The sequence below is a fragment of the Luteimonas sp. FCS-9 genome (assembly GCF_001014645.1).
GTDB lineage: Bacteria > Pseudomonadota > Gammaproteobacteria > Xanthomonadales > Xanthomonadaceae > Luteimonas.
In genome coordinates this window covers 341,172-388,362 of sequence record NZ_LASZ01000002.1, presented here as the reverse complement: position 1 = coordinate 388,362, position 47,191 = coordinate 341,172, and the positions used below count along the sequence as shown (strand labels likewise).

Annotated in this window: 38 protein-coding genes and 1 pseudogene (1 of these 39 running past the window's edge); 18 read left to right on the top strand and 21 right to left on the bottom strand. The window is 66.3% G+C overall.

The features are described 5' to 3' along the window. Both WQ56_RS18995 and WQ56_RS18460 read left to right on the top strand, forming a co-directional pair. The coding region (locus WQ56_RS18995) for a hypothetical protein (protein WP_197076418.1) at nucleotides 1-451 on the top strand (451 nt) is incomplete at its 5' end. Next, nucleotides 444-1,550, top strand: a complete 1,107-nt coding sequence (locus WQ56_RS18460) for a hypothetical protein (RefSeq protein WP_156170259.1) — start codon at nucleotides 444-446, stop codon at nucleotides 1,548-1,550. The genes WQ56_RS18995 and WQ56_RS18460, both read left to right, overlap by 8 nt. A 399-nt stretch (nucleotides 1,551-1,949) precedes the next feature. On the opposite strand, the gene WQ56_RS03300 is transcribed toward WQ56_RS18460, so the two are convergent. The 3 genes from WQ56_RS03300 to WQ56_RS17910 form a co-directional block, all read right to left on the bottom strand. Then, entirely contained in the window at nucleotides 1,950-4,538 is a 2,589-nt protein-coding gene (locus WQ56_RS03300; protein WP_047135675.1) for a DEAD/DEAH box helicase family protein, read from the bottom strand. An 893-nt stretch (nucleotides 4,539-5,431) separates the two neighbouring features. Next, the gene (locus WQ56_RS03295) at nucleotides 5,432-5,692 is read right to left on the bottom strand and encodes a helix-turn-helix transcriptional regulator (protein WP_231583335.1); all 261 of its coding nucleotides are present in this window, start codon (nucleotides 5,690-5,692) and stop codon (nucleotides 5,432-5,434) included. A gap of 90 nt (nucleotides 5,693-5,782) precedes the next feature. Beyond that, a complete protein-coding gene (locus tag WQ56_RS17910) occupies nucleotides 5,783-6,031 on the bottom strand; it encodes a helix-turn-helix transcriptional regulator (RefSeq protein ID WP_047135611.1) in 249 nt (82 codons plus the stop codon). 338 nt (nucleotides 6,032-6,369) lie between these two features. Here WQ56_RS17910 and WQ56_RS03285 point away from each other — a divergent pair, with 338 nt between their 5' ends. Both WQ56_RS03285 and WQ56_RS03280 read left to right on the top strand, forming a co-directional pair. Beyond that, nucleotides 6,370-8,718, top strand: a complete 2,349-nt coding sequence (locus WQ56_RS03285) for a TonB-dependent receptor (protein WP_082132157.1) — start codon at nucleotides 6,370-6,372, stop codon at nucleotides 8,716-8,718. A gap of 7 nt (nucleotides 8,719-8,725) precedes the next feature. After that, the gene (locus WQ56_RS03280; protein WP_082132156.1) at nucleotides 8,726-10,876 is read left to right on the top strand and encodes an Atxe2 family lasso peptide isopeptidase; all 2,151 of its coding nucleotides are present in this window, start codon (nucleotides 8,726-8,728) and stop codon (nucleotides 10,874-10,876) included. On the opposite strand, the gene WQ56_RS03275 is transcribed toward WQ56_RS03280, so the two are convergent. The 5 genes from WQ56_RS03275 to WQ56_RS03260 form a co-directional block, all read right to left on the bottom strand. Then, a complete protein-coding gene (locus WQ56_RS03275) occupies nucleotides 10,873-12,612 on the bottom strand; it encodes an asparagine synthase-related protein (protein WP_047135609.1) in 1,740 nt (579 codons plus the stop codon). The two genes, WQ56_RS03280 and WQ56_RS03275, sit on opposite strands and share 4 nt — an antisense overlap. Then, nucleotides 12,612-13,292 (bottom strand): lasso peptide biosynthesis B2 protein, encoded by a 681-nt coding sequence (locus WQ56_RS03270; RefSeq protein WP_047135608.1) that lies wholly within the window; start codon nucleotides 13,290-13,292, stop codon nucleotides 12,612-12,614. Before WQ56_RS03270 ends, WQ56_RS03275 begins: the two co-directional genes overlap by 1 nt. A gap of 49 nt (nucleotides 13,293-13,341) precedes the next feature. After that, the gene (locus WQ56_RS18455) at nucleotides 13,342-13,485 is read right to left on the bottom strand and encodes a benenodin family lasso peptide (RefSeq protein ID WP_156170253.1); all 144 of its coding nucleotides are present in this window, start codon (nucleotides 13,483-13,485) and stop codon (nucleotides 13,342-13,344) included. A 163-nt stretch (nucleotides 13,486-13,648) separates the two neighbouring features. Further along, nucleotides 13,649-14,269 (bottom strand): GntR family transcriptional regulator, encoded by a 621-nt coding sequence (locus WQ56_RS03265; RefSeq protein ID WP_047135607.1) that lies wholly within the window; start codon nucleotides 14,267-14,269, stop codon nucleotides 13,649-13,651. Between the two features lie 302 nt (nucleotides 14,270-14,571). Next, a complete protein-coding gene (locus WQ56_RS03260; protein WP_047135606.1) occupies nucleotides 14,572-15,189 on the bottom strand; it encodes a GntR family transcriptional regulator in 618 nt (205 codons plus the stop codon). A gap of 479 nt (nucleotides 15,190-15,668) precedes the next feature. On the opposite strand from WQ56_RS03260, the gene WQ56_RS18990 reads away from it, so the two are divergent. After that, nucleotides 15,669-15,833 (top strand): hypothetical protein, encoded by a 165-nt coding sequence (locus tag WQ56_RS18990; protein ID WP_197076417.1) that lies wholly within the window; start codon nucleotides 15,669-15,671, stop codon nucleotides 15,831-15,833. Nucleotides 15,834-16,022: 189 nt separating this feature from the next. Here WQ56_RS18990 and WQ56_RS03255 read toward each other — a convergent pair whose 3' ends face one another. Continuing rightward, nucleotides 16,023-16,319 carry a helix-turn-helix transcriptional regulator gene (locus WQ56_RS03255; protein WP_047135605.1) on the bottom strand — a complete coding sequence of 99 codons (297 nt, stop codon included), beginning with the start codon at nucleotides 16,317-16,319 and terminating at the stop codon, nucleotides 16,023-16,025. 177 nt (nucleotides 16,320-16,496) lie between these two features. Between WQ56_RS03255 and WQ56_RS17560 the strand changes: the two genes are divergently transcribed. After that, nucleotides 16,497-21,383 (top strand): RHS repeat-associated core domain-containing protein, encoded by a 4,887-nt coding sequence (locus tag WQ56_RS17560; RefSeq protein ID WP_082132155.1) that lies wholly within the window; start codon nucleotides 16,497-16,499, stop codon nucleotides 21,381-21,383. Nucleotides 21,384-21,944: 561 nt separating this feature from the next. Here WQ56_RS17560 and WQ56_RS03240 read toward each other — a convergent pair. From WQ56_RS03240 to WQ56_RS03220, 5 genes are all read right to left on the bottom strand, one after another. Further along, nucleotides 21,945-23,024 (bottom strand): sensor histidine kinase, encoded by a 1,080-nt coding sequence (locus WQ56_RS03240; RefSeq protein WP_231583334.1) that lies wholly within the window; start codon nucleotides 23,022-23,024, stop codon nucleotides 21,945-21,947. Nucleotides 23,025-23,108: 84 nt separating this feature from the next. Then, nucleotides 23,109-23,570, bottom strand: coding sequence for an H-NS histone family protein (locus WQ56_RS03235; protein WP_047135604.1), 462 nt, complete (start codon nucleotides 23,568-23,570; stop codon nucleotides 23,109-23,111). 171 nt (nucleotides 23,571-23,741) lie between these two features. Next, on the bottom strand, nucleotides 23,742-24,038 hold the full coding sequence (locus tag WQ56_RS03230; protein WP_197076416.1) for a hypothetical protein: 297 nt from the start codon (nucleotides 24,036-24,038) through the stop codon (nucleotides 23,742-23,744). 222 nt (nucleotides 24,039-24,260) lie between these two features. Next, nucleotides 24,261-24,902: a DUF6766 family protein gene (locus WQ56_RS03225; RefSeq protein ID WP_197076415.1), complete on the bottom strand. Its 642-nt coding sequence runs from the start codon at nucleotides 24,900-24,902 to the stop codon at nucleotides 24,261-24,263. Nucleotides 24,903-24,946: 44 nt separating this feature from the next. Next, entirely contained in the window at nucleotides 24,947-25,444 is a 498-nt protein-coding gene (locus WQ56_RS03220; RefSeq protein ID WP_047135601.1) for a DUF892 family protein, read from the bottom strand. Between the two features lie 266 nt (nucleotides 25,445-25,710). Here WQ56_RS03220 and WQ56_RS03215 point away from each other — a divergent pair, with 266 nt between their 5' ends. Both WQ56_RS03215 and WQ56_RS03210 read left to right on the top strand, forming a co-directional pair. Beyond that, nucleotides 25,711-26,934 carry an MFS transporter gene (locus WQ56_RS03215; RefSeq protein ID WP_047135600.1) on the top strand — a complete coding sequence of 408 codons (1,224 nt, stop codon included), beginning with the start codon at nucleotides 25,711-25,713 and terminating at the stop codon, nucleotides 26,932-26,934. 110 nt (nucleotides 26,935-27,044) lie between these two features. Next, entirely contained in the window at nucleotides 27,045-27,392 is a 348-nt protein-coding gene (locus WQ56_RS03210) for a hypothetical protein (protein ID WP_047135599.1), read from the top strand. An 82-nt stretch (nucleotides 27,393-27,474) separates the two neighbouring features. On the opposite strand, the gene WQ56_RS03205 is transcribed toward WQ56_RS03210, so the two are convergent. Further along, complete coding sequence (locus WQ56_RS03205; RefSeq protein WP_231583333.1) at nucleotides 27,475-28,443, bottom strand: mitochondrial fission ELM1 family protein; 969 nt, start codon at nucleotides 28,441-28,443, stop codon at nucleotides 27,475-27,477. A 90-nt stretch (nucleotides 28,444-28,533) separates the two neighbouring features. On the opposite strand from WQ56_RS03205, the gene WQ56_RS03200 reads away from it, so the two are divergent. The 6 genes from WQ56_RS03200 to WQ56_RS03175 all read left to right on the top strand — a co-directional run bounded on the left by WQ56_RS03200 (nucleotide 28,534) and on the right by WQ56_RS03175 (nucleotide 33,601). After that, nucleotides 28,534-29,121 (top strand): malonic semialdehyde reductase, encoded by a 588-nt coding sequence (locus tag WQ56_RS03200; protein ID WP_047135597.1) that lies wholly within the window; start codon nucleotides 28,534-28,536, stop codon nucleotides 29,119-29,121. A gap of 60 nt (nucleotides 29,122-29,181) precedes the next feature. Further along, complete coding sequence (locus WQ56_RS03195) at nucleotides 29,182-29,904, top strand: YceI family protein (protein WP_082132154.1); 723 nt, start codon at nucleotides 29,182-29,184, stop codon at nucleotides 29,902-29,904. Nucleotides 29,905-30,123: 219 nt separating this feature from the next. Beyond that, on the top strand, nucleotides 30,124-30,834 hold the full coding sequence (locus WQ56_RS03190; RefSeq protein WP_047135596.1) for a pirin family protein: 711 nt from the start codon (nucleotides 30,124-30,126) through the stop codon (nucleotides 30,832-30,834). 86 nt (nucleotides 30,835-30,920) lie between these two features. Then, the gene (locus tag WQ56_RS03185) at nucleotides 30,921-31,121 is read left to right on the top strand and encodes a zinc-finger domain-containing protein (protein ID WP_047135595.1); all 201 of its coding nucleotides are present in this window, start codon (nucleotides 30,921-30,923) and stop codon (nucleotides 31,119-31,121) included. A 31-nt stretch (nucleotides 31,122-31,152) separates the two neighbouring features. Then, nucleotides 31,153-32,274: a glycosyltransferase gene (locus WQ56_RS03180; RefSeq protein WP_047135594.1), complete on the top strand. Its 1,122-nt coding sequence runs from the start codon at nucleotides 31,153-31,155 to the stop codon at nucleotides 32,272-32,274. After that, nucleotides 32,249-33,601: an O-antigen ligase family protein gene (locus WQ56_RS03175; protein WP_082132153.1), complete on the top strand. Its 1,353-nt coding sequence runs from the start codon at nucleotides 32,249-32,251 to the stop codon at nucleotides 33,599-33,601. Before WQ56_RS03180 ends, WQ56_RS03175 begins: the two co-directional genes overlap by 26 nt. 167 nt (nucleotides 33,602-33,768) lie before the next feature. On the opposite strand, the gene lpxL is transcribed toward WQ56_RS03175, so the two are convergent. Beyond that, a complete protein-coding gene (gene lpxL / locus WQ56_RS03170) occupies nucleotides 33,769-34,683 on the bottom strand; it encodes an LpxL/LpxP family Kdo(2)-lipid IV(A) lauroyl/palmitoleoyl acyltransferase (protein WP_047135668.1) in 915 nt (304 codons plus the stop codon). Nucleotides 34,684-34,833: 150 nt separating this feature from the next. On the opposite strand from lpxL, the gene waaA reads away from it, so the two are divergent. Beyond that, on the top strand, nucleotides 34,834-36,174 hold the full coding sequence (gene waaA, locus WQ56_RS03165) for a lipid IV(A) 3-deoxy-D-manno-octulosonic acid transferase (protein WP_047135593.1): 1,341 nt from the start codon (nucleotides 34,834-34,836) through the stop codon (nucleotides 36,172-36,174). A 15-nt stretch (nucleotides 36,175-36,189) separates the two neighbouring features. Here waaA and WQ56_RS03160 read toward each other — a convergent pair whose 3' ends face one another. From WQ56_RS03160 to WQ56_RS03150, 3 genes are all read right to left on the bottom strand, one after another. Further along, nucleotides 36,190-37,542, bottom strand: a complete 1,353-nt coding sequence (locus WQ56_RS03160; RefSeq protein ID WP_047135592.1) for a TolC family outer membrane protein — start codon at nucleotides 37,540-37,542, stop codon at nucleotides 36,190-36,192. Between the two features lie 19 nt (nucleotides 37,543-37,561). Continuing rightward, entirely contained in the window at nucleotides 37,562-38,224 is a 663-nt protein-coding gene (locus WQ56_RS03155; RefSeq protein ID WP_047135591.1) for a protein-L-isoaspartate O-methyltransferase, read from the bottom strand. A 135-nt stretch (nucleotides 38,225-38,359) separates the two neighbouring features. Continuing rightward, nucleotides 38,360-39,043: a TetR/AcrR family transcriptional regulator gene (locus WQ56_RS03150; protein WP_052772804.1), complete on the bottom strand. Its 684-nt coding sequence runs from the start codon at nucleotides 39,041-39,043 to the stop codon at nucleotides 38,360-38,362. Nucleotides 39,044-39,125: 82 nt separating this feature from the next. Here WQ56_RS03150 and WQ56_RS03145 point away from each other — a divergent pair, with 82 nt between their 5' ends. Both WQ56_RS03145 and WQ56_RS03140 read left to right on the top strand, forming a co-directional pair. Continuing rightward, nucleotides 39,126-40,265, top strand: coding sequence for an efflux RND transporter periplasmic adaptor subunit (locus WQ56_RS03145; protein ID WP_047135589.1), 1,140 nt, complete (start codon nucleotides 39,126-39,128; stop codon nucleotides 40,263-40,265). A gap of 121 nt (nucleotides 40,266-40,386) precedes the next feature. Then, nucleotides 40,387-43,557 (top strand): efflux RND transporter permease subunit, encoded by a 3,171-nt coding sequence (locus tag WQ56_RS03140; RefSeq protein ID WP_047135667.1) that lies wholly within the window; start codon nucleotides 40,387-40,389, stop codon nucleotides 43,555-43,557. Nucleotides 43,558-43,670: 113 nt separating this feature from the next. Here WQ56_RS03140 and WQ56_RS03135 read toward each other — a convergent pair whose 3' ends face one another. Both WQ56_RS03135 and WQ56_RS18445 read right to left on the bottom strand, forming a co-directional pair. Continuing rightward, nucleotides 43,671-45,158: a serine hydrolase gene (locus WQ56_RS03135; protein WP_156170250.1), complete on the bottom strand. Its 1,488-nt coding sequence runs from the start codon at nucleotides 45,156-45,158 to the stop codon at nucleotides 43,671-43,673. A gap of 767 nt (nucleotides 45,159-45,925) precedes the next feature. Further along, nucleotides 45,926-47,006 (bottom strand): annotated as a pseudogene (locus WQ56_RS18445) (IS3 family transposase). Nucleotides 47,007-47,023: 17 nt separating this feature from the next. On the opposite strand from WQ56_RS18445, the gene WQ56_RS18985 reads away from it, so the two are divergent. Beyond that, a protein-coding gene (locus tag WQ56_RS18985) for a hypothetical protein (RefSeq protein ID WP_197076414.1) crosses the window boundary here: on the top strand, nucleotides 47,024-47,191 show its 5' portion. 81 nt of this gene lie beyond the right edge of the window; the window shows 168 of its 249 coding nt (coding positions 1-168); its start codon is at nucleotides 47,024-47,026; its stop codon lies off the right edge, out of view.

Here is a 47,191-nt window from a genome sequence, read left to right as displayed (position 1 = left end):
GTCTTTGAGCTACGTGAATATCGTTGAATTCCTCGGCCTTTCAGGAAGAATGGATGCAGCTCAGAGTGGATTGAAGGTTCGCAATCTTAAGCACATGTTTTTGTGGAACTTTGTCAAGGATGAGTCCCGGAAGAGCATTGTTAAAGATTCCCGTAACTTGAAAAAGCTGGCCGCAGTTGTAGCATCACCTGCCGCCGTTAAAGATCTTCTCAAATCCGGGAATCTCGATCAGGCGTTTTCCTTGAGCAAAGGGCCGGCGACGGCGCTTTCTGAGGCGCTCTTGGCTGTTAAATCAAGGCTCGAAACAGTTTGGGGGATAATCCCCAATGTCTCCGAAGTGACTCCGCAGCATGTTGATGTAGCACTGGCGGTTGCTAAGCAGGCAAGGAGTGTGAGAACTCAGCTGCAGGCTATGCTCCAAGACATGGATGATGGAGGGTTAGATGACTAGAAGTCGTCCCGTAGCCTCAAAGCGCCTTGCGAAAAGTGCAGCCGGAAAGAGAAAAGATCGAGCTCCGAAGCGTCCGATTTTTCAGTCACTGAGCCATCCGCCAAAATCAAGTGACGCTTATTTGTGGTGCGATTATATCGAGATAAGATGTTTAGTCCATCCTGACAGAAAATTCTCAAGATCAAATTTAATTGAGTGCGTTGATGAACTTGCTGCGTTAGATATTCGACCAGATGCTAGCCTGGGAGATGATTCTGAAGCTCTCGACGAAGAAGCTGAGCTAGACGCAGAGGAACAAGATGACGACGGCGACGATGAAGTCTTGCCGGACGGGGATCGAAAGGAGGCCTGGGCGGCCGGGCTTTTTGGCCGCCTCGAGGTTCGGGCTAAGGTCTTCGGAGACGCTTACCCATTTGCGTTAGCTCCTGGAGCACAAGAAATTAGATTCAAGAATCCCGGGAGCGGAGCGCAGAGTCTTTATGTACAGCTATTACTGTCCGCGTGCTTGCGTTTGATCGAAAAATCGAGGCGACACGAGCTCACAGAAGATTTTGAAAGAATAGCCGAGAGTATTTTTAAAGGGCTGATGCCAGCGGGCTGGGAGGTTCACCAGTTTGGTGCTAAGGCATCTACGAGATATAGCGGGCATCTATTTAAACGTCTTACTAAGCTTGCAGAGGACTGGCGTGGAACTTTGCGATTGCAGCGTAGACACTTTAAAACAAGAAATTCTGGTGACGGCGGTCTAGATCTTGTCGCGTGGCATCCATTGGGTAGTGATGGTCGCGTAGGAATACCGATTGCAGCTGCTCAGTGCGGATGCACAGCAGAAGAATGGTCATTAAAGCAGCTAGAGGCTTCTCCCTCAAAGCTCAATATCGAAGTGCAGCACAAGTGGGCAACCTACTACTTCATGCCTCAGGATCTTATTGAGGCGGTCGCGGAAGGGTACGATTGGCAGCGGCGCCCAGATATCGCTGCATCAATAGTTATCGACCGACTGAGAATTATCCGACTCGCGGTTCAATTTGGGGCCGATCTTAATTATCGGGTTCTGAGTCCCGCGGCCTCAGAAGCCTGTGCTTTTAAGCTTGTATAGGGATTTAATATGGTGCGCGGGCTAATAGGTTAAAGGCTAAATGATTGTATTGATTTGAGCAGCCGTTTGGTCGTCTGACTCTACCTATATTGTGATCTATGTTTTTATGTGTGTGGCCGCTGAATCCAAGGCGTCAGCAGGTGTCTTATGCCCGACGCCGAGTGCAAGCTGGTGGCGTGACTTAATCCGGTCACCGATCGCCACATAGCATACTGCTGGCCTTCAAGCTGATATTTGTATGCTCTTAGTTGCTACAGCGTGTGAATGACCGCCGATAGCCGACCGTTGACGGCGCGTCGAACAGCGCAGCGCACTGCACTACGGGGGGCATGCTGCTGTAATTGCGCAGGCCTGCTGGAAGATAGCCGCCTTAAGGGTAGGCGGCTGTGGCGCCCTCCATCAATTGAAGGTGTAGCGATCAGATGCGCGGACCAATAGGCGGTCTCTTTTGATGGAGGGTGCGTCGAAACTTTCTCGTCGGAGCTTGGTGATGGCTTCCGCGCGCCAGGCGATGTCACCAGGCGCCGAGAATGTCTTCCTGATCTCTCGAATTGTTACAAGTGCTTGCTGGGCCCAAGTGCGGTATTCGCTAAGAGGCCATAGATAAACCTCATTGAGGTGGGGTTTCGCGCCTGGAGAGGATTTTGACGTCGGCGTCACAAGGATGGGGATCACTACTGAAGACTTCAGCTCTGGTACGTTTTGTCGAATCCATCGAGGATGATCAGCTGCTTGTCTCGCTTTCTCTACGCTGAGCGAAGAGGTTTCCTTGGCGCCTGCGTGATCTTCAAACACGAAGCATAGGTTTCCGATGTGCCACCAAGGATCTGGTGAGCCATCGGTCTCTCGCTTAGACGAATTGAATCCTAATAGCTCACCGAGAAGCACTTGAGCCGTCTCGAATTCATCCTCTGAAAGCAAGCCGTCCAGAATCTTCTTCTCGCGAGCTGCGTAGCGTCTATCGTGGCTCGAACCTAATCTTTCAAGAACGTTTTCGATATTCTCGATCTGCTCTGTCCTTAAGACGCTGTCAGGATCATCGCCTGTTGACGAGTCACTGCCTCGGCTTGTAGCTAGGTTCACAAGCCATCTCAAGCCCACCGCTGCATTCTTTGCGGCTGTAAAATAGATGTCAGATTTCTCTTCGGCGACGTACTGGCCGTTGTCCTTTGCTAGCAACGCCGACGAGCCTGCGAGATAATTCCAGAGCGCTCTATAGCCTTTGAGGTCCTCGCTTCTGATGACCCCAATTACTCTTGAGGCGGCCTCCATCGCGTCAACGAAATCGCCCTGCCAGAGACTTTTCTGATAATCAATCTCGTATGGGACAGATGATTCAAGGTCCGAGATTGCAGGGAATACGTCTTGGCTGAGGCTGTCCCTAAGCTCGATAATGTCCTGGTTGGCTGACTCCCAATCTTCACCGTTCCCAAGAAAGGTTCGCATGAAGTTGCAGAAGTCGGGCGGAGTAGCCGGCATGGATTGTTCGATACCAAATTGTAGTTCTGCTTGTATCTCAGGATGTAGGAAGCGTCGCCGCTTCTTGTCAACTAAGTAGTCCTGTAAATCTAGCCCGTTCACCACAACCGCGGAGTAATCCTCAAGAGAGCGAGTGCAACGCCCTATTGCCTGTAGCACCCTGGTCTGGATTCGTTCATTAAAAAGCACATTAGCTGCCATACGCGACATGAGAAATTTCTCTTGAAGATTAGTCGCGGATGGCAATCCCTCTACGAAGGTCAGTCGACATTCGTCGCCCGGGAAGTCGATGCCGTCATACCTGTTCGCGATGATGGCTACGGCGTTAGATTTCGAAGTAAAGGTTTCCTTGGTGTTCTCTATGTCGGTAGCATCGAGTGTTTGGAAGCTGATCTTGTTCTCCACCTCCTGTCGAATGGACTCGCCGTGAGCTTTACTTGGAACGAGAACAAGACTGCGTTCAGTCATTTGCATTAGATCGAGGCGGAGTTTACTGCAGTTATTCTCGTCTAAGCTCAGGCCGGGAAAGAGAAAAAGCCTGCGTCCTACGCCTTGTTTGTCCCAACCTTCAGGGACGGCGATCCTATGAATATTCTTTCGGCCAAAAAGTCGCTCAAGGTCTCCGCCGGAACCCAGGGTGGCGGACATATAAATGCGCTGTCGCGCATTCGTGAAAGGGGAATGGGTCCATGTTGGAGGTATGAGGGGGCGGATTAATATTTCACTTTCGTTGTAGTAAAAATGACAGCCGTGCAGATGGTCTCTGATGAGAGACCAGGGGTAGTGAATATCCCGGGCTGCCGGCGAGTGCTCGTCCAGTACAGCTCTGATGTCCCCCGATGCCATTGCGAGACTTGGACTAGGAAGCTTGTCAACCCAGCCATTATTCTCATCTCTCGTCGACTTGAGCTTGTAAAATGTCGAGTCGTCGATGTAAGGTTTAATTGCTGCGATTAAAGCTAGAAAGCAACTTTCATGATCTGGATTGATCCGGATCACTGATACTGACCACATCGAGGAAATGTAGTTCTCCGCAGCGTGAGCATCGTCAATAATTATTACATCAGCGTCGTTAAAGAATGGGTTGGTGTTGAACAGGCTGCTGTAAGTTGTTACGGCTATCTTCTCGCCGGTCCTGTACTCAGACTTTGCGTGCGGCGTATAGTTGGTCGCTTTCCCTGTAAATCCATTTGCTTGTATCCCATACTTTGCTTCGCACTGTGTTGCCACTTGGTTGACAAGTTGCTTAGTTGGGGCGAGGTATACTACACGCTCGCCTCGTTTTCGACGCAGCCACTCTGCTATGAGAGATCCAACCAGGGTTTTGCCACTTCCGGTTGGAAGCTGCAAAGCGACGTCTGCTTTCTCTGTTGCCGTCTCTGCATAGTTCCTCATGACCTCAGATTGGTGGGTCAGCACCCCCGGAATCTTGCGGCGCGGCAGATCAAAAATCAGCTTCTCTGGACTGCTGGCAGACTGGATCGATTTATTAAGCCTCTTGAAAACCATTGGTGTGACTCCGTGTCTAGTATTAAAGCTGATAGATGTAGTACTACGCGCGCCGAGCTTGAGTGGTCTTGGAGTTAGCTATGTCGAGAATTTTTTGCTTTGGTCTGAAGCGCTTTCTTCGATGCCATTCTAGGTAGCCCGATGCGGACACTTGGACCTGTCGTTTGGTGCCATGCGGATGCGATTGCATTGATGACTCAATCCAGACTATCAGGGATGCGGCAGGCGGATAGCAAGATTTGATGGCCGCCGGTGAAGGTAATTAAACCGCGATCCAATAGTTAGTGGGCGGTGCCGGTCAGGCGTCTCTAGCGTGAGTTAGAATGCGTGGTTAGAGCTGGTATCAGCTGCCTTCCCGAAGGCTCCTGCAGCGGTAGTGCTGTTGCAGTTCTCACCATGTGGTGATCAACAGACTAGGCTCAAGAGTGCTCGTGGACGGATCCGTCAGATGGCCGCGGAACGTCGGCGACGTCCTAGCTGTGCGCAAACAGAGCGAGGCCCAGGAGCGCATGTTTGCGACGGGAGCAATCCAAGGCGCGAATTCGATTGAGCTCGGACAAGTCAGGGCAATTCCTTGGCTGAGACCCTCTGCCTCACGCGGGCGGGCATTCGTTGCAGACTCCTCGCGGGCAGCGTGCTTTCGTGCGGAATCGGCGCCCATGTCGCGATTACTTGCGCGAGGGGCGCCAGCAGCCGGGGTGCTCCGTGCCCCTGCCCGCGTGTCTGGCGACCCGCTCGCGGGCGGGGATCACGCGTTGCTGGCGTGATGGAAGAATGGGTTCTTCTGCCCATCTTCGATATCAGCGCCCACCGCTGCTGCCTGTCAGGAATTTCCTACAGCTGTAGCAGGCTGTAGCTACGTCCGGTTCACTCCATGCGCGGCAAGGCTCCGCTCAGTCTGGAGGCTGGAGCAAATCGACGATATCGACGCCCAGCACGTGTGCTAGCCGCTCGAGTCCATCGATCGAGATGTTGGTGACGCGGCGTTCAAGCTGAGAAACATAGGTACGATGGAAATCGGCCACGTCAGCGAGTTGCTCTTGGCTTAAACCTTGCGCCGTGCGCAGACGGCGGATGTTCACCGCAACACGTTCGCGGGCACTAGGTTTCGCAGTGGATGATGGCTTGGAAGGCATGCCTTCCAGCCTGATCATCTACCGGCTTAGGTTCTACAGATTATAAATCTACTTTATATAACTCTACAAGATGGCCGTTGTCCTGTAGAGCACCCCTTATGGACACCGCTACGGCGGGGGCAGGAACAAGTCGGCGATGTCCACACCGAGAATCTGAGCGAACCGTTCAAGGCGGTCGACTGAGATGTTGGTCTTCGCTCGTTCCAGCTGGGACACGTAGGTGCGATGGCACTCGGCCATCTCGCCGAGCTTCTCCTGGCTCACCTTCCCCTTCATCGCCTTGCGCAGACGGCGGATGTTCGCCCCGACGCGGGTGCGGGCACTTGGGAGCGACGCGGGAGAGGACTTGGAAGCCATGCCTCCAGCCTGATCCTCTACCGCATTGCAATCTACAGAATATAAGTCTACTGTTTATTACTCTCGTTTTGGTCTGTCTGTCGGCACTTGGAGGGCCGGGAGGGCGCGATCAGGACAGCCCATATCTGCCGCGCGCCCGGGGGTGGGCAGCGGATTGACCATGGAGGCATTGCATGTCGAGCAACACGCTGTGCGTAGCGTCTGATCTGTGCCTGTACGAGGGCGGGGCAAGTGCTCCGGAGGCTGTCGGTCCACCGGTCTCGGTCGATCCAGACCAGCGGCGAGCGCGGTTGCGGGCCGTCAAAGGTCGACTTGGGAGCATCTCTGTCTCTGCCGAGATGGCGCCCCGTGTGCTGGGCGTCGCCGTGATCGCGCTGCTGCCCCTGACCGGCGTTGCCGCGCAGGAGGTAGACGCGGCACGCGAGCCCGACCCACCCGCGGATACCCGCGAGGTCGAGGACGCCGCTACCCAGTTCGACACCGTCCAGGTCACCGGTACCCGCATCCGCGGCGGCACCACGCCGTCGCCGGTGATCGCCTTCGGTGCTGAGCGGATCCAGGAGGAAGGATTCCGTGACCTGGGCGAGGTGATCCGCAGCGTGCCGCAGAACTTTGGGGGTGGGCAGAACCCGGGCGCGGGCAGCGGCGGCTTTTCCGGGGCCGGTTTCGCCAATCAGAACGTCACCGGCGGCTCGGCCCTGAACCTCCGGGGTCTGGGGCCGGACGCCACGCTGACGCTGCTCAACGGCCGGCGCATGGCCTACAGCGGCTTCGCGCAGGCGGTGGACATCAGCGCGATCCCGGTGGAGGCGGTCGAGCGCATCGACATCGTGGCCGATGGCGCGTCGGCCATCTACGGGTCCGATGCGGTGGGCGGGGTGGGCAATGTGATCCTGCGCCGCGACTACGACGGTGCGACGCTCGGCGCCCGTTATGGCGCTGCCAGCGGCGGCGGCCTCGAAACCCGCGAGTACACGGCCACGGCGGGTACGTACTGGGCCAGCGGCGGTGTCATCGCCACGTTCAAGGATGCGTCCGTCGACCCGATCTACGCGGCCGACCGGGCCTACACCCGGCACCTGGGGCCGCCGACCACGCTCTATCCCGGCAGCGACCTGCGCAGCGGCCTGCTCAGTGCGTACCAGGGGCTGGGTTCTGCCGTGGAGCTGCGGCTGGATGTGCTGCGTAGCCAGCGCGACCAGCAGACCTTCTACGAGTACATGGGCATCAACCGCCTGACGCCGGTCACCACGACCACGCTGGTGTCGCCGGGCGTCGAGTTCCGGCTGCCCCACGATTGGACGCTGTCGCTCAGCGGGGCCTGGGCCAAGGACGAGCATCACGAGCGTCAGGTGCGGGAAGACCCGGCCACCGGCGCCGTCACCCCAGTCGTCGACGACTGCTTCTGCAACGAGAGCCGCAGCTACGAGGCAAGTGTGGAAGGCCCGCTGTTGGCGTTGCCTGCTGGCGAGATGCGGCTGGCGGCGGGTGTGGGCTACCGGAGCAACGCGTTCCGGCAGTCCGCGTTGGGCACGGGCGTGGTGGCGACGCAGGGCGAGGAGCGTGCGCGCTTTGGCTATGCGGAAGTCAGCGTGCCGGTGGTCGGCGCGGGGCAGGGCGTGCCGGGCGTGCAACGGCTCGAGGTCACCGCGGCCGTGCGCAGCGAGGACTACAGCAGCTTCGGCGGCGTCACCACGCCCAAGCTGGGGCTGATCTACAGTCCCAATGCCGACTTCACGGCCAAGGCGGCGTGGGGCCGCTCGTTCAAGGCGCCGACGTTGCTGCAGGTCAACCAGGGCCAGTTCGCACAGCTGGGCTTTGCGGGCGATTACGGCGGCACGTCGGAGGCAGGGCGCGACATGGCGCTGCGGGTGGGCGGCGGCAATCCGGACTTGCAGCCCGAACGTGCGCGCACGCTGTCCGCCTCGCTGGCGTACCACCCCGAGGCGTTGGCCGGGCTGCAACTGGAGCTCACCGCGTTCCGCATCGACTACACCGACCGTGTGGTCCAGCCGATCACCGACTACGCGCAGGTGCTGGCCAATCCCGCGTTCGCCCAGGTGATCGACCGGCAACCCACGCTGGAAGAGCTGACGCGCATCGCCAGCCTGGCGCGGTTCTTCAACTTCACCGGCCAGTCCTTCGATCCGGACCGCATCGGTGCAGTGATCTACGGCAACTACGTCAACGTGGCCCGGCAGGAGATCACGGGTGCCGACCTTTCGGGTTCGTACAGGCTGGCGTTGGGGGACGACACGCTGACGCTGCGCGGCTCGGCCGCGTGGCTGGACAGTACACAGCAGAACACCGGCGCCCAGGAGTTCTTCGATCTGTCGGGCACGCTGTTCAACCCGCCCAAGCTGTCCGGCCGGGCAGGGGTGGTCTGGGAGCGGGGCGCCTTCACCACGTCCGCGTTCGCCAACTATCGCGGCGGCGTGACCAACACCGTGGATGGCCGGAAGACGGCATCGTTCACCACCTTCGATGCGGCGTTGCGCTACCGGCATGCGCGCAGCGAGGGGGCGTGGTCCGGCGTGGAAGTCTCGCTGTCGGCGCAGAACCTGCTCGACCGCGCGCCGCCGCTGTACACGCCGACGTCGTTTGCCGAGTACGCACCGCCCTATGACGGCACCAACTACTCGGCGATCGGGCGCTTCGTCAGCCTCGCCATCTCCAAGCACTTCTGAGGTGGCCATGGAGACGTTGGACCGGCAGGGATCGGTGGGCGTGCCTGCAGTGAGGCGTACGGGCCGTGCCGCGTGGTGGATGCACGTGCTATTGGCGTGTGGCGTGCTGATGCAGGGCGGTATCGCCGCACATGCGCAGTCCATTCCGCCGCGTCAGTTGCTGGAGGTCGTGGATTTCGGCCCGCCGGTGGTCTCGCCCGATGGCCGGCAGGTGGCCTTCCGGGTGGAGCAGGCGTCCATCGAGCGCAACAGCTACGACTCGGCGTGGTACGTGCAGGCGATGGATGGCGGGCAACCGCCGCGCCGTGTGGCGGATGGCGGTGTGCCGCTGCGAGACGCAGCCGGGGTAGCGGCGCCGGTGGCCGCGAGTTGGTCGCCGGATGGGCGCTGGCTGTACTACACGGCGTTGCTGGACGGCAGGGTCGATGTGTGGCGTGCGGCGGCGGACGGGTCGCGCGCCGAGCCGCTCACTCGCGATGCGGCCGATGTACGCGGCTACGTGCTGGATGCGGATGGACGCCGGCTGCTCTACCGCGTCGGTGCCACGCGCGAGGCGGTCGCCGAGGCCGAACAGCTCGAGTACGACCGCGGCATTCGCATCGATGGCGACGTGCCTATCGGCCAGGGGCTGTTCCGCGCCATCAACATCGAGGGGCGGTGGGCGACGCAGCGGTATGCCGGCATGTGGTTCGGTCGCGCGCCGTTGCTGGCGGATGCGCCGGACCGCTGGAAGGTGGTGGACCTCGCCAGCCTGCAGGTCCGCGACGCGCGGGCGGCCGAGCGGCCGCCGGTACCGCCTGCGATCGCCGACCTCGATGCGGCGTTGCCTCGGCCCTGGGCCTTGGTCGCCGAGCCTGATGGCGGTCGCCTGGCGATGCTGACGCGCTCGGCCCCGCCGCCCGGCTTCCGCCATGGGCTCGACAGCACATTGACGATGTTGCCCGGAACTAAGGCGCGTCAGCCCGTGCCATGTACGGCCAGCGCGTGCGTGGGCAAGGCGCTTGGCGCGCCGCAGTGGCGGCCCCAGAGCGACGAGGTGGTGTTCACCGTTACCGATCCGCTGCAGGGCCTGGCGCAGTCCATCCATCGATGGCACGTGCGCACCGGCGTGGTCCATCCTGTGGTGACCGTGCGCGGCACCATCGGCGGCGGTCGTGCTGGCGGCCCTTGTGGCATCTCGGCTCACGCGATGGCCTGCGTCATCGCCGAGCCCGATCGCCCGCCGCGGCTGGAGCGCATCGACCTGCAGAGCGGTCGGCGTGAAGTGCTGTTCGATCCGAATGCGGCCCTGGCCCATGCGTTGTCCGCGGTGGCGCCGGCCGAACTGCTGCGCTGGGAGAGCGCGGACGGGCAGACCTACACGGGCCAGTTCCTGCCGGCACACGCCATCGACGGGGCGCCGCCGCCGTTGTTCGTCACCTACTACAACTGTGGCGGCTTCCTGCGCGGTGGGGTCGGGGACGAGTGGCCGCTGGCCAGCCTGGCGGAGCAGGGGATCGCCGCGCTGTGCATCAACGACCCGCCGGGCTACGTGTTCGACGCGGTGCAGCGGTACGGCCGCGGCGTCGCCGGTGTGACCGCGGCGGTGGCGCAGCTTGCCTCGGCGGGGCGGATCGATCCGGCGAGGGTGGGCATGGGCGGCTTGAGCTTCGGCAGCGAGGTCGCACTGTGGGCGGCGATCCAGACCGATGGGCTGGCGGCGGTCTCGGTGACGTCGCCCACGGTGGAACCCAACTACTACCTGTTCAATACGCTGCGCGGCGATGCGTTCTTCGAGGAAGTGCAGAATGCGTGGGGTCTGGGCGCGCCCGACGAGACGCCCGAGCGCTGGCGCTTGCTGTCGCCGGCCTATCAGGTCGAGCGCATCCAGGCGCCGGTGCTGTTCCAGATGCCTGAGCAGGAATACCTCTACGCCTTGGGCGTCTCTCTGCCGCTGATCCGGCAGGGGCGCGCGGACCTCTACGTGTTTCCCAACGAAACGCATCAGAAGTTCCAGCCGCGGCACAAGCTGGCCGCCTATGAGCGCAACCTCGACTGGTTCCGCTTCTGGCTGCAGGGGCACGAGGACGCGCACCCGTCCAAGGTCGGGCAGTACGCGCGTTGGCGGGAGATGCGTGCCGGCTTGGCGGGCGCAGAGCCCGAAGGCGGGACCCGCTAACGCTGGTGCCGCAGCCAGTTCTCGACCATGCACAGGTCGAAGATCCGCATGAACGTGGTGTCGCGCGGGTGCAGGTTCATCGCGAAGAACGCCTCCAGGGCGGGGGAGTCCAACAGGCCTTGGCGGCGCAGGTGCCCGTCCATGAGGTAGGCGCGCATGTCGTGCTTCTTGCGCTGGTAGATGGCACCCGAGTAGCTGACGAAGGTGCCCTTGCTGCGGCGCTCCAGCACGGCACGTGGCAGCCGGTCGGCAAACGCATCGCGCGCGAGGGCACGGTTCCTTCCGCCAGCGATCCACATCCATGTCGGTGCCTTGAGGCAGGCCTCGACGACAGGCTGGGAGAGCAGGGGAAGTCGAAGCCAGTGCGTTGCGCCACGGGGAGCGCCTTCTCGGAAGACCTGCGTGCCTGCGAGCTCGGCGATGCGTTCCAGGTCGCCGGGCAGCACGCCGTCTGGCCGCGCGAACCAGGGATGGGCAGGCGGCGGCGGTGACGCCGCGGATGGGGCGAGGAATGCGGTATTGGGCTTGCACGGCGTGCGTGCACCATGCGCCAGCTTCTTGAGCGTCAATCGGCCGGCCTTCCAGTGGGTGCAGTCGTGCAGAGCCGACAGGTCGTGCACGGCGCGCATGCCGGCGCCGAATCCTCGCTCCTTGAACGCATCGGCCGCCGGCACCGCGCCCGACGAGTAGCAGAACACCGTGTCGCCGCCGCCACCGGAGAAGAAGCTGTCGGCGCCCTGGGTGGCTGCCACCGCGGCCATGGCGGCGTTCGCTGTCTGCTGCAGGACCGAGACACGGGGCCTTGTCGTTTGGACGGGCAGTTCGAAGTCGATCTCCACCACGTCGATGTCGAGCAGTGTCGCGTGCAGATCGGTGCCGAGCGTGTCCGCGATTGGTTGCGCGTAGCGGCGCTCGTCGGCGCCGGGCACCGGCGTCACCAGCGTGCTGCAGGTCACGTTCGCCGCGGCGCCCTGCAGGCACGCGGCGACGATGGAAGAGTCCAGTCCGCCCGACAACTCCATCAGGACGTCCCTGTCGGTTCGGGCCAAGGTCTCGACCACGGTGCGGACGGCGGCGCGGATGGCGGCGACGGCCTGTTCCGGGCTGCGATGCCGATGCGGCGGCTGCGCGAAGCCCCAGGGCGACCAGGCGGGCGCCACGGTCGCGATTCGGTCGTCGAGCGTGAGCGTGCATCCTGGCAGGAGTTCCTTGATTCCTTCGAGTGCCGTCTCTGCCGTGTTGACGTGGGTGTACGCCAGCATCCAGGCGATGGCGTTCCAGTCGACCTGCCGGCGATAGAGGCCAAGACCGATGGCGAGCGACACATCGGATGTGACGACCGTGACGCGTTCTCCGGCGAAGTAGAAGCAGGGCACACCGCCGGATGGCTCGCGCAACAGCGTCACGCCTTGCGCAGGCGGCGTCGCATTTCGAATCAGCAGGTACTCGCCCCAACATTCGCTCAACAGGCGGTCGTCGAGCGCGTGCGGATCGGTCGTGTCGGCGAATGCCCTTGCATCGAGCCGGGTGCCATCGCGCGAGAACACGTGGCCGATCACGACACCGGCCGGCACGGGTAGCGCAGGCGTTTCCTCGCTGACGAAGAGTGTCATCGGCCAGGGCGCATCGACCTGTCGCATGCCCTGTGCACGCAAGGAGGCGACTTGTGCGGGCGATAGCGCCATCCCGTCCTGCGAAGGCTCGATCGGCAGGAGCGCGAGGTAGCGATAGCCCATCAGATCGCCCGGATCGGCGTATGCGCGAGCGCATTGCCGACGGTGTCGTTGAGCACCCAATCGCCGTTCTGGACCCAACAATGCGCTGCGAACGGCCTGTTCGTCACGCCGAAGACGAACGACGCCCATAGGCCGCGCCGGGCGAGAAAGAAGACAAGCGAGATCGAGTCCAGTAGGCAGCAGGTTTCGATCGGGACATACGGGCGTGCCCGGCGGAACTGTTGCACTGCCCGCACCATCCCGGGATCGGGCGCCTGCTCATGATGCTCGGGCGATTTCGAAGCCCTGCAGTCTCGGCGAGTGGCCATGGCGTCCAGCAGGCGATCGAGCGCGCGCGTCTTCAGCTGTAGCTGCACGCTGCAGACGATGACGAGGACCTCAATCAGCGCGGTCTGCCTTCGGCAGGGCAGGGCGTAGGTGTGCTCGACTAGGCTATGCGAGGGGGCTTTGACGGCCGTCTCGAGCGCGCCATCTGCGCCGCTGAGCAAGGGGACCAGGATGTTGCGCTGAAGAAGCGCGTCCAGGTCGGCCACGCAATGACTACCGCCTTCCAGGTGCTGAAGAAACGCGTGCTCGAGCCGCGACCCCAGCCGAAAGTATCGATCGGCTTCGAGGTCCAGAAAGATGAGGCCGTCGTCGACGTGGCAAAACGACAAGCCTTCGCGGAGTCCGTAGCGCATTTCGGGCACCTCGGGGGGCGAGGCGCGCCTTTCGGCGCGCCCCGGCTGCTCACTCCTCGGAGATCCCTGGCGTGATGTTCAGCCCCATCACCTCACCGGGGTCGAACGCGCCGCCCTGCGTCTCGACGCTCGCAACGCCGAGCTCGATCACGTCGTCCTGCACCTCGGTGCGGGTGTTGTCGTTGGTGTTCATCTCTTCGCTCCGTTGGATTCGCCATGGACCATGGCGGCTTCAACCTAGGAGCCGAATGCGTTGATTCTCAAATGATTTCTATTTGATCACGTGGTGATCATTTCGGGTCTGTGACCGCGGTCTCGGATGCCGGCGTGTTGGACGGGTGCGATGCCGCAGTCAGTCAGTGCAAGGCCGCCAGATTCTGGCGCAGATGCGAAACGATCTTCGGCGCCATCGCCATGCGGCGACGGTGGTAATCGCGCAAGCCGGCCTTGAGCGACGTGAGATCGCGCGCCGCCCAGCAGCCGTACAGCGCGGCCAGTTCGTCATGGGCATCGTCGAGCAGCGCTTGCTTGGCATACCGCACAGGCGCGAGCTGGTCGTTGGCGCGCTTGAGCGGTGCGCGCAGCTCGTCGTTGTCGGTGAGGTCGGTGATCGCATCGAACAGCTGCCAGGTCGCGTTCGGTGTGTCCTGGGGGTCTGGCACGGCGGGCAGCGTCGTGACGGCATGCGCCGCGTTGCCTCGGTCGATGGCCTCGAGCAGAAGGCTCCCCATCCAGTCGTAGCGTGCGCCAAGGAGGGACTGGTCAAGCATCGGAACATGGAAGCCGCGGCCGGAATTCCACTCGACCAGGCCAGCCCCCCACAGCCCGTGCAACGCGTATCGAACAGGCATGGTGCTGGTCTGGAATGCACGCGCCAGCGCGGACATTTTGAGGCGCTCCCCAGGCAGGAAGCGGCCTCCCCGCAGGCCGGCTTGGATGCCGTCAAAAACAAGCGCGTGCTTGGGCGGTGTGTTCATTGCAGACCTCCGTTTCGGCTTGAAAACTGCGTCCTGTGTCGAACTACTACCGCGACGTGCCGGGGCGATCTGTGACCGCGGTCGCGCTACGTGGGTCTCGTTCGGCGCGCCGGGCTGTGTCGCGCATCTCGATCAACAGAGCCAACAGGGGGCGTGTACTCGGGCTTGTGATCGCCCCTGCTGCCATCTTGAGGTTCCGGTGACGCCGTGCACGCCGTATCTGGAAGCACGTGGTCAGCGATCCGACGGAGCGACGGCGCTTGGCGTCATAGCGTCCGCGCGCGATACAGCCGGCGGCGTTGCTACCGCTGCGTGCGCCGCGCCCGCAGGGTCGTCACGATGCGTGATGCCAGCACCTTGCGGCGCTCGAAGTAGACGTGCAGCTCGGCCTTCAGGCTTGCCAGGTCGCGCTGCTGCCAGAGGCGACACAGTTCGGCGAGATCGGCCTCGGCGTTTGGAAGCAGATCCAGCTTGGCGTGCCGGATGGGCGCCAGCCGGTCGTTCGCCAGCCGGATCGCCGCACGCATGTCCTTCAGGTCGATGGCCTCGGCGATGCTGTCGAACAACGCCCAAGTCTGCGTGGCGGTGTTCGTGCTGTCAGGCGCGGGCGTCGATGAGGCCGGCGCAGCGGGGCGAACGGGCATGTCGCAGGCCATCATCGTCAACCGCTGCATCCACTCGTAGTGCTGACGCAGCTCCGACTCGTCGGGCAGCGGCACGTGCATGCCTTCCCGGTGATGGTCCTCGATCAGGCCTTCGCCCAGCAACCGCTGCAGCGCTGCCCGGATCGGGACGCCACTGACCCCGTATTCGTCCGCGAGTGCCGCCACGTCCAGGTGCTCGCCCGGTGCGTATCGGCCAGCGCGCAGTGCGCGCTTGAGCGTCCGATGCATGTAGATCCTCTTCGAATCCGCGTTCATCGCAGAAATCCCTTCGGCGTGAGGCGCTTACGGATCCTACAACGATCTGGCGGGAGAGGCTGCTTTTGCGGCGGCGGAGACAGGCAACGTCGTACGTGGTCACGTTTGGGGTGGCCGAGCGCAGGGGCATCCGCACCAGTGTGCAGCGATCGCAGACCAGGCATGCCGTGTCGGCGATCACCGCCCCGCAGGTGCGGGGCGGTCGGCGCACCCAGTGCGCCAGGTGGGGCACGGGCTCGTCTCGGAGAGGCGCCTTCCAATGTGGCGGTAGTAGCTGCCGCGCATGCAGTGCACAGGCATGCGCGCGGCCCCATGAACGCGCGCCTCACCGCTTGGCAGGTGAGACAAACTGTCGCGCAGAGGCGCGAGACAGGCGGCCTAAAATACGACCTTGTGATGCCATCGCGCCGCTGACGCGGCATTACGAGGTGCGAATCCGTGCCTCATCCCAGGTGGCATCGAGACCTGGACATCGTCCCATGTACGACTGGTTCCCCATCGTCTTCATCATCTTCAAGGTCGTCGTCCTCGGTGTCGGCATGTTCTACGCCATCAAGTGGCACCACGACCAGGCGAAGAAGGATGAGCAGGAGAAGAAAGATGCGCTGGAGCGGCAGCGTCAGCGGGAGGCCGGTGAGGGGTAACGCCTGCTGGGCGCCGCTTGGGTCGCTCGTCCAGGGGCCGGCGGCGCGCACATGGGCGATCGCGCGTTCCAAACCGGCCGTCGTCCAGTAGCGGGCGTCGCATCGCGATGCATGGGCGTGCGACCTTCGGCGATGCCGCAGACCGCCACCATCACACCAGCCCTTGCCTCAGTATGGGGGCGCGATGGATCACGAGTGTCCGCGTCCTGCGCGTGAAGCCTTGGCGTGGAGGGACGACGAGCCGGCGATCGCCTTCTCGAACTTCCTGACGAAGCCCGCCAAGTCCTGTCCGCAGGCGTGGCAGTACTCGTGCAACTGCAAAAGGTCGAGCCTGCGCACGCCGCGTTCGACATCGCTGACGTAGGACTGCGGCCGCTCCAGCAGGCCGGCCAACTGGGACTGCGTGAGCTCGGCCTTGTCCCGCATCTCGATCAGCAGGGCCAGCAAGGCCTTGTACTCGGGCTTGTGGATCGATTTGCCTGACATCTGGGCTTTCCGGTGGGAGGGGGCGTCATCGTATCCGAAATTCAGTTTATAGGGCAGTGCGAGGTGGCGCGCCCCGTGCTCACGCCCTATTGACATTTCTGACTGCGAGGTTCAGCTTTCCGTCCGCACGCAGTTCGATGCAGGGGGCATCGCACTGGACGTGCCAGGGAGTGTTGCATGCACAGGAAGGGCGTACCGGTGCGGGCCGGTCGTGGGGTGGGGAGTCGGCTGCTGGGTGTCGCGGTGCTGGCTTGCTTGGGGTTGGTGCCAAGCGTCGCTTCGGCGGTCAAGGCATGGGAGACCCACAACGTTCGCTATGTCACCGATAGCGGCGGCACAACGAATATGGGGCCCGTGAACGTGACCGCGCCCCGCGTGAACAACGGCCCCCGCATAATGGACTTCGCGACTGTCAGAGTGGTCGGAACCAGAGGCGGCGGAGGCGGCGGGATCCCGACCCTGGCGCCAGTGAAGGCGATCCGGCCGAACTTAGGCGATCCGGCAGAGCCTACTCAGACGGGAAATCCGGAAGTGCCGTGCGATCAAACCTCGGGCAGCTCGATGACCGCGGGCAATCCGATCGTGTACGCCACCGGCAACAAGGTGGAGTTCGAAACGGACTTCGAGGCCAATGGCGAGATGGGGCTGTTCCTTTCTCGCACCTACAACCATTACTGGTCGGGTGTTGGACTCTTCGGTCAGCATTGGCTGAGCAACTTCGATTACTCGCTGACATCGTCCGCCACAGGGGCGAATGCGGCCAATCTATGGCTGCAGCGCCCGGATGGTCGGCGCATCAAATTCAACCGTACGGCGTCTGGACGCTGGAATGAAGACAAGGCGGAGGCCATCGCCTACGTCACGTTGTCGGGCAACGTCTATACCCACCACACCGAAGACGGGCTGGTTGAGCAGTACAACATCAATGGCTACATCACTCGGCTCGCCAGTCGCCAGGGCGTGGCGTGGACTTTCAGCTACACCAACAACTACTTGCAGCGGGTGACCCACACCTCTGGCCGCTATGTCCAATTCACTTGGAGCAACGGGCAACTGACGAAGGTGACCGACCCGGCTGGCAACGCCTACGCCTTCACCTACACCGCCAATGCGCTTGGCAGTGGCCGTCACCGGTTGGCGACGGCGACGGCGCCCGGCGCGCCTTCGACCACGGTGCAATACCACTACGAAGATGCACGCTTCCCCGGCGGCCTGACCGGAAAGTCGTTCAACGGTCTGCGCTACTCGAACTTCGCCTACGACGCGAACGGCCGCGCCACGCTGAGCGAGCATGCAGGCGGCGTCGAGCGTTACACCTTCGCCTACGAGCTCAACGCATCTGCCCCGCCGGCGCCCAGGCTGCCGCCACCGCCGCCCGTAGGCGGCGTCTGCAATCCCACCACGCGCGTCTGCACTGTGCCATTGTCGGTCGGCGATCGCCTGCGTACCACATCCAGCCTGCCCGTGGTGCAGGCCGCGAGTGCCGCTACCGGCACCATCCGTCGCACGGTCGTGACCAATCCCCTGGGCAAGCAGACCAGCTACGAGTTCGAGGACGGCAAGCTGATCGCGACCATCGGTATCGCCTCAGCGCATTGCGCAGCCGCCAGCAAGGCGATCGTCTACGACGCCAACGGCTACCCATCGATCGCCGAAGATTTCAACAACAACAAGACCTATACGACCTACAACGCCAAGGGGCAGCTGCTGGAGTTGCGCGAGGCGGTCGGCACGCCGATCGAGCGCAAGACGACCTATGCCTGGAGCGCAACCAATCGGATGACCCGTCAGACCCTGGTCGGGCAGGTCGAAACCACCTGGGCCTACGACAGCAAGGACAGGCTGACGTCGGTGGCAGCGAAGAACCTGAGTGCGAACGGTGTCAAAAACCAGGTGCGCAAAACGACCTATACGTACACCGTGCACGGCAACGGCATGCTGGCGTCGATCGCCGTCGACGGTCCGATTGCGGGCACCGGCGATCAGGTCGTCAGTCGCTACGACGCGGCCGGCGCGCTGACCGCTCAGGAAAGCAGCATCGGCAGCGTGACCTATTCGGACTACAACGCACTCGGGCAGCCGGGCAAGGTGACCGGCCTGAACGGCGACGTGGTGGAGTTCGCATACGACGCGCAAGGGCGGCTTGTGCGCGAGCGCCGCTTCCCCAGCGGAGCGGCTGCCGACACCACGTACCGATATCTCTCGAGTGGGCTGCTGGGTGCGGTCACGCAACCCGATGGCCAGGTCAGGACGTACGCCTACGATGCCGCGAGGCGTCTGGTGGCGGAGTCCGAACCGGAAGCCGGCGGAAGCCATTCCGTGGTCGAGTACACCCGGGACCCGATGTCACTGGTGACGCAGATGATCGTGCGCAGTGGCGCGCGTCCCATCTCGCCCGACAGTGCCATCCGCGGCACCATCGACGGTGTGTTCGGCAACGAGAGCGCCGGTTACACGATCACAGGTTGGGCGTGCGCCTCGTACCATGACGGATCCATTCCTGTGCATCTGTACCTGGGCGGTCCGGCCGGGTCGGGCACCGGGTTCAGCGGCTACATGGCCAACCTGTCCAGCGAGCCGGCGGTTGCGCAGGCCTGCGAATCCCAGGGAACGGCGCACCGGTTCATCCTTCCGATCACGACCGCCATGCGTCAGCAGCACGGCGGCAAGACGATCCATGTGCACGGGATCTCGCCCGTTGGCAACCCGAACCTGACGATCGCCGCGTCGGGCAGCTACCGCATTCCTTCGATGCCGAGCACGAATCCGCCACCCAAGCCCCCGCCCCCGGATCGAGGCGAGTGCGATCCACGCACCGGCATCTGCTACCAGCCCAGGGGCATCGAGATCGACATCGTGTCCGGCCCGCGGGCTTCGGTGGGTATGCTTTCGGCCGCCGGCGGCATCGCCTACCGGCGCATCGTCGACTACGACGAACTGGGCCGCGTGCGCGGGGTGCGGGGCAACAATGGCCAGCTAACGACGTACACCTACGACAAGAACGGCAATGTTCTCACCGAAAAGAACGCGTTCAATCATGTCACCACGCACCACTACGATGCGCTGAATCGTCGGATCCGCACGGACGACGCGCTGGGCCATTCGACGTACTACGCCTACAACGCGCTCGACCTGCCGACCAAGGTCACCGACCCACGAGGAAACGCCACGGTCTATGTGGTCGACGGTTTCGGCCAGGTCATCAAGCAGACGAGTCCTGATACGGGCGCGACGACGTTCCAGTACGACGCGGCAGGCCAGAAGACGCGGATGACACGGAACGACGGCAGCTGGCTGGCGTATTCGTATGACGGCCTGGGTCGACTGACGCAAACGACCAGCGGCGATGCCACGCTGGCGTACGGCTACGACTGGTGCGGAAACGGAAAAGGCCGCCTGTGCAACGCGGATTCCGGAACGAGCACGCGCCACTTCGGCTATACCCCTGAGGGTGCGATCGCCATCACACGTGATGTGACGCCGAACTCGGATGACTGGGTCCATTACGCCTATGACGCGTCCGGTCGTCTTGGCGGCGTTAGCTACCCGGGTGGCGCGTCGGTTGGTTACGGCTACCACCTCGGCAAGTTGGCTGTAATCCAGGCCACGATCAATGGCGTCACGCGCACTGTGGCCAATCAGTTCCAATACGCGCCGACCGGGGCGATGACGCGGATGGTGTACGGCAACGGTACTGTGAAGGAGCGCGAGTACGATCAGGATGGCCGTTTGACGATTACTCACGACCACGGGTGGCTTGGTCACACATACGGCTACAACGCCGTTGACGAAGTGACGTCCATCCAAAATTGGTCGCGCACCCAATACAACCAGAACTTCAGCTATGACGCACTCTCGCGATTGACGAGTATCGCATCGCCGGTGGGCAATCAGAACTTCACATTCGATGCCAACGGCAATCGGACGTATCACCAATGGCTGTCCAATGAGACCTACACCCCGCAGCCGGGTAGCAACAGGCTGTTGTCGTCGGATCATCAGTTCACTTACGACGGCCGTGGCAACCGGCGGACGAAGTCCTGGGGTGGCTCGACTTCGACCTATCACTACGATGGCTTCAACCGGCTGTTGAAGGTCTCGCGCGATGTGGGAGTGACTGACACCAACCCGAACTACGTCACTGCGACCTATCCGGCGGGAACGACGACATATTCGGTGAACGCGCTGGGCCAACGGACTGCCAAGAGCGGTCCACTGGGCAGCACTCGGTTCGTGTACGGTGGACAAAACACCCTGATGTCAGAGGTGACGAGCGGACAGTGGACCGATCACATCTGGATGGGCAGCGAGCCGATCGGCTTCGTGCGTGGCGGGCAGCTGTACTTCACGCATGCGGATCGGCTGGGTCGCCCGGAGGTGGTTACCGACACCGCCGGGAAACACCGCTGGCTTGCCGCGAACTATGCCTATGATCGCGCCGTGCTCGGCAGCACGATTGGCGACTACAACCTGGGGTTCCCTGGGCAGTACTACGATGCGGAGACCGGCTTCTGGTACAACGGCTTCCGCGACTACGACGGGCGGACGGGCACGTACCTGCAGAGCGATCCGATCGGGTTGGCGGGCGGGTTGAATACATATATTTACGGGATGGCTAACCCTGTCAGTTTTTACGATCCATACGGATTGTGCGTTGACTATCTGGGGTTGGTAGTTGGCATTGGTGATATGGTTGTCGGCGGTCAAGCTGTTGTGACCGGTTTGGGTGGGGTGGTGATGGGTGCGGCTGTTGAACAGCCTCTGCTGGTTACTGCTGCGAGCGTGAAGACTGGCCTGGCGGCTGGTGCAGTTCATGACGGATTTATGGGTGTCCAGACCGCGATCGATGGAAAGCCGCGCGCATCTGCCTACGAGAAGCTTGGTGGTGCTCTAGGAGGCGAGGTCGGCGCGGAAATGGGGGCAATAGCGTCCAAGTTTGGGAGCATGTCCGGTATTTTGAAGTCGGCGCGTGGAGCGGCAGCTAGGAATGTGAGCGATTCCGATCTTTGGGGCGGGATATCAGGGGCGAGTGCGCTCGGAGGTGGGAGCTGTACATGCAATTAAATATGGGAGGAGATCGTGTTTCAGAGGGTACTGGGTTTCATAAGTTTGCTTTTTTTCTCTGGTTTATTTCTGAGAGTTGTATATTATTTCTTGGATAAAGTATTGCGCGGCCAAGATTTTGTGGGGTCGGATGGGGTGGTGCTTTTATTTGGATTTCTTTTTGGTTTTGTCTCTGTGATGCAGTGGAAATCTCTTGGGAATAAGAATAAGCCGATTTGATGTTTCTCTAGCTTCAGGGGGGGCGTTGTCGCCTGCATGGGCGTGTAGTTTTATGTGTGACCAGTCTGGGAACATAATTAAAGCAAAGTGCGCCGGTCAGATTCCCATGGCGATCAGATAAGCTTTCGAGGAGGGGTGTGATGCCCTCTCCGGTGTCGCTGTTCGAGTGACTGATCAACTCGTCAATGAGCGAACCGCAGATGATTCCGTGGAAGAGCAGCTCGGCTGGCAAGTTCAGAGAATGGGCGACTCCGAACGATCGCGAGGCTGTGAGGTGGAACAGAGTCCGCGGGGGAGTGCGGACCTACTAGCCACCCCGCGGCAGCAAAACCGTGAACGTATTCACGCCATCCGCAGACGCCGCATCGACGCTGCCGCCGTGCGCCTGGCGATCTCCCGCACCAGGAACAGGCCGGGGCCCAGGCTTGCATGCTCGCCTTGGGACGCACGCTCGGCGCCGCGCCGCAGGGGATCGAAGATCACGCGCCGTGCGCCTTCCGACAGCGCAGGGCCGGGGCTGGCGACCTGGACGAGGAGCTCGTCCGCCGTGCCAGACGCGCGGATCACGATGTCCTTGCCGGCATCGCCGTACTTCACCGCGTTGGTGACCAGGTTGTGGAGCGCCTCGCGGAGGCGGGACGCGTCGAGCCGGGCGGTCGTCGGGCCTTTCGCGTCGAAGCGGATCGAGGCCTCCGGTAGCGCGGCGCGGAGCAGTTCGACCTCTTCGGCCAGCACCTTGGTCAGGTCGCAGTCCTCGAGGCGCAGCACCATGCCCGCGCCGAGCTTGCTCCGGCTGTAGTCCAGAAGATCGTCCAGCAGGCTGGTCATCCGCTTGCCGCTGTCGCGAATGACGTCGAGCTGGCGGGCGTGGGACGAGTCGTGCGCGGTCCTGGCAAGCAGTTCGGCGTTGATCATGAGTGCGGCGAGCGGTCCGCGCAGTTCATGCCCCAGCGCACCGAGGAAGACCTCGCGCCAGCTGTCGACCTCCGCCGAGTACTCGGCCAGCGATTCGGCGATGGCCTGGTCGATGGCCTCGTTGAAGCGCATCAGGTCCTGGATCGAGCCGGCCAGCAGCGCCCGGTCGTCGGCCCACAGGCGAAGCACCGCGGCGCGCAGGGCGCGGTACTCGGCCACCATCTGGTTCACGCCGAATCCGGAGCGCGCGCGTGTCCGGCCGTGATGGCTGGCAGCCGTTTCCGGCCCGACGCTCGCCGGGGCGCGCCCTTCGGATTTGGCATGCTGCTCCGAGGCGCTCTGCTCGGTCCGCAGGTCGCGCACGATCGCGTCCAGGATCAGCGGCAGGTGGTTGCGCAACTCGCGTGCGCTCAGCGGCATCCCGGCAGGCGCCTGAGTTTCGGCGAATGACACCGCGCCCGCGACGATCTCCCGGGCGTGCTGCTCGATGAAGTCCGCAAGGCGCATGGCGTCTTCCGAGAGGGAAGGAGACGCCGATGCTACATGGGGGAACCTGGGCGCATCGTCGCTACGCGGGACGCCAGGCCGGGGTCACGACTCCCGGTCGGGCAGCGCCGCGTGATCGCCCTGCTTGAACACCGTGCGCTGGCCGATCGGTGCGCTCTTCTTCGCGGTCGGCTTGGCCAGGCCCGGGATCAGGAAGTCCGCAGCGCTCTGGCCGCGTTTGGTCTTCTCGGCCAGCCAGCGCGGCATCCGGCCGCGGCCGGACCAGGTATTCCGCTTGTTGTCCGGATCGCGATACTTGACCGCGGCCTTCGCGCGCTTGCGCTTCCGGGCCGGGGTCTTGGTGACGGACGTCTTCGGTGCTGCCGAAACCGGCTGGCCCCCGACGAGTTCCTCGATCGTGTAGCCCTGGGAACTGGCGAATGCGATCAGGTCCTTGCGGACGGCGGCGATCGGCCGGCGACTGACCAGCAGTTGCTTGCGTTTCTCGGCAGCGGCCAACAGCGAATCGAGCTCGCGCTGGCCGAGCTCGTTGATATCGATTTTCATGGCGCACAGGGTCGGGCTGGGACGGTGGTGTGTCAAGCACGAGCCACGAGGCGAATGACCCGACACATGCAGTCCCAAGAATCATCTTTCGTCTGTTGCGAAGGATATTGTCGCCGCCGCCGGCAGCGCCGTGGGTGGAGCAGCCCGCACCAGCCCGATCCGGCGCCCAACTCACTCTTTCAGCGTGCCGTCGTCCGGATCCGTCGCGGAATAGGTGGATGTCGGGATTTCAGCGTCGTGCGGATGGCGCAACGCACTGCGGACATCGTCGGGCAGGCGATCGACCTGCAGGACCACCTTGCCGAAATGCACCTCCTTCACGGCGCTCATCGGCAGGACGAAGTCGCCCCCGTTCTGGATGTTGACGACGAATTCCGACGACGCCTCGCGTATCTCGCGCACTGCGCCGATGCCCAGTTCGCCATCGGCCACGAAGACCATCTGACCCACTTCCAGTTGCTCGGACATCATGCATTACCTTTTGATCCGGGAAAGATCCCGCCTGGCAACCGGAGCCTGCAGTCCCGATGCCGCGGGGACCGCAGGATGTGGCGCCGGCGGTCGAGGGGCGGTGACGGTAACGCCCGCGGCCGGACGACGGCATCCTCGATGCCTGCGCGTCGGCAGCCTGCCTGCGCACGCTCGGACACGCCTGCTTCGCGCGGCGTGGAGGCGCATGGCGATCGGCCTTCAGTCGCCGGTTTGCGAATGCGGCGCTTCGACGGCCTTCGACTGGGGCGAGTCCTTCTGGCGCAGCACAATCGTCAGAAGGACGAGGGCCAGTACCGCCAGGAACTCGCTTTGCCAGTTCTGCATCGACTCGAACCAGAAATCGCTGCTGAGCAGGTGCTCGACAAAGCCGGGTACCGGCAGGCCCTCCAGTCGCGCTTCGTCGCATTTCGCGCGCCAGCTGCCGGCCGCGTGAAGCGAGAACGACAGCACGAACAGCGCCATGAAGGCGATCGCCAGCGAGTGCTCGTAGAGCCTGCGCCAGATCCCGCCCTTGCGCACGGGCCAAGGCGTCGTTCCCGGCTCGATCCGAGGAGTTTCCTCCGCGGGCTCCAACGGGCGCGATTCCGCCGATCCGCGCTGGCGCAACCGCACGGTCAGCAGCACGTACATTCCCATCTGGAGAAACTCGCTTTCCCAGTTCTCGAACGTCGCGCTGCTGAAATGCCCGGTCAGGAGGTAGGCCCCGAAGCCGAGGGGTGGCGCACCGTACTGGGCCAGTTCCTCGTTGTGAACGGCCCAGCCGGTCAAGGCCTGCGCTGCGAGAAACACCAGCATCAGCCCCAGCAGGACGATCGACAATCCATTCCTACGCCACATCACGCACCTCTGCAATGGAAAGGCGGCTGCACGCCGCCTCCCATGCCTCAGGACGCCGCCGCGGCCTGCTGGTTGCCCCCCTGCTCGGCCAGGAGCGTCAGCTTCTCGTCGGTCGCCTTTTCTTCTTCCAGCGTCTCGAGCAGCAGGGGCAGGGCGTCGCGGTAGTCCAACTGCTTGGCGAGCGCCGCGATGGTGCCGTAGGACGCGATCTCGTAGTGCTCCACCTTCTGCGCGCCGCCGATCAGGGCCGCATCGCGCAGGGGGCCCTTCTCGATGGAATCGATGACTTCCTTGCCTTCCTCCACCAGGCCTTCCATCGCCGCGCACTTGATGCGCTTGAGGCGGATGCCCAGCACCTCCACCACCTGGTCGATGCGCTCGATCTGGCCCTGGGTCTCTTCCAGATGGGCCTCGAAGGCCGCTGCGAGGTTCGGGTTGGCGGAGGCGCGCGCGAGGCGCGGCAGGGCCTTGGTCAGCTGCTTCTCGGCGCTGTAGATATCGGACAACTCATGGATGAACAGGTCTTCTGCGGTCTTGATGGCCATGTGCGTTCCCGTTTGCGAAGTTGTTGGGGGAGATACCCTGCCGCCTGTCCGGGACACACGGCGTGAAAAATGGCGCTGCGGCTGGCGGACGTGCACGCGACGCTGGCGAGGCGCCTTCGTCGCATGACACGCCTGCCGCGATGGCCTAGGCTTTGCGCCTCCCCCATGCAGACGAATCCGGCGCCGCCGGCGTGGCCCGTCGCGGCCGGCGCATTCGCGCCGCCCGTCCGGCCCGGTGGCGCGGCGCCGGTTCGACCGATGTCCCGATGTCGCAGTCCCCGCCGCTGTCCGATCCCGCCGTGTCCGGTCCCGCGTCCCAGCCGCACGGCTTCGCGCTGCGGGTGGTCGGCGCGGCCGCGTTCGCGCACCTGCTCAACGACCTGATCCAGGCCACGCTGCCGGCGATCTTTCCGATGCTCAAGGCCGGGTTCGACCTGAGCTTCGGACAGATCGGCGGGATCGCGCTGGTGTACCAGATCACCGCGTCGCTGCTGCAGCCGTGGATCGGCCTGTACACCGACCGGCACCCGATGCCGTACCTGCTGCCCGCGGGCATGGCGGTGACCTTCGTCGGCATCGGCACGCTGGCGGTGGCGCACAGCTACGCGATGCTGCTCGCGTCGGCGGCGATCGTCGGCGTGGGTTCGGCGACGTTCCATCCCGAGGCCTCGCGCGTGGCGCGGATGGGCTCGGGCGGGCGCTTCGGCACCGCGCAGTCGACGTTCCAGGTCGGCGGCAACACCGGTTCGGCGATCGGGCCGCTGCTGGCGGCCGCGATCGTGATCCCGCACGGCCAGTCGGCGATCGCGTGGTTCATGCTCGTCGCCGCGCTCGCGGTGTGCGTGCTGCTGGGGCTGACGCGCTGGACGGTGCGCCACGGCCAGGCGCGCCTGACGCACCTGGCGGGCGGGCACGGCGCCGGCCTGCCGCGCGGCAAGGTCGTGCAGGCGATCGCGGTGGTGTCGGTGCTGATGTTCGCGAAGTTCGTCTACATCGCCTCGTTCACCAACTACTTCACGTTCTACCTGATCGAGCGCTTCGGCCTGGGCGTGCAGCAGAGCCAGGTCTACCTGTTCCTGTTCCTGGGAGCGATCGCGCTGGGCACCTTCGCCGGCGGCCCGGTGGGCGACCGCATCGGGCGCAAGGCGGTGATCTGGATCTCGTTCCTGGGCGTGGCGCCGTTCGCGCTGGCGCTGCCGCACGTGGGCCTGGCGGCGACGGCGGTGCTGGCGGTGGTCATCGGCCTGGTGATGTCGTCGGCGTTCGCGGCGCTGGTGGTGTACGCGCAGGAGGCGGTGCCGGGGCGCGTGGGCATGGTGTCGGGGGTGATGTTCGGCTTGATGTTCGGCATCGGCGGCCTGGGCGCGGCCGCGCTCGGCCAACTGGCCGACGCGCGCGGCATCGTGTGGGTCTACCACGTCACCGCCTATCTGCCGCTGCTGGGCCTGGCGACCGCGCTGCTGCCGCTGACCAAGGGGCGCCGGATCTGAGGCCGGATCGGGGCGCGGATGGGTCGGCCGCCGGCATGCGGATGGCCGGAGGCTGTGTGCCCTGATCTGGCGTCTCATGCCGTGAGCGCGCCGGGCGCCAGCCTGCGCGCATGGACTGGCAGACCGACCCCTTGCTGCGCGAAGAATGCGACGCCCCCGCACCGTGGCCGGCGACGATGCCGCATGCGTATCGGTGGAGCGCCTGCGACGGCGTCGCGCTGCTGACCTGGCGCGGTCAGGCCGTCGGCGCGGTCTATCCCAACGGCCGGTACTGGCTGCGATGGCGGCGACGCGAACACGCCGGTACGGCCGCCTCGCCCGCGCAGGCCCGGCGCTTCATGACGCGCTGGCTGCACGCGCGCCGCGACGCCGCGCCGGTGCTCGACGACGACTCGCCGCCGCGCACGCTGGTGCCGCTGGAGACGTTCCTGCGCGAGTACGAGGACGCGGTCGACTGACGCCGGCAGGGTCGCGCCGTGTCGGCGCGTGCGGGTCCGCTACCTCGCCGGACTTGTTCGTTCAGCTCATGTAGCCCGTTGCTCAGCGCAGCCGCGCCCGCACCTCGGCCGCGATGCGGGCGGTCTCGCGCAGCGGGGTCACGGGGAAGGCGGGCAGTGCGTCGCCGAGGACCTGGATGCGGCCGTCGGCGAGCAGGCCGTCGACGAAGCGGCGCGGGCCGCCGTCGATGCGCCCGGGCTCGAACACGAAGACCGGGGCGCGGGTGGCGGCGGCCTCGGAGAGCATGTTGACCGAGTCGGCCGAGCAGACAATGCGGTCCGCCCAACCGAGCAGGCCGGGGTAGGGATTCGCGCCGTCGATGTCGTCGGCCCAGGCCACAGCGGCGTGACCGGCGTAGCGGGCGCGCAGCGCTGCGCGCACCGGCGCGGCGGTCCGCCGCGAACCGGCCAGCAGCAGGCTGCCGCCTTCGCCCGCAAGCAGCGCGTCGAGCCGGTCGGCCAACGCCTCGAACGCCAGCACGTCGAATCGGCCGTGGCGCGAATCGCCACCCAGCAGTACCGCGATGCGCGGTCCGGGCAGCGCCGCGAATGCGGGATGCGCGGCGCGTGCGGTCGCGAGCCAGTCGTCGTCGACCGGGTGCAGGCTGCCGCGTACGACCAGCACGTTGTCGCCGCGCAGCGCATCGTGCGCAGGCACGACGACGAGATCCCAGTGCCGCGGGTCGATGCGCGGATCGAGGATCTGCACGGTCCGCGCGCCGCGGGCGCCGGCCAGGCGCGTGGCCAGCGCGGCCTGGCGCCCGCAGCCGATCGCGAGCGCGGGTGGCGTGCGCAGCCGGGTCGCATAGTCATCGCCGAAGGCGGCGCGGTCGCCGGGCAGTCGTCGCGGCGCGGCCCAGCGCCAGGGCGCGCGCGGCGTCAGGTGCAGGGGTTCGGCGGCGGCGTCGAGCGTCCGGGCCAGGGCCTCGGCCTGGCGGGCGTTGCCGGCCCGGCCATCGCTGACCGCCCAGATATGTCGGCAATCGGGCTCGCCATGCGGTTTTCGTTCCACAAATGTGACCATCCGTTCCGGGCGATGCACACGCGCCACCGCAGCATGACTCTACACTGCAGGCCTGTTCAGCCCTTGCGAGACTTCCTGATGACCGACGTCCTGCCCGATGCCGCGCTCGACCAGCTGTTCCGCACCGCCCGCACCTACAACGGCTTCGGCGGCGAGATCGACGATGCGACGCTGCGCGCGCTCTACGATCTGCTGAAGTTCGCGCCGACCTCGGCCAACATGTCGCCAGCGCGCTTCGTGTTCGTGAAGTCGGCGGAAGGCAAGGCCCGGCTGGCGCCGGCGTTGAGCGAAGGCAACCGCGACAAGACGCTGTCCGCGCCGGTCACGGTGATCATCGGCCACGACGAGGACTTCCACGAGAAGCTGCCGTTCCTGTTCCCGCACACCGACGCCAAGTCGTGGTTCGACGGCCCGCGCGAGAACCGGCGCGAGGCCGCGTTCCGCAACGGCAGCCTGCAGGGCGCGTACCTGATCCTGGCCGCGCGCGCGCTCGGGCTCGACACCGGTCCGATGTCGGGCTTCGACAACGCGAAGGTCGACGCCGAGTTCTTCGCCGGCACGCAGGTGAAGTCGAACTTCCTGGTCAACCTGGGCAAGGGCGACGCCTCGACGATCTTCCCGCGCTCGCCGCGCCTGCCGTTCGACGAGGCCGCGCGCATCGTCTGACCGGCCGCACGCCGCTCACACCGCAGTTCCCATCCACGCACCCCGCACGAGGACACCGCCATGCGCACCACACGACTGCTGCTCCCGCTCGCCGCCGCCATCGCCCTTGCCGCCTGCGCCCAGCAGGACGGCGCGCCGGCCGATGCCTCCGCCACCGCGCCCGCCGCGTCCGCACCCGCCCAGCCTTCTGGCGAAGCGCTGGCCGAGACCCAGGACACCGCCGAGGCGATCGCCGGCGTCTCGGGCACCTACGTGCTCGATCCCAACCACACCGACGTGGTCGCGCAGTGGAGCCACTTCGGCTTCTCCAACCCGGTGGCGCACTTCGGCCAGGTCGACGGCCGCATCGTCTACGACGCCGACAACGTGTCGGCCTCGTCGGTCGAGGTCACGCTGCCGCTGGCCGGCCTGAACTCGCACGTCGGCAAGTTCGACGAGCACCTGCGCAGCGCCGACTTCTTCGACGCGGCCAAGTTCCCCAACGCGACGTTCAAGAGCACGTCGGTCGAGAGCGCCGGCACCAACAAGCTCAAGGTCACCGGCGACCTGACGATCAAGGACGTCACCAAGCCGGTGGTGCTCGATGTGACGGTCAACAAGTTCGGCGAGCAGCCGATGGTCAAGCGGGCCGCCGCCGGCTTCGACGCCGTCGCGCAGATCAAGCGCAGCGACTTCGGCGTGGGCGCCTACGCGCCGAACGTCAGCGACGAGGTCGAGCTGCGGATCACGACCGAGGCTGTTGTCGCCGAGGACGCCGCCGCCCCGGCCGCGACCGCCGAGTGATCCTGGCCGCCGCCGGCGCGCCGGCGGCGGTTCGTGTTTCCCGCGGGGCCCGTGGACTTCCACGGGCCCTGCGTGTCTTCCGGTGTGGGCGCATGTCCTCGAAGGCCCGTGCCCCCACCCGACGCGCTGCGCGCGTCGACCTCCCCCGCAGGCGGGGGAGGTGATCGCGATCGATCGCGATCACCCTTTTTCCGTCGTCGCACCGCCAGGAGTGCCGTCATGAAACTGCATCGCCCCGCCGACGCGCGCGGCCAGGTCCGCACCGACTGGCTCGACAGCCGGCACACGTTCTCGTTCGGCCACTACCACGATCCGGCGTGGATGGGCTTCGGCCCGCTGCGCGTGATCAACGAGGACCGGGTCGCGCCGGGGGCGGGCTTCCCGACCCACGGCCACGCGAACATGGAGATCCTCAGCTACGTACTCGACGGCACGCTCGCGCACCAGGACGACCACGGCGGCCGCGGCACGCTGTCGGCCGGCGAACTGCAGTGGATGGGCGCCGGGCACGGCATCGAGCACAGCGAGTTCAACGGCTCGGCGCAGGCGCCGGTGCATTTCCTGCAGATCTGGATCCAGCCCGATCGGGTCAACCTGCCGCCCGGCCACGCGCAGCGCGCGTTCGAGCCGGCGGCGCGGCGCGGCGCCTGGGCGGTGCTGGTCTCGCCCGACGGCCGCGACGGCAGCCTGGCGATCCGCCAGCAGGCCACGCTGCAGGGCGTGCTGCTGGGCGAGGGCGAGCGCGTCGAGGCGACGCTGCTGCCCGACCGGCGCTACTGGCTGCAGGTCGCGCGCGGCGCGGTGCGCGTCGATGGCGAGCGGCTGTCGGCCGGCGATGCGCTGGCCTGGGTCGACGAGGCGGCGACGCTCGTCGTCGAGGGCGCGGGCGAGGCCGTCGCTGACGTGCTGCTGTTCGACCTGCCGCGCTGAGCGCCCGCGACGCGCCCGGCCGCCCGACGGGGCAGCTGCGCGCGCGCTAGAATGGCGGCCTTCCACGTTCGATCGATGCCGCCGCCATGACCGCAGCCAACGTCCAGCCGACGCAAGCCAACGCCGCCAAGCAGTACGAGGTGCGGCGCGCCGACCTGCCGCTGAGCTGCCCGCTGCCGTCGATGGCGCTGTGGAACTCGCACCCGCGCGTCTACCTGCCGATCGAGGCCGAGGGCGGCGCGGCCGACTGCCCGTACTGCGGCGCGCATTTCGTCCTGGTCGACTGACCGCCGGCGGCGTCGCCGTCCGCTGCGCCGCATGCGTCGCCCGCTGACCGTCGTCCAGCTGCTGCCGGCGCTGTCGTCGGGCGGCGTCGAGCGCTCCACGATCGAGATCGCTTCCGCGCTGACCGCGGCGCGCCACACGGCCGTCGTCGTGTCCGCCGGCGGGCGGCTGGTGCCCGAACTCGAGGCCGCCGGCGCGCGGCACGTGGCGCTCGACATCGGCGCCAAGCGGCCGTGGACGCTGCGCCACGTGCGCACGCTGCGGCGGTTGTTCGAGGAGACCGGCGCCGACATCGTGCACGCGCGCTCGCGGCTGCCGGCCTGGCTCGGCTGGCTGGCGCTGCGCGGGATGCCGGACGCGCGTCGGCCGCGGTTCGTCACCACGATGCACGGACTGAACTCGCCGTCGCGCTACAGCGCGATCATGGCGCGCGGCGAACGCGTGATCTGCGTGTCCGACACCGTCCGCGCGCACCTGCTGCGCCACTATCCGAGGACCGATCCGGCGCGGCTGCGGGTGATCCCGCGCGGCATCGACCCGGCGCGCTTTCCCCCGGCGCCCCGGCCCGATCCGGCCGCGCGCGCGGCCGTCGCCGCCGCCCATCCGCAACTCGGCGGTGCGGGGCCGCTGCTGCTGCTGCCCGGCCGCGGCACGCGGCTCAAGGGCCACGGCGATGCGATCGCGCTGCTCGCCGCGCTGCGCCGCGAAGGTCGCGACGCACGGTTGTGGATGCCCGGCGCGCGCGAAGCGGGCCGCGAGGCCTACATCGCCGAGCTCGCGCGCGAGGCCGAGGCCGCCGGTTGCGCCGATGCGCTGGCGATGACGCCGCCGACCTCGGCGATCGTGCAGGCCTACGCGGCGAGCGACCTGGTGCTGCAGCTCTCGCGCAAGCCCGAGGCCTTCGGCCGCACGGTGATCGAGGCGCTGTCGTGCGCGCGGCCGGTGCTGGGCTGGGCGCACGGCGGCGTGGGCGAACTGCTGGTCGAACTGCAGCCCGAAGGTGCGGTCGCGCCGTTCGACGCCGCCGCGCTCGCGGCCGCGGCGGCCGGCCTGCTCGCCCGGCCGCTGGAGCGAGCCGCTACGATGCCCTACACCCTGCATGCCATGCAGGCAGCGACGCTGACGGTCTATGACGAACTCGACGACGACAACTGAGCCCGCCGGCACGGCGCGCGCGCCGCGCGCGGTGGGCTGGCGCTGGGCGCCGCACTGGGTGCTGGCGTTCGTGATCCTGTGGCCGGCGCCGGGCTACGCCGAGGGCGTGATGGTGCTCGGCGCGCTGGCGGCGATCGTGCTGCTGCTGCGCGCGCGCTTCCGCGGCGGCAGCACGCTGCTGAGCGCGCCGGCATGGGCGCTGACCAGCGTGCTGTTCTGCGCGTACTGGCTGCCGCAGCTGATCTCGGCGATCGACTCGGTCGACGTCGGCCGCGCGCTGCGCGAGGCCCTGGTCGACCTGCGCTACCTGCCGTTCCTGTGGCTGGTCGCCTCGGCGGTCGCCGACGCGCGCGGCCGCCGCATCACGCTGGGCGGACTGGCGATCGTCATCGCGGTCTGGACGATCGACGGTCTGGTCGAGGTGGTCTCGGGCACCAGCCCGCTGTTCTTCGGTATCGACCAGCTCAAGCAGCTGATCAGCAGCCGGCCGATGTGCAGCGCCGAGCAGGTGGCGCTGGCCGACCGCCTGGGCGGCGTGCTCGGACCATGCAACCTCAAGCTGGGCATCGTGCTGGCGAGCCTGTCGCCGTTCGCGCTGTACGCGGCCGGGCGGCGCTTCGGCGCGGCCGGCTGGATCGTCGCCAGCGCCGCCATCGGCGTGGTGCTGCTGTTCGCCGGTTCGCGCGCCTCGTGGCTGACCTACGCGCTGGTGCTGCTGTTCTCGGGTTGGCGCCTGCTGGGCTGGAAGCGGCTGCTGGCGGTGTTTGCGGCCGGTGCCGCGGTCGCGGTGGTCGTGGCGCTGGTCTCGCCGCAGGTGCGCGAGCGCGTCGAGCGCACCGCGATGGGCCTGTCGGCCGACCAGTCGGGCGTCGACACCGCGCTGTCGGGGCGGACCCGCATCTGGGGCGCGGCGTGGTGCATGGTCCGCGAGAACCCGGTCAACGGCGTGGGCGCACGGGGCTTTCGCGAGGCCTTCGACGGCTGCGACCCGCAGGCCGGTCGGCTCGCCGAGTGGGGCGAGGGCCCGGCGTTCCACGCCCACCAGATCGTGCTCGAGATCGCCAGCGAGACAGGCCTGGTCGGCCTGCTGCTGTGGCTTGCCGGGCTGGCGCTGGCCTGGCGGGCCTGGCGCTACGCGACGCCGGCCGCGCGCGAGCGGGCACGCCCGGCGATGCTTGCGCTCGCGGTGACGGTGTTCCCGTTCAACACCCACCTCGCGTTCTACTCGACGTTCTGGGGTGGGTTCACGCTGCTGCTGTGCGCGCTGTACGCCGGCAGCCTGCTGGCGCGCGCCGAGCCCGAGCCGCCACGACCCGTCGCGCGCTGAGCCACCGCCTCTCGGGTGACCGGTCTCCCGTAGGAGCGCGCTCGCGCGCGAATGCATTTCGCCGGTCAAGCGACATCGCGCGCGAAGGTGTTTCATCGAGCAAGCCCATCGCGCGCGAGCGCGCTCCTGCAGGCATTCGGGCGTTCGGGCGTTCTGGCGGCGCGTCGTCAGTACGGCGATACGCCATCGGGCTGGCGCTTGAAGCGTCGGTGGATCCACAGGTACTGGTCGGGCGCGGCGCGGGCCATGGCCTCGACGCCGGCCATCACCGTTGCGGTGTCGGCGGTCGCATCGGCGGTCGGGTAGGGCTCGGGTGCCGGCGTCAGCGTCAGCGTGTAGCCGCCGTCGGGGCGGCGCACGTGCTGGTAGAACACCACCGCCGCTCCCGACATGCGCGCCAGCTGGTGGGTCGAGGTCAGGCTGTGCGCCGGGCGGCCGAAGAACGGCACGTAGACCGCGTCGCCGCCGCTGGGGTCCTGGTCGGGCGCGTACCAGAGCAGTCCGCCGCGCTTGAGGTGGCGCACCGTGCCGCGCACGTCGCGCTTGGGGAACATCGCCGCCGCATAGCGCGCGCGGCCGCGGCGCACGGCCCATTCCATCGCCGGCGAGGCGTGCGGGCGGTACATGCCGGCCAGCGGCACGTAATCGCACATCAGCCGGCCGCAGACCTCGAGCGTCGTGAAGTGGCCCGACACCACGATGACCCCGCGCCCCTGCGCGCGCGCGGCCTCGATGTGCTCGACGCCCTCGACGACCAGCCCGCGTCGCAGCGGCTCGACCGAGCCCCACCACGCGCGGGCGAACTCGAACAGGCCGATACCCAGCGCATGGAAGTGCGCGCGCAGCAGCGCCTCGCGCGCGGCGGCGTCGCGTTCGGGAAAGCACAGCGCGAGGTTGCGGGCGGCGATCCTGCGACGGCCCGCGAGCGCGAGCCGCAGCGTCGTGCCGATCGCGCGGCCCAGCGCGCGCTGCAGCGGCCAGGGCAGGCGCGCGGCCAGCGCCATCAGCCCGATGCCGCACCATGCCGGCCAGTGCCGGGGAGAGAGCGGGGGACGCGGGAAGACCGGGGGTGCGGTGGACATGCGGCCATTGTAGAAGCTGCGCGTCGTGCGCCGGTCGGCGGGTGCCATCGCGAAGCGCCGACGAGCCCCTCCCTCGCCCGTCTCCCGAATCCCGAATCCCGAATCCCGAATCCCGAATCCCCGCCCGCCCCCATCCGCTATCCTGTCGCGATGCGCGCCGACCTCACCGAACGACTGTTGCGCGGCCTGTATTCGGCGCTGCTGGTCGTGCTCGTGCCGGTGACGGTCTACCACCTGATCTGGCGCGGCTTCCGCCAACCGGCCTACCTGCAGCGCTGGAACGAGCGCTACGGCGTCTACCGCAGCGCGCCGACGCCGACGCCGGTCTGGGTGCACGCGGTGTCGGTCGGCGAGGTCAATGCCGCGGCGCCGCTGATCAACGCGCTGCTCGCGCGCGATCCCGCGCGCCGGCTGCTGGTGACCACGATCACCCCGACCGGTTCGGAGCGGGTGCGCGCGCTGTGGGGCGAGCGGGTCGAGCATGTGTACCTGCCCTACGACCTGTCGGGCGCGGTGCGGCGCTTCCTGGCCCGGTTCCGGCCCGGCATCGGCCTGATCGTCGAGACCGAAATCTGGCCGAACCTGCTGTTCTGCTGCCGCGATGCCGGCGTGCCGACGGTCATCGTCAACGCGCGGCTGTCGGCGCGCTCGCTGCGCGGCTACCGCGTGCTGCGGCCGCTGGTCGGCCGCGCGCTGCGCACGGTGCGCCGGGTCGCGACCCAGTCCTCGGACGATGCCCGCCGGTTCGTGAAGCTCGGCGCGGCGCGCGAGCAGGTGGCCGACGTGGGCAACCTCAAGTACGACATCGCGATCGACGACGCTGCGGTCGCGGCCCTGGCGGCGACGTTCCGCGCGGGCATCGGCGCGGGGCCGGTGTGGATCGCCGCGAGCACCCATCCCGACGAGGAAGCCGCGGTGATCGCGATCCACCGGCGGTTGCGTGCGCGCTGGCCGGACCTGCTGCTGGTATGGGCGCCGCGTCACCCCGAGCGTTTCCGCGGCGTCGCGCAGCTTGCGGTCGAGGCCGGCTGGCGCGTGGCCACGCGTGCGTTCACGCGCTGGCCGGACGCCGGCGACGACGTGTTCGTGCTCGATACGCTGGGCGAACTGGGCGCGTTCTTCGCCTGTGCCGACGTCGCGTTCGTCGGCGGCAGCCTGCAGGACATCGGCGGCCACAACCTGCTCGAGCCCGCCGCGGTCGGGGTGCCGGTCGTGACCGGCCCGCACCTGCAGAACTTCGTCGACATCGCCCGCCAGCTCGGCCGCGCCGGCGCGCTGCGCATCGGCGACGACGCCGACGCGGTCCACGACCACCTGGCCGCGCTGCTGGAGGACGCCGATGCGCGCACCGCAATGGGCGAGGCCGGCCGCGCGCTGGTCGCGAACGGCCGCGGCGCGCTCGCGCGCACGCTGGCGCTGATCGCCGGCGACCTGCCGGCACCGGAAACGACAACGGCGCGGACCGTTCGATCCGCGCCGTCGTCGGTTTGACGCGTTCGCCGACGCTTACTGGGTGTTGCTGGCGTCGCCGGTCGAGGCCTGCACGCCGTTGACGTCGACCGTCAGCTGACGATTGACCTCCTGCAGGTTGCCGATGTCCAGCGTGCCTGCGGCCTGCTCGAGCAGCAGCCGGCTCTGCAGGAAGTTGTACTTGGCGAATGCGTAGTCCTGGCGCGCCGAGAACAGGTTCTGCTGGTTGATCAGCACGTCGATGACCGTACGCGTCCCGACTTCCAGGCCGACCTGCGAGGCCTCGTAGGCGGCATTGGCCGAGACCAGCGCCAGCCGGCGCGCCTCGACCTCGGTGATGCCGGCGACGAGGTTCTGGTAGGCGCTGCGGGTGTTGCGCTCGATCGCGCGGCGCTGGGCCTCGTACTGGTCGGCGGCGATGTCGCGCTGGGCAATCGACTGACGTACCTGCGACTGGATCCTGCCGCCGTTGAAGATCGGCACAGTCAATGTCACGCCGATGCTATTGGTTTCGCCTTCGCGACCCACCGAGAGTTCATTGGTCCGGCCCCAGCTGTCGCTCTTGCCATAGCTGGCGCTCAGGTCGAGCGTCGGCAGGTGCCCGGCCTTGGCCGCGGCGACGCCGTACTCGTTGGCGGTGACCTGGTACTGCAGCGCCTTGAGTTGCGGGTTCTGCTCCAGTGCGGTGGCGACCCAGGCTTCGGCGTCGCGGCCCTCGGGCAGCTGCGGGGTGAAGTCGTCGGGCAGGCCGCGCAGGTCGGTGACCGGCTGTCCGGTGATCTCGGCGAGCGCCTGGTAGGCGTCCTGCAGCGCGTTGCGCTGCAGGATCGTGTTCGCGCGCGCGCCATCGTACTGCGCGCGGGCCTCGTGCACGTCGGTGATCGGCGCCAGGCCCACTTCCAGGCGCTTGTCGGCGAAGTCGAACTGGCGCTTGAACGCGGCCTCGGCAGCCTCGGCGGCGGCCAGGGTCTCGGTCGCGATCAGCACGTCGAAATACGCGGCCGCGGTGCGCGTGATCAGCGCATCGTTGTCGGCATCGAGCTGGAAGTCGGCCGCCGTGCTCAGCGCGCGCTGCGAGCGCAGCGTCGAAATCTGGCCCCAGTCGAACAGCACCTGGCCGGCGTTGACGCCGTAGCTACGCGTGCGCGCCTTGCCAGACAGTCCGGCGACGCGGCTGTCGGTCAGCGACGCGCTGCCGCCGATCTGCGGCAGCAGGTTCGCGCGCGCTTGCACCGCGCCCTCGCGGGTCGACAACCGCTGGGATTCGGCGATCGACAGCGTCGGGTCGTTGGTGCGGGCCAGTTCGTAGGTCTGGACGAGATCGGCGGCGAACAGCGGGCCGGATGTCAGCGCGAGCGCGAGCGACAGGAACAGGGGGCGGCGGAACATCGGGGAGTCCTTCGGTCGATCAGAGGGAGAAGTGCGGCACCGGGGCGGCACCGGCGAGATAGGCGAGCCCGGTCTCGAACAACGACTCGACGCGCGGCGCGTTGACGTCCTCGCCCTCGCGGCGTACCAGGACGGCCTCCATCGCGGGCGCCTGGCCCCGGACGATGAACATGCGGCCCCCGGGGCGCAGCCACTGCACGAAACGCGCGGGCACGCTGTCGACGGCGCCGCCGACGCAGATCGCGTCGAAGCGGCGCTCGGTGTTCCAGGCGAAGGCGTCGGCGTGCACGACCTCGACGTTGGCGATGCCCTGGGCCTGCAGCCGTGCGCGCGCGGCGTCGGCGAGGTCGGCGTGGCGCTCCAGGCTGACGACGTCGCGGGCCAGGTGGCCCAGGCACGCGGCCAGGTAGCCGCTGCCGGTGCCGATCTCCAGCACCTCGTCGCCCTGCGCGAGCTTGAGCGCCTGCAGCGCGCGGCCTTCGACGACGGGCTTGAGCATGGTCTCGCCATGGCCGATCGGCAGTTCGAGGTCGGCGTAGGCCAGTGCGCGGCGGGCATCGGCGACGAACGCCTCGCGCGGCACGCGCGAGATCGTCTCGAGCACGCGTGCATCGAGCACGTCCCAGGGCCGGACCTGTTGTTCCACCATCGCCGCGCGGGCCTTGGCGTAGTCGATCGTCATCGTTGCGGTTTCCTTGTTCGCCAGCGCGCAATTCTAGCGGTCGCGGGCAGGGTGATCATCGCGGGGCGCCCGGCGCGGACGCAGTGCCGGAAGTCACCGGCCCTGTCGGCACGCCGCCCCCGTGGGCAGGCAGGGTCAGCGGCCGCGGCGCGGCCGGCCGTAGGCGCGCAGGAACATGTCGACCGAGGCCTCGACGTGGGCCCGGCGCTGGCGCGCGCAGTCCCCGGCGTCCTCGCAGTCGAGCACCATCCGCTGGTGCAGGTCGCCCTTGACCAGCACGAAGAACTGCGCGGCCGCGGTCGGCACCATCGCGTCCTCGATGTCCAGGTCGCCGGTCTCGATGCGCCGCCGCAGCAGCGCGGTGAACGCCGACTGCACGCGCTCGGGGCCGCCCTGCCAGAACCGGCGGGCCAGGCGCTTCTCGACCATCTGCGGCGTGCACAGCAGGCGGTGGCCGGCCACCGCCTCCGGCGCGCTGATCATCGTGAAGAAAGCCTCGGCGACCTCCAGCAGGCGCTGGCGCAGCGGCGTGCCGGGGGCGGGCTCGAAGACCGAGGCCGGCATCTGCTGCTCGCAGTACGCGGCCGCCGCCTCGGTGAACAGGGTGTCCTTGTCGCCGAAGTGGCTGTAGACGGTGAGCTTGGAGACCCCCGCCTCGGCGGCGATCTGGTCCATGCTCACGCCCTCGTAGCCCTGCTGCAGGAACATGCGCTCGGCCGCCTCCAGGATCGCGGCACGCTTGGCCAGATCCTTCGGGCGGCCGGGGCCGGCCGGCCCGCGGGATTCGGGCGGGGAAGCGGAGGCGGAGGGCGCACGCATGCTCATGGTTCAATACTATACCAGCCAGTTCTGAAAATATACGATACGGTCCCGTATCCGCCCGCGCCCAGCCGAGAAGCCGATGCCCCGCGTCCCGTCCGTTGTTCCCGCCCGCTGCGGGGTCGCCCTGGTCGCGGCGCTGCTGCTGGGTGCCTGCCGGCCCGAGGCCGCGCCGCCGGAGACCGCCCGCCCGGTGCTGGTCGTCACCCCGACCCAGGCGGCCGAAGGCGAGGACCTTTCCTTCGCCGGCGAGGTCCGGGCGCGGGAGGAGAGCCCGCTGTCGTTCCAGGTCGGCGGGCAACTGGTGCGGCGGCTGGTGGACGCCGGCGCGCGGGTCCGGCGCGGCCAGGTGCTCGCCGAGATCGACCCCGGCGACTTGCGCTTGCAGGCGCAGTCGGCGCAGGCGCAGCTGGCCGCGGCGGAGGCCGAGTACGCCCGCGCGCGCACCGACCGCGCGCGCTACGCCCAGCTCGTCGACCAGCAACTGGTCAGCCGCTCGACGATGGACGCGCAGGACGCGGCCTACCGCGCGGCGCAGGCGCAGCTGCGCACGGCGCGCGCCCAGGCCGACGTCGCCGGCAACCAGGCCGGCTACACCCGGCTGCTGGCACCGCGCGACGGCGTCGTCGCCAGCCGCCAGGCCGAGGCGGGGCAGGTCGTGGCCGCCGGCCAGACGATCTTCACGTTCGCCGGCGACGAGGGTCGCGAGGTCCTGATCGCGCTGCCCGAGTCGCGCATCGCCGCGTTCTCGGTCGGCCAGCGCGCCTGGATCGAGCTGTGGAACCGGCCCGGCGTGCGCCTGCCGGGCACGCTGCGCGAGATCGCGCCGGCCGCTGACGCGCAGTCGCGCACCTACGCCGCGCGCGTGGCGGTCGACGACGATGTCCGCGACGGTGTCGAACTGGGCCAGAGCGCGCGCGTGCACTTCGAGCTCGGGGCCGGCGACACGCTGCAGCTGCCGCTGACCGCGATCCAGCCCGGACCCGATGGCGGCAAGGCGGTCTGGGTGGTCGACCCGCAGACCCGCACGCTGCGCTCGGTGCCGGTCGAGACCGGCGCATTCGGTGCGCAGACCGTGCCGGTGCTGTCGGGGCTGGCGCCCGACGCGCTGGTCGTCGCCGCCGGCGGCCACCTGCTGCGTGAGGGCCAGGCGGTCGCGCCGGTCGATCGCGACAATCGGCCCGTCCAGCAGGACGCGCCGACGCCGGCGGCGGCACGATGACTGCCGCCATCGCCAGTTCGTCGCGTCCGACGCCGTGTCCGCGTAGGAGCGCGCTCGCGCGCGATGAGGCTTTCCCGATGAAGCCATCGCGCGCGAGCGCGCTCCTACGGGGCACATGCGCATGAACCGCTTCAACCTGTCCGAATGGGCGCTGGGCAACCGCACCCTGGTGCTCTACGCGATGCTCGTCGTCGCGATCGCGGGCATCTGGTCCTACGGGCGGCTGGGCCAGTCCGAGGACCCGCCGTTCACGTTCAAGGCGATGGTGATCCAGACCCAGTGGCCGGGCGCGACGGCCGAGCAGGTCTCGCGGCAGGTGACCGAGCGCATCGAGCGCAAGCTCATGGAAACCGGCGACTACGAGTTCCTGCGCTCGTACTCGCGGCCCGGCGAGTCGCAGGTGATTTTCTTCGCGCGCGACTCGATGCATTCCGACGAGATTCCCGCGCTCTGGTACCAGGTGCGCAAGAAGGTCGGCGACCTGCGCGCGCAGCTGCCGCAGGACATTGTCGGCCCGTTCTTCAACGACGAATTCGGCGACACCTTCGGCAACATCTATGCACTGACCGGCGAAGGCTTCGACTACGCGATCAAGAAGGACTACGCCGACCGCATCCAGCGCGCGCTGCAGCAGGTCGACGACGTCGGCAAGGTCGAACTGGTCGGCCTGCAGGACGAGAAGGTCTGGATCGAGGTCGACAACACGCGGCTGGCGACGCTCGGTATCCCGATGTCGGCGGTGCAGCAGGCGCTGTCGGAACAGAACGCGATGGTGCCGGCGGGGTTCTTCGAGACCGCCGACGCGCGCGTGCAGCTGCGCGTGGACGGCGCGTTCGACTCGGTCGAGGCGATCCGCGCGTTCCCCATCCGCGCCGGCGACCGCACCGTGCGGCTGGGCGACATCGCAACCGTCGAACGCGGCTTCGCCGATCCGGCCGCGCCGCGCATGCGCTTCATGGGCGAGGACGCGATCGGCATCGCGGTGGCGATGCACGACGGCGGCGACATCCTCCGGCTCGGCCGGACGCTGGAGGCCGAGTTCGCGCGGCTGCAGGAAACGCTGCCGGCGGGCATGGCGCTGCGCAAGGTCTCCGACCAGCCGCGCGCGGTGCGCGACTCGGTCGGCGAGTTCGTCAAGGTGCTCGCCGAGGCCGTGGTGATCGTGCTGCTGGTGAGCTTCCTGTCGCTGGGCCTGCGCACCGGCCTGGTGGTCGCGGTGTCGATCCCGCTGGTGCTGGCGATGACCTTCACCGCGATGGACCTGTTCGACATCGGCCTGCACAAGATTTCGCTTGGCGCGCTGGTGCTGGCGCTGGGCCTGATGGTGGACGACGCGATCATCGCGGTGGAGATGATGGCCATCCGCATGGAGCAGGGCGACAGCCGGCTCAAGGCGGCGAGCTACGCATGGACCCACACCGCGTTCCCGATGCTGACCGGCACGCTGGTGACCGCAGCGGGTTTCCTGCCGATCGCGACCGCGGCCTCGAGCACCGGCGAGTACACGCGCTCGCTGTTCGAGGTCGTGACGATCGCGCTGGTGGTGTCGTGGATCGCGGCAGTGCTGTTCATCCCGCTGCTCGGCGAGAAGATGCTGCCCGACCTCGCGAACCCGCAGCCGCCGCGCCCCGGTTCGCTGCCCGCGCGCTGGCGCGACGCGCGCCGCCGCGCCGCGGACCGCTGGCCGGCCTTCGCGTTCGCACTGGCGCCCCGGGATCCGCATGCGCACGACCACGATCCCTACCAGCGCCCGTTCTACCGCCGCTTCCGCGGCTGGCTGCACTGGTCGCTGACGCATCGTTGGCTGGTGATCGGCGCGACCGTGGCGCTGTTCGTCGCCTCCTTGCTGCTGTTCCGCTTCGTGCCGCAGCAGTTCTTCCCCGATTCGACGCGGCTGGAGCTGATGGTCGACGTCGAGCTCGCCGAGGGCAGTTCGCTGCGCGCGACCGAGGCCGCGGCCGCGCGGCTGGACGCGCTGCTCGACGGCAAGGATGGGGTCGACAACCGCGTGGCGTACATCGGCACCGGCTCGCCGCGGTTCTACCTGCCGCTGGACCAACAACTGCCGCAGGCCAACTTCGCGCAATTCGTCGTGACCGCGACCGACGTCGAGGCCCGCGAGCGCCTGCGCACCTGGCTGATCGACGAGATCGCGCCGGCGTTCCCGGAACTGCAGCTGCGCGTCACGCGGCTCGAAACCGGCCCGCCGGTCGGCTATCCGGTGCAGCTGCGCGTCTCGGGCGAGCACGTCGAGCGCGTGCGCGACATCGCCGACGCGATCGCGGCCAAGGTGCGCGAGAACCCGCACGTGACCAACGTCAACCTCGACTGGGACGAGCCCAGCCGCATCGTGCGCCTGGTCGTCGACCAGGAGCGCGCCCGCGTGCTCGGCGTGAGCTCGCAGCAGATCGCGCAGTTCCTGTCGAGTTCGCTGTCCGGCCAGCAGATCAGCACCTACCGAGAAGACAACGAACTGATCGGCATCGTCATGCGTGGACCCGCCGACGAGCGCGTCGCGCTCGAGCGGCTCGACAGCCTGGCGATGCCCGGTGCCGCCGGCCCGGTGCCGCTGTCGCAGGTCGCGCGGCTGGAGTCGACGTTCGAGGACGGCATCATCTGGCACCGCGACCGGCTGCCGACGATCACCGTGCGCGCGGACGTGCGCGGCGACGTCACGCCGCCGACCGTCGTCGGCCAGATCCTGCCCACGCTCGAGGACATTCGCGCGGACCTGCCGTCGGGCTACCGCCTGGAGACCGGTGGCACGGTCGAGGATTCGGGCAAGGGCCAGGACTCGATCAAGGCCGGGCTGCCGCTGTTCCTGTTCGTCGTGGTCACGCTGCTGATGCTGCAGCTGCGCAGCTTCTCGCGCAGTGCGCTGGTGATGCTGACCGCGCCGCTGGGGATGATCGGCGTGACCCTGTTCCTGCTGGTGTTCCGGGTGCCGTTCGGCTTCGTCGCGATGCTCGGCACGATCGCGCTGGCGGGCATGATCATGCGCAACTCGATCATCCTGGTCGACCAGATCGAGCAGGACATCGCCGCCGGCCACGCGCGCTGGGACGCGGTCATCGACGCCACCGTGCGCCGGTTCCGGCCGATCGTGCTGACGGCACTCGCCGCGATCCTGGCGATGATCCCGCTCTCCCGCAGCGTGTTCTTCGGCCCGATGGCGGTCGCGATCATGGGTGGACTGACGGTCGCCACGCTGCTGACGCTGACGTTCCTACCGGCGCTGTATGCGGCGTGGTTCCGGGTGCGCGAGGACGAGCGGCCGCGTGCGGGTGAGTGAAGGCGCGTGTACGACCGTGTGGGACGGACCTGTTTCGTTCCTAAGGCCGCGGGGGCTGCGATCGAACGATCAGCAATGACGTGATGCGATGTGGCGCGTGCCACTGATGCACTCTAGTTGACGGATGTTCCATGGAATCGTGCGCTTGGAATCACCTGCGATCGTTCGCTCAGTTGCACGTCGACATCATCGCCAGAGAATCTCAGCCGAAACCGGTACATGTTGATGTTTCCGATTTCGTTGTACTCAACAACGAAGGTGCTGTCGCTCTCCCACCTGCCGCTTACTGCGACGGGCGCGCCGAATTCGCCGCCTGAAGGCACGCGCGGAACGCCGTCCAGCCCGATCGGCCTCGGCGGATCGATGCGATCGCCAAGCTCGAGCTGAAGGTGTGCGTCCTCGGCTCCCGAAAACGTGAGGACGAAAGATTTCAGGTCAAGCGGGTTTTCGGCGAGCGTGTACCGTCTGCCCGAAACCGTACTCACCATCGGTGACATGAATGCCACTGGACGAGGCGGCGTTGCCGCATCTCCTACAGCAGTCGCCAGCCGGTCCGCCGCCGCTGGATTTTCCGGCAAGGGCTGATCGGACTTGATAGCGCGAAGAATGAAGGCGCCAATGTCGCCGGGCTCGAACTCTCCGCCCGTGAACACGACGACGACGTTCTTCTCCGGGGTGACGCTGATGCGTTGGCCGCCCCGACCTTCCGCCTCGAACAGCCGCGGATGCCTATCCGGATAGACCCAGAGGCCATATCCGTACTTCTGACCGTTGCGTGCCGGCTGCGGCTGCGCCTGGACGGCAGCACGCATCCACTCCTCCGGGACGAGTTGCCGGTCTTCCCATCGGCCGTTGTTCAACCACAAATAGCCCAACTTGGCCATATCGAGGGGCTCGAGATGAAGATCGCCCCATCCATACGAAACCCCGTGGTCATCGGCCGGCCATGCTGCGTTGCCGATGCCGAGTGGACCGAACAGCTCGCGGCGCGCGAAGTCGAGCGCACTCAGGCCCGTCGCTTCCGTGATCGCAGCGGACAGGAGGTGCATGCCACCGGAGCAGTACTCGAAACGACTTCCAGGTTCATCACGCATCGGCAGATCCAGCATGAACTGGGTCCAGTCGGTGCTTTCCCTCATCTGCGAGAGGGTGATTTCACCACGGCCGGCTTCGCAGTCCAATCCGGAGGTCATCGAAAGCAGATGCTCGATGGTCATGCGCCTCTTTTGTTCATCCAGGTTCGCGATCCTGCGTTGATCGAACACTGCAGTCAGCGGCTGGCGCAGTTCCAACGCGTGCCTGCCGATCGCGATCCCGGCGAGCGTCGACGTCACGCTCTTCGTCACGGACGCGAGATCGTGCAATTGTCCCTCCTGGAACGGCCAGAAATATGCATCCAGTACGACATGCCCGTTGCGAACGATGGTCAGGCTGTGGATCGGCGTCTGATGGTCGCGAACGTAGTCGAGCGCGTCGGCGAGTACCTCCGAATCCATCCCCTGGGCTTCCGGGGACGAGTTGCGCCATTCGTGCGTCGGCCAGTATGTCTCTTGCGCCACTGCATCGGGAACGATTGCGCAGGCGAGGGCAGCCGTACGCACGACGCACGCAGTAAAGATTCGTAGTGAATACTGCACGAAACCTCCTGGACTGATGATCGAGGGCGATGCATCGCGTGTGGGCTGGCTAACGCCTGAGTCAAGCCGCGTCACGAAGTGGCGTCGGCTCAAACGAATTGTTATGCGGCACTCGATACACCCCGAAACAGCGGTATGTAGTGCCCCACTGCCTCATGGGAGATGAAACAGTCAAAAAGCGCTGCTTGCGCAGCGTTGCGTTGCTGAAATTCATCCGGAGCAAGCAGGACTGTTACAAAGTCGGCGTAGTTGCCATACCGCGGGTTACCGATCCAGTGGGCCGCACGATGAGCGTACATCTCTGGCTGGAGATCCATGAACTTGCCAGCTCCTATCTTGTTCTCGATATGTAGGCCGTGCAATTGGCTGTCGCGATCCGACACGACAAGCAGAACATCAGTCTCAGATTGACGTCTGACTGTGATGCTCTTTCCGGTAGCTGGATCGGTGCTTGGGAACGGATGTGTGCCCCAGGGATGATCGGCCCGACAACTATGGAAAGTCGCGTTGCATCCCGAAAACTTTGTCTGGGATACAAACCATTCCAAGAAGACAGGATTGGACTCTAACTCCGCCGCGAGTGCTCGATCGAGCTCCTTCTCAGTAGCCATATCCCCTCTGTGCCGTATAACGCCTGAATTAGGCCGCGCGCCCGCTTGCATGGCTATTGCCACGCTGAGATTGCGATGTCCCCCCCCGCTTTCAGTGGCGGGGCTGTTTGGAGTCCGGGCTTATCGTAGCGACTTTGCTACCAGTCGTTGCGCGGGTGTCAGCCCGCCAAGTGACTTCTTCGGTCGTTCCTCGCTGCATTCCCGCCGCCAGCCTTCGATTTCTGTCCGAGCGTGTAGCAGTGTCGGGAACCAGTGCTCGTTGAGGCATTCATCGCGCAGGCGACCGTTGAACGATTCGACGTAAGCGTTCTGGTTCGGTTTACCCGGCTGGATCAGGCGCAACGCACGCCACGTTCGTGCGCCCACGCCATCATGGCCTTACCGCAGAATTCCTTGCCGTTGTCGGTCCGGATCACCTTCGGCAGACCACGGCTGAGTGACAGGCGGTCCAGTACGCGGCTGACGCCGTGGCCCGAGATCGCACGCTCGACTTCGATTGCCACGGCCTCGTGACTTGCGTCATCCACGATTACCAGGCACTTGATGACACGTCCGTCGGCCGTGCGATCGAAGATGAAATCCATCGACCACACATCGTTGGCCGCAGTCGGACGGATCAGCGGTTGCCGCTCAACCACCGGCACCTTCTTGCGCTTGCGGCGTCGCACCTGCAGCTTTGCCTGCTGATACAGCCGCTCCACGCGCTTGTAGTTCACGGCGTGACCGCTTTGCCGCAGCTTGAGATAGATCATGCCCACGCCGTAGCGCTTGTGCCGATGCGCCAAGGCCTGGATCTGCAACCGCAGTTCGACATTGCGATCCGGGCGGGGTACGTAGCGCAGCGCGCTCGCACTCATGCCGACCACGCGCAAAGCGCGCCGCTCGCTGAACCCTTTGCCTGCCATGCAGCGCACCTGCTCCCGACGAGCCGGTGCGCTCACCATTTTTTTCGCAGCACGTCCTTGATCACTTCGTTCTTGAGGACCTGCTCGGCCAGCAGCTTCTTCAAGCGCGCGTTCTCGGTCTCCAGCTCTTTCAGGCGCCTGGCCTCGGACACGTTCATTCCGCCGAACTTGCTGCGCCACAAGTAGTACGACGCCTCGCTGAAGCCATGCCGGCGGCACAGTTCCTTGACCGGTAGACCGACCTCGGCTACACGCAGGAAGCCGATGATCTGCTCTTCGCTGAAACGCTTTTTCACGTCCAATCTCCTTCTCGTTGGGAATTGGACTCCAAAGCAGCCTGCTACTCAATTGCGGGGGAACGTCGCAGGTCAAAGAGACGATCGCTGAGTACACCCAAGCCTTGAAAGAAAAAAGCAAGAAGCTGCAAAAAGAGGCCAAAGTACAAGCCAAGCCTGAGCAACAGGAAGATGTGCTGGCATAT

Excerpts from the sequence above, each read along its gene's own strand:
- WQ56_RS03255 (WP_047135605.1), bottom strand. The coding sequence starts at position 16,319 with ATGTCAGGCAAATCGATCCACAAGCCCGAGTACAAGGCCTTGCTGGCC.
- WQ56_RS03270 (WP_047135608.1), bottom strand. The coding sequence starts at position 13,292 with ATGCGCTACGGACTCCGCGAAGGCTTGTCGTTTTGCCACGTCGACGAC.
- WQ56_RS03280 (WP_082132156.1), top strand. The coding sequence starts at position 8,726 with ATGGAGACGTTGGACCGGCAGGGATCGGTGGGCGTGCCTGCAGTGAGG.
- WQ56_RS03240 (WP_231583334.1), bottom strand. The coding sequence starts at position 23,024 with ATGCGCCTTGCGGACTTCATCGAGCAGCACGCCCGGGAGATCGTCGCG.
- WQ56_RS17910 (WP_047135611.1), bottom strand. The coding sequence starts at position 6,031 with ATGGCTTCCAAGTCCTCTCCCGCGTCGCTCCCAAGTGCCCGCACCCGC.
- WQ56_RS03210 (WP_047135599.1), top strand. The coding sequence starts at position 27,045 with ATGGACTGGCAGACCGACCCCTTGCTGCGCGAAGAATGCGACGCCCCC.
- WQ56_RS18460 (WP_156170259.1), top strand. The coding sequence starts at position 444 with ATGACTAGAAGTCGTCCCGTAGCCTCAAAGCGCCTTGCGAAAAGTGCA.
- WQ56_RS03160 (WP_047135592.1), bottom strand. The coding sequence starts at position 37,542 with ATGTTCCGCCGCCCCCTGTTCCTGTCGCTCGCGCTCGCGCTGACATCC.
- WQ56_RS03200 (WP_047135597.1), top strand. The coding sequence starts at position 28,534 with ATGACCGACGTCCTGCCCGATGCCGCGCTCGACCAGCTGTTCCGCACC.
- WQ56_RS03140 (WP_047135667.1), top strand. The coding sequence starts at position 40,387 with ATGAACCGCTTCAACCTGTCCGAATGGGCGCTGGGCAACCGCACCCTG.
- waaA (WP_047135593.1), top strand. The coding sequence starts at position 34,834 with ATGCGCGCCGACCTCACCGAACGACTGTTGCGCGGCCTGTATTCGGCG.
- WQ56_RS17560 (WP_082132155.1), top strand. The coding sequence starts at position 16,497 with ATGCACAGGAAGGGCGTACCGGTGCGGGCCGGTCGTGGGGTGGGGAGT.
- WQ56_RS03300 (WP_047135675.1), bottom strand. The coding sequence starts at position 4,538 with ATGGTTTTCAAGAGGCTTAATAAATCGATCCAGTCTGCCAGCAGTCCA.
- WQ56_RS03215 (WP_047135600.1), top strand. The coding sequence starts at position 25,711 with ATGTCGCAGTCCCCGCCGCTGTCCGATCCCGCCGTGTCCGGTCCCGCG.
- WQ56_RS03275 (WP_047135609.1), bottom strand. The coding sequence starts at position 12,612 with ATGGGCTATCGCTACCTCGCGCTCCTGCCGATCGAGCCTTCGCAGGAC.
- WQ56_RS03260 (WP_047135606.1), bottom strand. The coding sequence starts at position 15,189 with ATGAACGCGGATTCGAAGAGGATCTACATGCATCGGACGCTCAAGCGC.
- WQ56_RS03285 (WP_082132157.1), top strand. The coding sequence starts at position 6,370 with ATGGCGCCCCGTGTGCTGGGCGTCGCCGTGATCGCGCTGCTGCCCCTG.
- WQ56_RS03235 (WP_047135604.1), bottom strand. The coding sequence starts at position 23,570 with ATGAAAATCGATATCAACGAGCTCGGCCAGCGCGAGCTCGATTCGCTG.
- WQ56_RS03145 (WP_047135589.1), top strand. The coding sequence starts at position 39,126 with ATGCCCCGCGTCCCGTCCGTTGTTCCCGCCCGCTGCGGGGTCGCCCTG.
- lpxL (WP_047135668.1), bottom strand. The coding sequence starts at position 34,683 with ATGTCCACCGCACCCCCGGTCTTCCCGCGTCCCCCGCTCTCTCCCCGG.
- WQ56_RS03265 (WP_047135607.1), bottom strand. The coding sequence starts at position 14,269 with ATGAACACACCGCCCAAGCACGCGCTTGTTTTTGACGGCATCCAAGCC.
- WQ56_RS03155 (WP_047135591.1), bottom strand. The coding sequence starts at position 38,224 with ATGACGATCGACTACGCCAAGGCCCGCGCGGCGATGGTGGAACAACAG.
- WQ56_RS03185 (WP_047135595.1), top strand. The coding sequence starts at position 30,921 with ATGACCGCAGCCAACGTCCAGCCGACGCAAGCCAACGCCGCCAAGCAG.
- WQ56_RS18455 (WP_156170253.1), bottom strand. The coding sequence starts at position 13,485 with ATGAACACCAACGACAACACCCGCACCGAGGTGCAGGACGACGTGATC.
- WQ56_RS18990 (WP_197076417.1), top strand. The coding sequence starts at position 15,669 with ATGTACGACTGGTTCCCCATCGTCTTCATCATCTTCAAGGTCGTCGTC.
- WQ56_RS03180 (WP_047135594.1), top strand. The coding sequence starts at position 31,153 with ATGCGTCGCCCGCTGACCGTCGTCCAGCTGCTGCCGGCGCTGTCGTCG.
- WQ56_RS03230 (WP_197076416.1), bottom strand. The coding sequence starts at position 24,038 with ATGTCCGAGCAACTGGAAGTGGGTCAGATGGTCTTCGTGGCCGATGGC.
- WQ56_RS03195 (WP_082132154.1), top strand. The coding sequence starts at position 29,182 with ATGCGCACCACACGACTGCTGCTCCCGCTCGCCGCCGCCATCGCCCTT.
- WQ56_RS03190 (WP_047135596.1), top strand. The coding sequence starts at position 30,124 with ATGAAACTGCATCGCCCCGCCGACGCGCGCGGCCAGGTCCGCACCGAC.
- WQ56_RS03175 (WP_082132153.1), top strand. The coding sequence starts at position 32,249 with ATGACGAACTCGACGACGACAACTGAGCCCGCCGGCACGGCGCGCGCG.
- WQ56_RS03150 (WP_052772804.1), bottom strand. The coding sequence starts at position 39,043 with ATGCGTGCGCCCTCCGCCTCCGCTTCCCCGCCCGAATCCCGCGGGCCG.
- WQ56_RS03220 (WP_047135601.1), bottom strand. The coding sequence starts at position 25,444 with ATGGCCATCAAGACCGCAGAAGACCTGTTCATCCATGAGTTGTCCGAT.
- WQ56_RS03295 (WP_231583335.1), bottom strand. The coding sequence starts at position 5,692 with ATGATCAGGCTGGAAGGCATGCCTTCCAAGCCATCATCCACTGCGAAA.